This is a genomic window from Bradyrhizobium sp. CCBAU 53415 (assembly GCF_028128735.1).
Lineage (GTDB): Bacteria > Pseudomonadota > Alphaproteobacteria > Rhizobiales > Xanthobacteraceae > Bradyrhizobium.
The window spans coordinates 339,276-395,861 of record NZ_LBJF01000024.1 but is presented as its reverse complement, the minus strand read 5'-3'; the positions used below and the strand labels follow the sequence as shown (position 1 = coordinate 395,861).

At 64.2% G+C, this 56,586-nt stretch carries 53 protein-coding genes, 1 tRNA gene and 1 pseudogene (2 of these 55 running past the window's edge); 23 read left to right on the top strand and 32 right to left on the bottom strand.

Going from position 1 to position 56,586, the window contains the following annotated elements; genetic code table 11:
- Positions 1–377, bottom strand: partial view of an MBL fold metallo-hydrolase gene (locus XH87_RS20125; protein ID WP_271588590.1) — the 5' portion only. It extends 472 nt beyond the left edge of the window; 377 of the gene's 849 nt are visible here — the first part of the coding sequence; its start codon is at positions 375–377; its stop codon lies beyond the left edge, outside the window.
- Positions 378–486: 109 nt separating this feature from the next.
- Here XH87_RS20125 and XH87_RS20120 point away from each other — a divergent pair, with 109 nt between their 5' ends.
- Positions 487–963 (top strand): DUF3775 domain-containing protein, encoded by a 477-nt coding sequence (locus XH87_RS20120; protein ID WP_035711164.1) that lies wholly within the window; start codon positions 487–489, stop codon positions 961–963.
- A gap of 171 nt (positions 964–1,134) precedes the next feature.
- Here XH87_RS20120 and XH87_RS20115 read toward each other — a convergent pair whose 3' ends face one another.
- Positions 1,135–1,917: an SDR family oxidoreductase gene (locus XH87_RS20115; protein ID WP_035711167.1), complete on the bottom strand. Its 783-nt coding sequence runs from the start codon at positions 1,915–1,917 to the stop codon at positions 1,135–1,137.
- Positions 1,918–2,044: 127 nt separating this feature from the next.
- A complete protein-coding gene (locus XH87_RS20110; RefSeq protein WP_271588589.1) occupies positions 2,045–2,557 on the bottom strand; it encodes a CvpA family protein in 513 nt (170 codons plus the stop codon).
- A gap of 109 nt (positions 2,558–2,666) precedes the next feature.
- On the opposite strand from XH87_RS20110, the gene XH87_RS20105 reads away from it, so the two are divergent.
- Complete coding sequence (locus tag XH87_RS20105; protein ID WP_271588588.1) at positions 2,667–3,428, top strand: SDR family oxidoreductase; 762 nt, start codon at positions 2,667–2,669, stop codon at positions 3,426–3,428.
- Positions 3,429–3,636: 208 nt separating this feature from the next.
- Here XH87_RS20105 and XH87_RS20100 read toward each other — a convergent pair whose 3' ends face one another.
- Positions 3,637–5,235 (bottom strand): GMC family oxidoreductase, encoded by a 1,599-nt coding sequence (locus XH87_RS20100; protein ID WP_271588587.1) that lies wholly within the window; start codon positions 5,233–5,235, stop codon positions 3,637–3,639.
- Between the two features lie 123 nt (positions 5,236–5,358).
- Positions 5,359–6,792, bottom strand: coding sequence for a coniferyl aldehyde dehydrogenase (locus tag XH87_RS20095; RefSeq protein ID WP_271588586.1), 1,434 nt, complete (start codon positions 6,790–6,792; stop codon positions 5,359–5,361).
- Between the two features lie 314 nt (positions 6,793–7,106).
- Between XH87_RS20095 and XH87_RS20090 the strand changes: the two genes are divergently transcribed.
- The 3 genes from XH87_RS20090 to XH87_RS20080 all read left to right on the top strand — a co-directional run bounded on the left by XH87_RS20090 (position 7,107) and on the right by XH87_RS20080 (position 8,793).
- Positions 7,107–7,183: transfer RNA gene (locus XH87_RS20090), tRNA-Met, on the top strand.
- Between the two features lie 959 nt (positions 7,184–8,142).
- Positions 8,143–8,397 carry a type II toxin-antitoxin system RelE/ParE family toxin gene (locus XH87_RS20085; RefSeq protein WP_333909183.1) on the top strand — a complete coding sequence of 85 codons (255 nt, stop codon included), beginning with the start codon at positions 8,143–8,145 and terminating at the stop codon, positions 8,395–8,397.
- A gap of 75 nt (positions 8,398–8,472) precedes the next feature.
- A complete protein-coding gene (locus tag XH87_RS20080; protein ID WP_271588585.1) occupies positions 8,473–8,793 on the top strand; it encodes a helix-turn-helix domain-containing protein in 321 nt (106 codons plus the stop codon).
- Here XH87_RS20080 and XH87_RS20075 read toward each other — a convergent pair.
- Positions 8,727–9,437 carry a hypothetical protein gene (locus XH87_RS20075; RefSeq protein ID WP_271588584.1) on the bottom strand — a complete coding sequence of 237 codons (711 nt, stop codon included), beginning with the start codon at positions 9,435–9,437 and terminating at the stop codon, positions 8,727–8,729. The two genes, XH87_RS20080 and XH87_RS20075, sit on opposite strands and share 67 nt — an antisense overlap.
- Before the next feature lie 85 nt (positions 9,438–9,522).
- Complete coding sequence (locus tag XH87_RS20070; RefSeq protein ID WP_271588583.1) at positions 9,523–10,014, bottom strand: hypothetical protein; 492 nt, start codon at positions 10,012–10,014, stop codon at positions 9,523–9,525.
- A gap of 262 nt (positions 10,015–10,276) precedes the next feature.
- Between XH87_RS20070 and XH87_RS20065 the strand changes: the two genes are divergently transcribed.
- The gene (locus XH87_RS20065; protein WP_271588582.1) at positions 10,277–13,324 is read left to right on the top strand and encodes an ATP-binding protein; all 3,048 of its coding nucleotides are present in this window, start codon (positions 10,277–10,279) and stop codon (positions 13,322–13,324) included.
- Positions 13,325–13,467: 143 nt separating this feature from the next.
- On the opposite strand, the gene XH87_RS20060 is transcribed toward XH87_RS20065, so the two are convergent.
- The 4 genes from XH87_RS20060 to XH87_RS20045 all read right to left on the bottom strand — a co-directional run bounded on the left by XH87_RS20060 (position 13,468) and on the right by XH87_RS20045 (position 19,872).
- Positions 13,468–14,580: an ABC transporter permease gene (locus tag XH87_RS20060; protein WP_271588581.1), complete on the bottom strand. Its 1,113-nt coding sequence runs from the start codon at positions 14,578–14,580 to the stop codon at positions 13,468–13,470.
- 2 nt (positions 14,581–14,582) lie between these two features.
- Positions 14,583–17,354 (bottom strand): ribosome-associated ATPase/putative transporter RbbA, encoded by a 2,772-nt coding sequence (rbbA, locus tag XH87_RS20055; RefSeq protein WP_271588580.1) that lies wholly within the window; start codon positions 17,352–17,354, stop codon positions 14,583–14,585.
- Positions 17,351–18,418 (bottom strand): HlyD family secretion protein, encoded by a 1,068-nt coding sequence (locus XH87_RS20050; RefSeq protein ID WP_035711210.1) that lies wholly within the window; start codon positions 18,416–18,418, stop codon positions 17,351–17,353. The genes rbbA and XH87_RS20050 overlap by 4 nt, the downstream gene beginning before the upstream one ends.
- A 248-nt stretch (positions 18,419–18,666) precedes the next feature.
- On the bottom strand, positions 18,667–19,872 hold the full coding sequence (locus XH87_RS20045) for an ABC transporter substrate-binding protein (RefSeq protein ID WP_271588579.1): 1,206 nt from the start codon (positions 19,870–19,872) through the stop codon (positions 18,667–18,669).
- 165 nt (positions 19,873–20,037) lie between these two features.
- Between XH87_RS20045 and XH87_RS20040 the strand changes: the two genes are divergently transcribed.
- Positions 20,038–20,805: a FadR/GntR family transcriptional regulator gene (locus tag XH87_RS20040; RefSeq protein WP_035711206.1), complete on the top strand. Its 768-nt coding sequence runs from the start codon at positions 20,038–20,040 to the stop codon at positions 20,803–20,805.
- A gap of 69 nt (positions 20,806–20,874) precedes the next feature.
- Positions 20,875–22,488 carry an acyl-CoA synthetase gene (locus tag XH87_RS20035; RefSeq protein WP_271588578.1) on the top strand — a complete coding sequence of 538 codons (1,614 nt, stop codon included), beginning with the start codon at positions 20,875–20,877 and terminating at the stop codon, positions 22,486–22,488.
- 32 nt (positions 22,489–22,520) lie between these two features.
- On the opposite strand, the gene XH87_RS20030 is transcribed toward XH87_RS20035, so the two are convergent.
- On the bottom strand, positions 22,521–22,883 hold the full coding sequence (locus tag XH87_RS20030; RefSeq protein WP_271588577.1) for a helix-turn-helix transcriptional regulator: 363 nt from the start codon (positions 22,881–22,883) through the stop codon (positions 22,521–22,523).
- A 547-nt stretch (positions 22,884–23,430) separates the two neighbouring features.
- Between XH87_RS20030 and XH87_RS20025 the strand changes: the two genes are divergently transcribed.
- From XH87_RS20025 to XH87_RS20010, 4 genes are all read left to right on the top strand, one after another.
- Positions 23,431–24,981, top strand: a complete 1,551-nt coding sequence (locus XH87_RS20025; RefSeq protein WP_271588576.1) for an FAD-binding oxidoreductase — start codon at positions 23,431–23,433, stop codon at positions 24,979–24,981.
- Between the two features lie 1,056 nt (positions 24,982–26,037).
- A complete protein-coding gene (locus XH87_RS20020) occupies positions 26,038–26,841 on the top strand; it encodes an MBL fold metallo-hydrolase (RefSeq protein WP_271588575.1) in 804 nt (267 codons plus the stop codon).
- Between the two features lie 162 nt (positions 26,842–27,003).
- Positions 27,004–28,020 (top strand): alpha/beta fold hydrolase, encoded by a 1,017-nt coding sequence (locus XH87_RS20015; RefSeq protein WP_271588574.1) that lies wholly within the window; start codon positions 27,004–27,006, stop codon positions 28,018–28,020.
- 15 nt (positions 28,021–28,035) lie between these two features.
- Positions 28,036–28,986: a fatty acid desaturase gene (locus XH87_RS20010; protein ID WP_271588573.1), complete on the top strand. Its 951-nt coding sequence runs from the start codon at positions 28,036–28,038 to the stop codon at positions 28,984–28,986.
- A gap of 52 nt (positions 28,987–29,038) precedes the next feature.
- Here the strand turns inward: XH87_RS20010 and XH87_RS20005 are convergent, their stop codons facing one another.
- Complete coding sequence (locus tag XH87_RS20005; protein WP_158668204.1) at positions 29,039–29,275, bottom strand: hypothetical protein; 237 nt, start codon at positions 29,273–29,275, stop codon at positions 29,039–29,041.
- Positions 29,276–29,372: 97 nt separating this feature from the next.
- Positions 29,373–30,392, bottom strand: coding sequence for a helix-turn-helix transcriptional regulator (locus XH87_RS20000; protein WP_271588572.1), 1,020 nt, complete (start codon positions 30,390–30,392; stop codon positions 29,373–29,375).
- Positions 30,393–30,478: 86 nt separating this feature from the next.
- On the opposite strand from XH87_RS20000, the gene XH87_RS19995 reads away from it, so the two are divergent.
- Complete coding sequence (locus XH87_RS19995) at positions 30,479–31,123, top strand: glutathione S-transferase family protein (protein ID WP_271588571.1); 645 nt, start codon at positions 30,479–30,481, stop codon at positions 31,121–31,123.
- 240 nt (positions 31,124–31,363) lie between these two features.
- Here XH87_RS19995 and XH87_RS19990 read toward each other — a convergent pair whose 3' ends face one another.
- A complete protein-coding gene (locus tag XH87_RS19990; RefSeq protein WP_271588570.1) occupies positions 31,364–32,149 on the bottom strand; it encodes an enoyl-CoA hydratase/isomerase family protein in 786 nt (261 codons plus the stop codon).
- A gap of 106 nt (positions 32,150–32,255) precedes the next feature.
- Positions 32,256–33,701: a TAXI family TRAP transporter solute-binding subunit gene (locus XH87_RS19985; RefSeq protein WP_271588569.1), complete on the bottom strand. Its 1,446-nt coding sequence runs from the start codon at positions 33,699–33,701 to the stop codon at positions 32,256–32,258.
- A gap of 390 nt (positions 33,702–34,091) precedes the next feature.
- On the opposite strand from XH87_RS19985, the gene XH87_RS19980 reads away from it, so the two are divergent.
- Complete coding sequence (locus tag XH87_RS19980; RefSeq protein WP_271588706.1) at positions 34,092–34,439, top strand: DUF3307 domain-containing protein; 348 nt, start codon at positions 34,092–34,094, stop codon at positions 34,437–34,439.
- Between the two features lie 276 nt (positions 34,440–34,715).
- On the top strand, positions 34,716–35,114 hold the full coding sequence (locus tag XH87_RS19975) for a hypothetical protein (protein ID WP_271588568.1): 399 nt from the start codon (positions 34,716–34,718) through the stop codon (positions 35,112–35,114).
- A 14-nt stretch (positions 35,115–35,128) separates the two neighbouring features.
- On the opposite strand, the gene XH87_RS19970 is transcribed toward XH87_RS19975, so the two are convergent.
- Both XH87_RS19970 and XH87_RS19965 read right to left on the bottom strand, forming a co-directional pair.
- On the bottom strand, positions 35,129–35,452 hold the full coding sequence (locus XH87_RS19970) for a YkgJ family cysteine cluster protein (RefSeq protein WP_271588567.1): 324 nt from the start codon (positions 35,450–35,452) through the stop codon (positions 35,129–35,131).
- A gap of 2 nt (positions 35,453–35,454) precedes the next feature.
- On the bottom strand, positions 35,455–36,153 hold the full coding sequence (locus XH87_RS19965; RefSeq protein WP_271588566.1) for a helix-turn-helix transcriptional regulator: 699 nt from the start codon (positions 36,151–36,153) through the stop codon (positions 35,455–35,457).
- 127 nt (positions 36,154–36,280) lie between these two features.
- Here XH87_RS19965 and XH87_RS19960 point away from each other — a divergent pair, with 127 nt between their 5' ends.
- Positions 36,281–36,556, top strand: coding sequence for a hypothetical protein (locus tag XH87_RS19960; RefSeq protein WP_271588565.1), 276 nt, complete (start codon positions 36,281–36,283; stop codon positions 36,554–36,556).
- A gap of 37 nt (positions 36,557–36,593) precedes the next feature.
- Positions 36,594–37,322, top strand: a complete 729-nt coding sequence (locus XH87_RS19955; protein ID WP_035711230.1) for a glutathione S-transferase family protein — start codon at positions 36,594–36,596, stop codon at positions 37,320–37,322.
- A gap of 181 nt (positions 37,323–37,503) precedes the next feature.
- Here XH87_RS19955 and XH87_RS19950 read toward each other — a convergent pair whose 3' ends face one another.
- The 9 genes from XH87_RS19950 to XH87_RS19910 all read right to left on the bottom strand — a co-directional run bounded on the left by XH87_RS19950 (position 37,504) and on the right by XH87_RS19910 (position 46,482).
- Entirely contained in the window at positions 37,504–38,655 is a 1,152-nt protein-coding gene (locus XH87_RS19950; RefSeq protein ID WP_271588564.1) for an ABC transporter substrate-binding protein, read from the bottom strand.
- Between the two features lie 90 nt (positions 38,656–38,745).
- Positions 38,746–39,165, bottom strand: coding sequence for an acyl-CoA thioesterase (locus XH87_RS19945; protein WP_024340606.1), 420 nt, complete (start codon positions 39,163–39,165; stop codon positions 38,746–38,748).
- 10 nt (positions 39,166–39,175) lie between these two features.
- Positions 39,176–39,937: an SDR family NAD(P)-dependent oxidoreductase gene (locus tag XH87_RS19940; RefSeq protein ID WP_061881038.1), complete on the bottom strand. Its 762-nt coding sequence runs from the start codon at positions 39,935–39,937 to the stop codon at positions 39,176–39,178.
- Positions 39,938–39,962: 25 nt separating this feature from the next.
- Positions 39,963–41,846 carry a feruloyl-CoA synthase gene (locus XH87_RS19935; RefSeq protein WP_271588563.1) on the bottom strand — a complete coding sequence of 628 codons (1,884 nt, stop codon included), beginning with the start codon at positions 41,844–41,846 and terminating at the stop codon, positions 39,963–39,965.
- Positions 41,843–42,652 carry a crotonase/enoyl-CoA hydratase family protein gene (locus XH87_RS19930; protein ID WP_212342212.1) on the bottom strand — a complete coding sequence of 270 codons (810 nt, stop codon included), beginning with the start codon at positions 42,650–42,652 and terminating at the stop codon, positions 41,843–41,845. Before XH87_RS19930 ends, XH87_RS19935 begins: the two co-directional genes overlap by 4 nt.
- Positions 42,653–42,876: 224 nt before the next feature.
- A complete protein-coding gene (locus XH87_RS19925; protein ID WP_271588562.1) occupies positions 42,877–43,338 on the bottom strand; it encodes a DUF3237 domain-containing protein in 462 nt (153 codons plus the stop codon).
- 12 nt (positions 43,339–43,350) lie between these two features.
- Positions 43,351–44,670: a TRAP transporter large permease gene (locus tag XH87_RS19920; RefSeq protein WP_271588561.1), complete on the bottom strand. Its 1,320-nt coding sequence runs from the start codon at positions 44,668–44,670 to the stop codon at positions 43,351–43,353.
- Positions 44,671–44,672: 2 nt separating this feature from the next.
- Positions 44,673–45,182, bottom strand: a complete 510-nt coding sequence (locus tag XH87_RS19915; RefSeq protein ID WP_035711277.1) for a TRAP transporter small permease — start codon at positions 45,180–45,182, stop codon at positions 44,673–44,675.
- 283 nt (positions 45,183–45,465) lie between these two features.
- Positions 45,466–46,482, bottom strand: a complete 1,017-nt coding sequence (locus tag XH87_RS19910; RefSeq protein WP_035711243.1) for a TRAP transporter substrate-binding protein — start codon at positions 46,480–46,482, stop codon at positions 45,466–45,468.
- Between the two features lie 264 nt (positions 46,483–46,746).
- Here XH87_RS19910 and pobA point away from each other — a divergent pair, with 264 nt between their 5' ends.
- On the top strand, positions 46,747–47,916 hold the full coding sequence (gene pobA, locus XH87_RS19905) for a 4-hydroxybenzoate 3-monooxygenase (protein WP_271588560.1): 1,170 nt from the start codon (positions 46,747–46,749) through the stop codon (positions 47,914–47,916).
- Positions 47,917–48,135: 219 nt separating this feature from the next.
- Positions 48,136–48,552: a PaaI family thioesterase gene (locus XH87_RS19900; protein WP_158668189.1), complete on the top strand. Its 417-nt coding sequence runs from the start codon at positions 48,136–48,138 to the stop codon at positions 48,550–48,552.
- 63 nt (positions 48,553–48,615) lie between these two features.
- Here XH87_RS19900 and XH87_RS19895 read toward each other — a convergent pair whose 3' ends face one another.
- Positions 48,616–49,500 carry a LysR family transcriptional regulator gene (locus tag XH87_RS19895; protein ID WP_271588559.1) on the bottom strand — a complete coding sequence of 295 codons (885 nt, stop codon included), beginning with the start codon at positions 49,498–49,500 and terminating at the stop codon, positions 48,616–48,618.
- 121 nt (positions 49,501–49,621) lie between these two features.
- Between XH87_RS19895 and XH87_RS19890 the strand changes: the two genes are divergently transcribed.
- Positions 49,622–50,245 (top strand): pyridoxamine 5'-phosphate oxidase family protein, encoded by a 624-nt coding sequence (locus XH87_RS19890; RefSeq protein WP_271588558.1) that lies wholly within the window; start codon positions 49,622–49,624, stop codon positions 50,243–50,245.
- Between the two features lie 179 nt (positions 50,246–50,424).
- Here the strand turns inward: XH87_RS19890 and XH87_RS19885 are convergent, their stop codons facing one another.
- Genes XH87_RS19885 through XH87_RS19875 form a run of 3 tightly spaced genes read right to left on the bottom strand, consistent with a single transcriptional unit; the run spans position 50,425 to position 53,970 of the window.
- Positions 50,425–51,156 (bottom strand): ABC transporter ATP-binding protein, encoded by a 732-nt coding sequence (locus XH87_RS19885; RefSeq protein ID WP_158668186.1) that lies wholly within the window; start codon positions 51,154–51,156, stop codon positions 50,425–50,427.
- Positions 51,153–52,922 (bottom strand): branched-chain amino acid ABC transporter ATP-binding protein/permease, encoded by a 1,770-nt coding sequence (locus XH87_RS19880; protein WP_271588557.1) that lies wholly within the window; start codon positions 52,920–52,922, stop codon positions 51,153–51,155. Before XH87_RS19880 ends, XH87_RS19885 begins: the two co-directional genes overlap by 4 nt.
- 7 nt (positions 52,923–52,929) lie before the next feature.
- Complete coding sequence (locus tag XH87_RS19875) at positions 52,930–53,970, bottom strand: branched-chain amino acid ABC transporter permease (protein WP_271588556.1); 1,041 nt, start codon at positions 53,968–53,970, stop codon at positions 52,930–52,932.
- 179 nt (positions 53,971–54,149) lie between these two features.
- Here XH87_RS19875 and XH87_RS19870 point away from each other — a divergent pair, with 179 nt between their 5' ends.
- Positions 54,150–54,671, top strand: a complete 522-nt coding sequence (locus XH87_RS19870; RefSeq protein WP_035711259.1) for a MarR family winged helix-turn-helix transcriptional regulator — start codon at positions 54,150–54,152, stop codon at positions 54,669–54,671.
- Positions 54,672–54,962: 291 nt separating this feature from the next.
- Here the strand turns inward: XH87_RS19870 and XH87_RS19865 are convergent.
- Positions 54,963–55,120 (bottom strand): annotated as a pseudogene (locus XH87_RS19865) (glycerate kinase); the annotation flags it as partial.
- 126 nt (positions 55,121–55,246) lie between these two features.
- On the opposite strand from XH87_RS19865, the gene XH87_RS19860 reads away from it, so the two are divergent.
- Positions 55,247–55,516, top strand: coding sequence for a helix-turn-helix domain-containing protein (locus XH87_RS19860; RefSeq protein WP_035711260.1), 270 nt, complete (start codon positions 55,247–55,249; stop codon positions 55,514–55,516).
- 37 nt (positions 55,517–55,553) lie between these two features.
- A protein-coding gene (gene hyfB, locus XH87_RS19855; protein ID WP_271588555.1) for a hydrogenase 4 subunit B crosses the window boundary here: on the top strand, positions 55,554–56,586 show its 5' portion. The gene runs 968 nt beyond the window's last position; 1,033 of the gene's 2,001 nt are visible here — the first part of the coding sequence; its start codon is at positions 55,554–55,556; its stop codon lies off the right edge, out of view.

The following is a 56,586-nucleotide window of genomic DNA, read 5'->3' as shown; positions in this document are numbered from 1 at the left end:
GACAGTTTCGTATTCCAGCCGACGTGATCGACATGGAGATGCGTGCACAGCACGGTGTCGATGCTGTCGGGCGGAAAGCCGGCCGCCGTCATGGTGTCCAGGAATGGCGTGCTGCGGTTGTTCCAGGTCGGGACGTTGCGGCCCTGCTTGTCGTTGCCGAGGCCGGTGTCGACCACGATGCGCCTGCCGGGCGTCTCCACCACCAGCGAATGGATCGACATCTTCAGCCGGCCTTCTTCGGTGGCAAAATGCGGGATCAGCCAGGGCAGCTTGCGGATTTCCTCATTGTTCGCGAGCGGCAGGATGAAACGGGTCGAGCCGACCGTCTCCAATTCCACCACCTTGGTGATTTTGACCTTGCCCACCTGCCACTGCATCGGCACCTTCCCATCTTCTTTTTGGTGTCGAAACATGCGGTTTTCCGCCGTCAAGCGCAATGGATCATCTGACGCGATGCGGCGTTATCGCGGGAACCTGGAGAGAACCATGCCGGAGCTAACGATTTCCGCCGAGAAGGTCGCCTTCATCATCGAGAAGGCGCGTGAATTCGACGTCAAGGAGGGGGATTCCGATCCGGATTCCGGCTCGAACCCCAGCGATGACGATGCGATCGATGTCCTCGAGGACGATGGCTCCGACCCTGTCGTCAACGAGCTCGGAAGCTTCATGATCGCCTTGAACGAGGACGAGCAGGTCGATCTCGTCGCGCTGACCTGGCTGGGTCGCGGCGACGGCACGATCGATGACTGGGACGATCTGCGCGCCCGCGCCGTCGAGGCGCGCGGTGAGTATCGCAGCCCGCGCCGCGAAACGGTGCACTATCTGCTCGGCGAGCCGATGCTGGGCGACCTGCTCGCCAACGGGCTCGAGGAATTCGGCATCGACTGGACCGGCGAGCGTCTCACCGCCGATTCCTCCGATCCCAGCGAGCGGGACGAGGACGAGCCGACGAAGCAGCGGTGATGATCGGGCTCTGACGCCTCCACATCGTCATGGCCGGGCATAGCCGTCCGAAGGACGGCTATGCCCGGCCATCCACGTCTTACCTTGCCGAACAAAGAACGTGGATGCCCGGGACAAGCCCGGGCATGACGATCTTTCGTGGAATGCGCTGTTGCGGATGCGATGATGCGTTTACAGCGTCCCCGGGAACGCACCGCCATCCAGCAGAATGTTCTGTCCGGTGATGAAGCCGGCTTTGGCGCCGCACAGGAAGGCGCAGGCATAGCCGAACTCGTCGGGCTGGCCGAATCGGCCGGCGGGGTTCAGCTTGGCGCGCTCGGCCAGGATCTGCTCAGGCGTGACGCCGCGCTTGTCGGCCTCGGCCTTGGCGGTGCCGGTGAGCCGATCGGTCTCGAACGGGCCCGGCAGCAGGCCGTTGATGGTGACGTTGTTGATCACCGTCTTGCGCGAGAGGCCGGCGATGAAGCCGGTGAGGCCGGCGCGCGCGCCGTTGGAGAGGCCGAGGATGTCGATCGGCGCCTTCACCGCGGCCGAGGTGATGTTGACGATGCGGCCGAACTTGCGCGCCATCATGCCGTCCACCGTCGCCTTGATCAGCTCGATCGGGGTCAGCATGTTGGCGTCGATCGCCTTGATCCAGTCGTCGCGGGTCCAATTGCGAAAATCGCCGGGCGGCGGGCCGCCGGCATTGTTGATCAGGATATCAGGCTCGGGGCAGGCCTTCAGCACCGCCTCGCGTCCCGCCGATGTCGTGATGTCGCCGACGATCTCGGTGACCGTCACATCGGGACAGGCCTTGCGAATCTCGTCGGCGGTTTTCTTCAGGGCCTCGGCGCCGCGCGCGGTTAGCGTGACATGAACGCCGGCCTCCGCCAGCGAGATGGCGCAGGCGCGCCCGAGGCCTTTGCTGGATGCGCAGACGATGGCGCGGCGACCTTTGATCCCAAGATCCACTGTTTCACTCCCGTAATGTCAGGCAGGTTTTGGACGGCGGCACTCTAGCCAACTGTTGCGCCGCTGATAAGGGATCGGCTCGCACCAAAATGCATGCGCGTCCACGCTGCGATGCAAATGCGCCAGATCAGATGCGCCGCGCCTGCTTGAGGCGGTCGATCGCGGAGGCCGCCTCCGGCGGCAGCGACTTGAAGCCCATCTGGCCGGCGGCCGAGAACAGCGGCCGCAGATGCGAGCCGGCGAGGAAGGGCGGCTCGCGGTTGGCCGGCACGATCTGGTCGAACACCAGCACCAGCGTGGTGGCGACGAGGCCGACCCTGATGGCGCCGAGCGCGGCGCCGCCGAGCCGGTCGCCGATGCCCGCCTCGCCGATGGTGTCGTTCAGCGCGATGCGTCCGATATGGCCGAACAGCATGCCGACCACCACGAAGATGCCGAAGAACCAGATCCAGTTCTGCAGCAGCGGCGAGTTTGGATTGCCGGCAATTTGCGGTGCGATCAGCGGCATCAGCGCCAGCGCGATTGGTGCAGCGAGAAGATAGGCGAGGATGGTCATGGCGCTGCGGAGCAGGCCGGTCCTGAACCCGAAGCCGACGGCGACGGCGAGCGCGGCATAGACGGCGAGATCGAAACTGTTCATGAGCGCAACCCTGCCTTGACGAGACGAATGAACGCCGAACCGATCATTCCGGTTTCAGATCGCTAAAATCGTCTGTATTGGTGGCTCCAGAAGTGAAGGGTTATCGCCAATGTCAGGCCTATTCGACGTCAGTAAAGAAACCATCCTCGTCACGGGCGCGAGCCAGGGGCTGGGTCGGCAATTTGCACGAGTGCTGGCGGCGCATGGCGCATCCGTCGCGCTGGCTGCGCGGCAGACCTTCAAGCTGAAGAGCCTCGAGGAGGAGATCCGCGGCAAGGGCGGCCGCGCCGCTGGGGTCGCGCTCGATGTCACCGACACGGCCTCGATCGCCAGGGCCGTCGACGCCGCCGAAGCCGCGCTCGGCCCCGTCACGGTGCTGATCAACAATGCCGGCATCGCCATCGAGAAGCTCGCGACCGAGCAGACCGAGGCGGACTGGGACGCCGTGATCGGCGCCAACCTCAAGGGCGCCTATTTCCTCGCGACCGAAATCGCCCGCCGCATGATCGAGCGCAAGCAGGAAGGCAACATCGTCAACATCGCATCCGTGCTCGGCACCGGCGTCTTGAAGGCGGTCTCGCCCTATGCGATCTCCAAGGCCGGCATCATCCAGGCGACCAGGGCGATGGCGCTGGAGCTTGCCGGGCAGAACATCCGCATCAACGCGCTCGCGCCGGGCTATATCGACACCGAAATGAACCATGCGTTCTGGTCGACGCCGGCAGGCGAGCGCCTCGCCAAACGCATCCCCCAGCGCCGCGTCGGCGCCGAGTCCGATCTCGACGGCGCCATCCTGCTGCTGGCGTCCAACGCGTCGCGGTACATGACCGGGAGCGTGGTGACGGTGGACGGCGGCTTCTTGCTGAATTGAGCTTCCCTTCGCCTCTCCCCGCGTGCGGGGGGAGGCCGGAATTTGCGGGAGCAAATTCTGGGTGAGGGGTAGCCTCCGCGCGTTGAGATGATCTGTACAGCTACTGCTCCATCCGCATCGTCATTGCGAGCGCAGCGAAGCAATCCAGAGTCTTGCCGCGGAGGGATTCTGGATTGCTTCGCTGCGCTCGCAATGACGGAAGAGAGGGCTACCGCATCTCCCCGCTGATCATATCCGCCGCCTTCTCCCCGATCATGATCGTCGGCGCATTGGTGTTGCCGCCGATCAGCGTCGGCATGATCGAGGCATCAACCACGCGCAATCCTCCCACGCCGTGCACCTTCAGCGCCGGATCGACCACGGCAAGCGCATCCGTGCCCATCTTGCAGGTGCCGGCGGGGTGATAGACGGTGTCGACGCGTTCGCGCAGCACGGCGCGGATATCGTCGTCGCTGCGTACGTTCGCAGTGAACATGTCCCGGGTCTGCAGCGCGCGCAGCGCCGGCGTCTCCATCAGGCGGCGCGTGGTCTTGAAGCCCGCGACCATGGTCTCGAGATCGTCCTCGTGCCCGAGGAAGTTCGGGTCGATCAGCGGCGCCTGCATCGCATCAAGGCTGGCGAGCGAAACGCTGCCGCGGCTCTTCGGCCGGAGCAGGCAGACATGGCAGGAGAAGCCGGTGCCCTTATGGCGCTTGCGGCCGTGGTCGTCGACCATCGCCATGCCGAAATGCAGTTGGATGTCGGGAATGTCGAGATCGGGCCGCGTCTTCAGGAAGCCGCCGCATTCGGCGAAATTGGAGGTGAGGGGGCCGCGGCGCTCCCGCCGATATTGCAGGATGGCGCGGATCAGCCGCGGCATACCCTTCAGCGAGATGCCGGAGAAATAGGGACTGTCGGACATGTAGCCGAAGATGAAGTCGGGATGGTCCTGCAGGTTCTGTCCGACGCCCGGCAGATGATGCACGCTTGCGATGCCGTGCCCGCGAAGCGCGGCGGCATCGCCGATGCCCGACAGCATCAGGAGCTGCGGCGACTGGAACGCGCCGGCGGCCAGGATCACCTCACGCCGGGCGCGAAACTGCTTCAATTCCTTGCCTTGGCGGTATTCCACGCCGACCGCGCGCCTGCCCTCGAACAGGATGCGCGTGGCATGCGCCTGCGTCACGACGCGCAGGTTCGCGCGCTTGCCCATGTGCGGATGGACATAGGCTCGCGCCGCGCTCCAGCGCTCGCCGTTCCTCTGCGTCACCTGGTAGATGCCGAGGCCTTCATGGTCGTCAGTGTTGAAATCCTCGCGGATGCGGAATTGCCCCTCCCGCGCCGCCTGCAGGAAGATCTGCTGCACCGGATTGCCGGAGCGCAATTTGTTGACGAAGAGCGGGCCGTCCTTGCCGTGATATTCGCCGTCGAAATCGGCGTTGTTCTCCGACCGCTTGAAATAGGGCAGCACGTCTGCGTACGACCAGCCGGTGATGCCGAGCGAAGCCCAGTGGTCGTAGTCGGCGCGGTGGCCGCGGATATAGACCATGGCGTTGATCGCGGAGGAGCCGCCGAGACCCTTGCCGCGCGGCTGATAGCCGATGCGGCCGTTCAGCCCCTTCTGCGGCACGGTGTTGAAGGCCCAGTTGTTGACGTTGCCGGCGACCATCAGCACCAGTGCGCCCGGCGTGGTCACGACCCAGTTGTCGCAAGGCCCGCCGGCATCGAGCAGTGCCACGGATGTCGCCGCATCCTCCGACAGCCGCCCTGCGACAGTGCAGCCGCCCGAGCCCGCGCCCACGACGACGAAATCGAATGTATCAGTCACTTGTTTCCCCCATAGTCTTCTTCTTCGTCATTGCGAGCGAAGCGAAGCAATCCAGAATCTTTCCACGGTGACAGTCTGGATTGCTTCGTCGCTGCGCTCCTCGCAATGACGCTGTTCGACGATCTACGACATGAACCGCATCAACTTCTCCAGCCGCGCGATCTTGCCGCCATAGGGCGGATAGAGATCGGCGAGGCGGTTGAACCTGGAGCGATAGAACACCGGCTTCAGCTTGCTGAACGTCCTGAAGCCCCATTCGCCGTGATAGGCGCCGGTGCCGGAGGCGCCGACACCGCCCATCGGCTGGTTGATTTGCGTGAAGTGGAACAGGCAGTCGTTGATGGTGAAGCCGCCGGAGACGGTGCGCGCCAGCACTTCGTCGCGCGCGCTCTGGTCGCTGCCGAACCAGTACAGCGCCAGCGGCCGATCGCGGGCGTTGACGAAAGCGATCGCCTCCGCCGGGTCGCGATAGCCGAGCACCGGCAGCACGGGGCCGAAGATCTCCTCATGCATCGCCGCCATTGCTTCGGTCGCACCAGAGATCAGCGTCGGCGGGAATTTGCGGTGCGCCTTCCAGTTGGGGTCGTCGGGCTTTGCCGGCTGCAGGATCTTTGCGCCACGTTGCGCCGCATCGGCGACGAGGCCTTCGAGCCGCACGTAGTGCTGGTCCGAGATGATCGACGTGTAGTCCTTGTTGGCGGGATCGGTGCCGAACATGCGCCGCATCTGCGCGCGCACCTTCTCGGCGAAGGCCTGCACCGAATTCTCCGGCACCAGCACATAGTCCGGCGCGATGCAGGTTTGCCCGGCATTGAGCAGCTTGCCGTAGGCAATGCGCTCGGCCGCCTCATCGAGATCGGCCGAGGCGTCGATGATCGCAGGCGACTTGCCGCCGAGCTCGAGCGTGACCGGCGTGAGATTGCGTCCCGCGGCCTCCGCGACCAGCCGTCCGACCCGCGTTGAGCCGGTGAACAGGAGATGATCGAACGGCAGGCTGGCAAAGCCCTTGGCGACCTCGTCCTCGATGCCGGTGACCAGCACCTCCGCGGCGTCGAATCGCTGCGCGACCGCGTCCCGGAGCAGCGCCGCGAAGTGCGGCACGAGCTCGCTCGGCTTGATGATGACGCGGTTGCCGGCCGCGATCGCGCCGATCGCGGGCGCGAGCGTGAGCTGGAGCGGGTAATTCCAGGGCGCGATGACGCCGACGACACCGAGCGGCTGCGGCATCAGCCGGTTGCGCGCGGGCAGGAATTGCAGCGCGGTGGCGATGCGCTGCGGCGTCATCCAGGCCTTGAGGTGCTTGGTGGCATGCCGGATCTCGGAGAACAGCAGCATGGTCTCGGTGATGGTGGTCTCGATCGCCGAGCGGTGGCCGAAATCGGCCGAGATCGCCTGCCGGAAGCGCTCTTCATTGTCCGCGACCACCCCGCGCAGCCGTGCCAGCCGGTCGAGCCGCCGGGCGAGGTCAGGCGCCGGCTCGTCCCGCGACCGCGCGCGCATGGTGTGGAAGGCCTCTTCGAGGGCCCGCAGCGGGGCGCTCGTCAGGGATTTGTCCACGGCATTTCCTCCCTTGACCGGCGTTTCAGCCTTAATCTTGTTGCCGCAAGCTGGCGCTTTGCGGAACTTCTGGCAAGAGCGCGCGGAACGCAGCGGAAATTCGTCCATCCCCCTGTCATAAAGTCGAAAAAAACGTTCCCGCGGCCCTTTCCAAAGCCAGCCCGCCTTGATACATACGCCTCGCACCCGACGGGCTTTGCCCTCAAGGGTTGCCTTCCAAGGAAGCCTTTGGGACGGAAGAAGCAAGCCGCGCGAACAGCGCCGGCCTCAACCGACCGTCCCCGGGATTTAACTGAAGGCGCGCAAGTGTTTAACGCGGGGTGGAGCAGCCCGGTAGCTCGTCAGGCTCATAACCTGAAGGTCATAGGTTCAAATCCTATCCCCGCAACCAAGCTAAATGTTTGATTTTAAACTGAAAAAGTCCGCCTCTGGCGGGCTTTTTCATGTTTTGCAGGCGATTCCCGCGCTTTGCCAGAAACTACGCTTTTATCCCTTTATTATCAGCAAGTTAACCGAAATTCTTTCGGTCGATTGCCCTGCCTTACAATTTTCTACATGGCACATGATTGGCACATGCAGTCAGGGAAGTTCGGAGTTCTTTGATTGTTCTCCGCAACCTGCAGTGTAAAAATTGATGGGCAAGAATCGCGGTTGCACGGAGCAAGCTCAATTTGAGGCCCGTACTGATGCCGCAACCCTCACTACGGGATTTTCATGCCCTATCAAGCTGCTCAAGCTCACCCGCTCGTTACGAACGGATTTGAAGTCGAACTGCCCGAATTTGTCGATGTCATTATTCGTACTTTGCCGGACCCCAGAGACGTAAAACCTGAGCGCGAGCGGCTCGATGGCTTCTGGTTCGTTCACTGGTTCGATGGGAAGCTATTTCACCTGAGGCTAAGATCTGGTGGACCGAACGTCGACGGAGACAATCGAACGCTACGTGTAGCCGATCATCCTTGGCTGTTGCGGGCTAGACACGCTCGTCTGTCTGGTATTCGACCCAGAGCGGCGCTGTAAAAATCCAGATAGTGTCGAAAACGACGTGCAAGGCACCGGGAGCCGACTAACGGTGCGGGCCGTCGTATGTCCGAAGGGACTATAGCGGCCGCCCCCAAGCAGTAGAGCAGCCGCCTGGCGCAAGTCCCAGGCGCGGTGGGTACACACCTTTAGAGTTCCGGTGACAGTGCTAGTCCAGCACTGTCACCGTATTCACAAGATCGAGGCCATCAAAAAGTACGCCTGGCGACATTGTCTAAGGAGTCGTCGACCGCCAGTGCCGGAAATCAGCCATTTGTAGGCCTGTCAGGAAACCCTTGAAAAATTATAGCAGTAGTGCTATAAGCTAAAATGACCACAGAGAAGCCCGTAGTTTGGATCGGATCGTCGAAGGACGATTTACGGGCTTTCCCGGATGAGGTTCGTCGCGTCATGGGGTTTGCGATCAACGATGCACAGAACGGCGGGGAGCATCCTCGTGCCAAGGCCTTAAAGGGCTTCGGCGGCCGGAGTGTGCTGGAGGTCGTCGACGATGAAGATGGCGATACTTATCGGGCCGTCTACACCGTACGCTTCGAAGAAGGGGATCGAAACTCCGAGGCATGACATCTCGGTAATTCAGACCCGGTTGAAGGCAGCCGAGGCCCATTACCAAGAGAACTACGGAAGAGGCGGCAGGAAATGAGCAAGGCTATCAAAGCAACCGCAGGCAGCGACAACATTTTCGCTGACCTTGGCTTTGCCAATCCCGAGGAAGAGCTCCTCAAAGCGAAACTTGTTCGTGAGCTTCGTGCGATCATCAAGCGTCGCAAGCTGACTCAGACGAGGGCTGCCGAACTGCTGGGCCTTAAGCAACCCGATGTATCTGCATTGGTCACCGGGCGTGTCGGAAAGTTCTCGATCGACAGGATCGTTCGATGCCTGGATCGACTTAACTATCGGGTGGACGTAGTTATCCGCCACAAGCCCACCCGCCGCGCCGCATCACGGGCTGCTGCCTGAGTGTAGAGCCAGCCATTTTTGTGTTGGTGGAATGCGGGGCTCAGAACCTTGCAACCACCTTCCCATCCGCCCCGACCAGCGTCGACGGCGCCTCTCCGAACACCAGCCCCTCCGGCTGAAACTTGATCGTCCTCCCGCCTTCGACGAACACCGCAAAATTCCTTGGCGTCGCCGCGTGCACGCCGTTTTGCAGAAAGTCGCCGGTCTCGTAGCAGGTGTCGGGGCTTGCCGCCGGAGCCTTCGCCCAGGAACTTCTGGAAATTCTGGCTCGTCACCTTGGCCTTCTTGCGCGCCGACCAGTTGGCGTAGCGGCGGTAGAGCTTGGGCGGGATCACCGGGCCCTTGTCGGTTGCGAGCACGCCGGTCTCGCCGGCCTTGGGCTCGGACAGGTCGAAGTCGAAGGCGGGGATCGTCTTCGCGAGATGCTTCCAGACCGGCAGCTTCCTGGTGCGCGCGGTCTTGGCCAGCGCAAAGAAAGCCCTGATCTCGTCCTCGTCATCGAGGAGTAGAACGTGGGATAGGCAAAGCCCTGTTCGACCAGCCCGTGGTTGATGTCGACCTCTTCGCCCGCGGCCGTCACCTCGATGTAGCGGATCATCTTCGTGCGACAGGCCCGTGACCGTATGTGAGATGGGTGAGACCACGTCACGGCGCCGGCGGACAAAACGTCCGCGGGTCTGGAGCGCGCGGGCGACGATGATTTTCGTCTACAGAGTGGAATCTTTCCAATCAGGATCGGTACGGGCAGACCATCGTCAGATTGAGCAGCGTCGGCTTGTCCGAGCCCTTCTTGTACTCCCACTCCAGCCGGATCTCGTGCCGGTGGGCATAGGCGTCGCTGGCCTTGTGCGTGATGATGTTGGTCTTCATCGGGATCGGCGGCTCGGAGTTGAAGCATTTGCGGACGCAGGCATCGAGCAGATCGCATCGCGTCAGCGGGATCACGCCCGGCTCGTCCCTGGACAGCGGGACCGTGTTCGGCTGGGTGCTGAGGTCGACGCGGGCGCGGCCCTTTTCCTTGTGCCAGTACTTGGCGCTTCCCTGCGGCCACTTCGAGGGTGGGTTCAGGATCAGGTGGTACTGACCGTATTCCAGGGTCGGCAGGTCGATGTCCTCCGATGCCTTGAGCTTGGCGACGCTCTTTTTCATGTTCGCCAAGGGATAATAATTTCTGTTCATCAAGTCTCGAAATGCCTTGCCGCTATATACCAGTCCGGCCATCGCCTCTTTCCCCGAGATGTCTGTTTGTCGAAACCTGTCGCCGGCCGCCCGAAACGGGCAGCGCGCCGCTGCCGATCACACAAATTGTTGTGTGCAGGCACGCTACCATCCGACGTTGCGCTTCGTCCAGAGAGCCGCGATCCGGATAACATCGCATATCCCGCCAGCCCAATTGCCATGCATTCCTCTATGGGTAATGTAGACCAAACGCCTCGCGGGCGTTGGAGCTGGACTGCCGCGGTAGTTCGTTGAAGGCGCTGGAATGCATTGCTTCGCGTGTCAGTCGGCGATTGGTCCGGGCGATAGCTGGTGCTCCAAGTGCGGAGCGGCGGTTCGCGAGCGCGTTGACCCCGACAGCGAGCGACGATTTGTGACCATTCTGCGCGCCGACGTCGTCGATTCCACGGGACTGGTCGCTGAGTTGGAGCCTGAAGAAGCGGTGTCGCGTCTCGAACCGGCTCTCGCGGCGATGCGAGGCGCAGTGCGCCAGTTCGGCGGCATCGTTAGCAAGGAGCTGGGTGACGGGGTCGCCGCAGTATTCGGCGCGCCCATCGCCGATGACAACCATGCGCCCCTGGCCTGCCACGCCGCGATCGAGCTTGTCCGGCGTGTCGCCAGTCTGGGCGATCCCGGACTTCAGGTTCGGGTCGGCCTCCATTCGGGCCACGTGGTGGCCTATATGGTCGCCAGCGAATTTTCCAAGGTTTACGAGATCGGCGGTGCCGCCCAGCATCTGGCGGCGCGGCTGGAGTCGGCGGCCGAGGCGAACCAGATCTACGTGTCGGAGGCATGCCAGAAGCTTGCGGAAGGGCATGTCCGCTTTGAATTCCTGGGCCGCAAGGCGCTTCGTGGCTTCGGCGATCCGCTGCCCGTGTACCGCGTCATGGGCGCAAGCGATCTTTCGAGCTGGCGGGTCCGACGCGCGCGCAGTGTTTCCCGATTCGTCGATCGCGCGGCCGAGCGGGCGCTGCTGTGGCGCGCCACAGAGAGAGTCGCCGCCGGCCGGCAAACGGTATTGCTGACGGGTGATGCCGGCATTGGAAAGTCGCGCCTTGCACATGAGTTCGCACAGGACCTTCGGGCCGGTGGCTGGCGGCTGGTCGACGCCGAGTGCAGCCCGAATCTCCAGGGCGCGCCGTACAGCGCCCTCAAGCGCCTGTTGCTGTCGATACTTGATGCGGCCGCGCGCGATCCGGACAATCTCAGAGACGCATTGCCTGTGGTGCAGCAGCGAGCCATCGATGCGATTCTGGACCTGCCGATCTCCGATCCGCAATGGGACGAATTGGAGCCTCACGCCCGCGGCCGCGCCATTGCAGACGCAAGCTGCTCTCTCGTCGAGAGCGTCGCCCGGCGCCAGCGTACGATCCTGCTGATCGAGGATCTGCACTGGATCGACCGGGCCAGCGAGGCGGTCGTGGCCACTCTCTCCACCCTGCAATGCCCCAATTTGCTCGTGCTGCTGACGACGCGGCCCAATGGAATGCCGGTGTGGATCGCGCGGTGTCACGCGGAAATCGTGGCCATGCGGCCTCTCGACGATGATTCGGGCCTTGCCATGCTCGCGGAGATACTTGGCCCCGCCACGACGAACTCAGAGTTGAAGAGCCGGATTATCTCTCATACGGCCAGCGTTCCGCTGTTCATCGAGGAAGTCTGCCGCAGTCTGAAGGATAGCGGCATGCTGCTTGGACAGTGGGGCGACCTTTCTCTCGCGCGTCCTGTCGACGAGCTCGGCATCCCCAGCAGCATTCAAGGGGTGATCGCGGCGCGGCTTGATCGGGTGTCGCGACAGGAGCGATCGCTTCTCCAGATCGCGGCGGCGCTTGGCCCCCGGGCAAATCAGGCCCTGCTGCGAAAAGTAGCTTCGTTGCCGGAAGACGTCCTGCAGGATTGCCTCACCGCGCTCGACCGGGCCGAGCTGTTCGTCAGGATCGATAGCGAGTTGGAGGACTCGCTCGAATTCCGGCACGAGATGGTCAGGCAGGTGACCTACGATTCGATGGTCGAAAAGGTGCGCGAAGGTATCCATGCCATCATTCTCGCGGCTCTCGAGGGCGAGGAAGCATGGGCCGACGGGCCGGACACGCTCTGTTATCACGCAACGAGGGCGAAGGATTGGCAGAAGGCGTTTCAGCATGGCAGGAGCGCTGCGCGACGATGCCTGGCTCGCTCAGCCTATGCCGAGGCGGTCGATTATTTCGAGATCGCGATGGAAGCGCTCGACAAGACCCCTGTGACACACGCGAGAGAGGCGGACGCTATCGACCTCCGGATGGAGGCTCGTTTGGCCTATGCCGGATCTGGGCGCGTGGCCGAAGCCTTGGACCTGGGAAGCGAGGCCGAACGGCGAGCCGATGCGATCAACGACACCGGACGCAAGATCGCGGCCATGACGATGAGAGCGGGTGCTCAGAACTTCTATGGAACGCCGCTCGAAGCGGTCGCAATCGGCGAAGCCGTCGTGCATCTGGCGGAAAGCTCGGGCAATTCCGGCTGGCGCAATCTCGCGCAATACGGGCTTGGGCAGGCGTATTTTCTTGCCGGTCGTTACCACGCCGCCGAGAAAATGCTGGCCTCCGCCCGGGCCCATCTCGCGGGCTCCGCGCCGAGTGCCCCGATCGGCACGACCCCGCGCTCCTTGCTCCTGCTCTGCTGCATGATGAAGAGCTTCACCCACACCGTCATGGGCGAGCTCGATGCCGCCGAGCAGCTCCAGCGCGAAGCCGCCGCAATCGCCGAGGAGACCGGCCGCCCCTATGACCGCGTCGCCGCCGCCTATAGCGGCGGCTGGCTGAAGCTCGGGCAGAACGATCCGGCGGCCGCTGCTGCCATCCTCGAGGACGGCTTCGTCCTGGCGCAGAAGCACGGCATTCGGCTGTTCGTGCCGGTGCTGGCCTGTCATCTCGGCATCGCCTATCTGGAGCAGGGGCTGTTCGACCGGGCGCGCGGCATGCTGACGGAGGCGCGCGAGGAGGCGAGGGGGGTCGGCTATACCTCGGCGGTGCTGCGCAGCTCGATCTATCTGGCGCTCGCCACCCACCGCCTCGGCGATGTCAGGGCCGCGCAGAACATGCTGCGCGAGGCCCGCAACACCGCGCGCCAGCAGGGGTTTTCAGGCCTCGAGGCCGAGGCCCTGTTCGGCGAGGCCGTCGTGACGTCGCCATCGGATGCGGCGAACAAGGCCGCCATCCTCGTCGCTCTGCGCGGCGCCATTGCGATCGCTTCCGAAAGCGGCGCGCTGCCGCTGAAGCACAAGGCCGAGGCGATGCTGAACGAGATGGTCGCCCGGGACGATCGGCTCAGCTGAGCCGGCTCCCGGTCAGGCTGGCGACAGCGCCGGCGCAGGCACGATCTTGCCCGACGCGTCAAATAAATTTCGCAGCTGAAACAAAGGGATCGCTACTGTGCATGGGGTTGTTTTCGCTCCTGTTGAAGCGAAGCCCTCGCGCGTCACGCCAGGAACGCGCGGAACCGGCGCAGCGCGATCACGAAGAAGACGCTGCCGATCACGGCGAGCGCAGCAAGCTGCGGCCACACCGCCTCCAGACCCGCGCCGCGGAACAGGATCGCCTGCGCCAGCATCACGAAATGCGTGTTAGGCGCCGCCAGCATGATGTCCTGGACGAATTGCGGCATGCTCTCCCGCGGCGTCATGCTGCCCGACAGGGTCTGCAGCGGCAGCAGGATCATGATCAGCAGCAGTCCGAACTGCGGCATCGACCCGGCGACGGTGGCGAGGAAGATGCCCATGCTGGTGGTGGCGAAGAGCTGCAGCGCCGCCCCGACCAGGAACAGCGCCACCGAGCCGTCGATCGTGACCGCCAGCCATCCCTTGACGACGAAGGCGATCGACAGCGCCGAGGCGACCAGCACCACGGCTCCCATCGACCAGACCTTGCTCACCATGATCTCGAGCGGCGTCACCGGCATCACCAGGAGGTGCTCGATCGTGCCGTGCTCGCGCTCCCGGATCAGCGCCGCGCCGGTCAGGATGATCGAGAGCATGGTGATCGACATGATGAGGTGGTCGATCGCGCCGAACCAGGACCTCTTCAGCTCCGGATTGAAACGAGCACGTAGCGCGAGGTCGATCTGCGGTGTTTGAGCTTCGCGGGTGCGCGCCAGGAACTCCGCGATCTCGGCGTTGACGATCTGCTCGACATAACCGCCACCGTTGAAGGCCTGTGAGATGCGCGTCGCGTCGACGTTGAGCTGGATCGTCGGCGCCTTCCGCGCCAGGAGGTCGCGCTGAAAGTCCGGCGGGATGTCGAGGGCAAACGTGTCGAGGCCGGCATCCATCCGTCGGTCCATCTCGTATTGCGAGATCAGCCGAGGCGTGGAGAAGTACGGTGCGGTGAACGCCATCCCGATGCGAGTCGAGACCGGCGAATGGTCTTCGTCGACGATGGCGATCGCAGCGCGGTTCAACGTCTCCGGCAGCGTGTTGGCACCCTCATAGACCGAAAACGTGAAGGAATATGCGATGAGCACGAGCAATACCGGGTCGCGCGCCAGTCCGCGCAATTCCTTGATTCCGAGCTGTAGCAAGTTGCCAAGATGCATGGTCAGCGGGCCTGTTTCTTCAGCAGCAGCGCACCTGCGGTGACCAGGACCGGGATCATGACGGCGAGCGCCAAGAGCTCGTCGTGAAGCGTGGCGAATCCCAATGCCTTCGAGAACGTACCGCGCGAGATGGTCACGAAATAGCTGGTCGGATAGACAAGACCGATCATCTTGCCCACCCCTTGCAGCGAGGAGACCGGATCGATCAGGCCGGAATACTGGATCGCGGGAATCAGCGTGATCAGCACGGTGCCGAACAGCGCGGCGATCTGGCTCTTCATGAACGAGGAGATCACCAGCCCCATGCCGGTGGTGGCCGTGACATAGAGCAGCGCGGCAGCCGCATAGGTCGGGAAGCTACCGGTGAAAGGCACGCGGAAGACGGTGAGTGCAAAGCCGACCAGCAGCAGGAAGTTGGCAAAGGCCAGCACCACATAGGGCAGCTGGATGCCGAGCAGGAACTCCAGCCGCGTCACCGGTGTGACGTAAAAATTGACGATCGAGCCGAGCTCCTTCTCACGCACGACCGCGAGTGCTGCGAGCAACGCAGGGATCATGATCAGCAGCAGCGGAATGATGCCTGGCGCCATGGCGACGACGCTCCGGACGTCCGGATTATAGCGGTAACGCAGCGCGAGCTGATAGGACCCGGCGATCGCCGCATCGCCATAGAGCTCGCGGCCTTTCTGCGCGAGCCAGGTCGCGTGGATCGCCTGGGCATAGGAGCGCAGCGTCTCGGCCCGCGTCGGATTGGCGCCGTCGACCCAGGCGCCGATCTCGACATGGCGGCCGCGGCTGACATCGCGGCCGAAGCCCGGCGGCAGTTCGATGGCGAGGCCGATCTCGCCGGCGCGCATGCGGCGGTCGAGTTCGGCGTAATCGGTGATCGGGGATTTCTCGGTGAAATAGCGCGAGCCCGCGATCTGAAGGCTGTAGTCGCGGCTGATCGTGCTGTCGTCGCGGTCGAGCACGGCGAAGGTCAGGTTCTCGACGTCCATGCTGATGCCGTAGCCGAGCACGAACAGCAGCAGCACGCTGCCGAGGATCGCGAGCGTGGCGCGGATCGGATCGCGCCGTAGCTCGAGCGCCTCGCGACGGGAATAGGCGAGCATGCGCGTCGGATTGAACGCGGCGCTGTGCTTACGCGGCGGCGCCGACGTCTCGGCCGGCGCGGGGGATGCGGCTGCCGGCGGAGGCGCTGCATCCGCCGTGTCGGCGATCGCCTCTTCCAGGCAGGCGATGAAGGCCTGCTCCAGCGTGGCGGTGCCGCGCGCGGCCACGATCGCGGCGGGCGTATCCGACGTCAGCACCTTGCCGGCGTGCATCAGCGAGATCCGATCGCAGCGCTCCGCCTCGTTCATGAAATGAGTCGAGACGAAGATGGTGACGTTGTCCTTGCGGGAGAGCTCGGCCAGGATCTGCCAGAAGCGGTCGCGGGCGACCGGATCGACGCCGGACGTCGGCTCGTCGAGGATGAGGATGTCGGGCGCATGGATCATGGCGACCGCCAGCGACAGCCGCTGCCGCAGCCCGAGCGGCAAGGCATCGGGCAGGGCGTCGACGACATCGGCGAGATCGAACCGGGCGATCATCTCGTCGATGCGCGCGGCGATGGTGTCCGCCGGCAGCTCGAACAGGCGTGCATGCAGATGGAGATTCTGCGCGACTGTGAGCTCGGAATAGAGCGAGAAGCCCTGCGACATGTAGCCGATGCGCCGCCGCACCGACATGTCGCCGGCATCGATGGTCTTGCCGAACAGCCGCGCGGTGCCTTCGCTCACGGGCAGGAGGCCGGTCAGCATCTTCATGGTCGTGGTCTTGCCGCAGCCGTTAGAGCCGAGAAAGCCGAAGATCTCACCCTTCCTGATGCGGAAGCTGACGTCGTCGACGGCGACGAAACCGTCGAACCGCCGGGTCAGGTGGTCGGCTTCGATCGCGATCTCCTCGTGATCCTGGCCGCGCGGGGGGATGACGACATTGCTGTGGTTGCTGCGCTCGGCCTCGGGCAACAGACGGATGAAGGCGTCATCGAGCGTATCGGCGCCGGTCTGCCGCTTGAGTTCGGTGGGCGTTCCGGTCGCGAGCACGCGTCCGGCGTTCATCGCGATCAGGACGTCAAACTGCGCGGCTTCTTCCATGTAGGCGGTCGAGACGATCACGCTCATGCCGGGCCGGCTGTCGCGGATCGAGGCGATCAATTCCCAGAACTGGCGCCGCGACAGCGGATCGACGCCGGTGGTCGGCTCGTCCAGGATCAGGAGCTCGGGATCGTGGATCAGCGCGCAGCACAGGCCGACCTTCTGCTTCATGCCGCCGGAGAGCTTTGAAGCGGGCCTGTCGGCGAAGGGCGTGAGCCCGGTATCGCGCAGCAGGCCGGCAATGCGCCTGTTCCGCTCCGCCTTGTCGTGTCCGAACAGGCGACCGAAGAAGTCGATGTTCTCGAACACCGACAATGTCGGATACAGATTCCTGCCGAGGCCCTGCGGCATGTAGGCGATATCAGGGCAGACGTTGCGGCGGTGGCGCGCGCTCGCCATGTCGCCGCCGAGCACGTGGATACGACCCTCCTGGATCGCGCGCGCGCCCGCGATCAGGGCGAGCAGGCTCGATTTGCCGACGCCGTCGGGGCCGATCATCCCGACCATGCAGCCGGACGGCAGGTCGAGCGTGATGGATTCGAGCGCCCGGGTCTTGCCGTAGCTCAGGCCTACGCCTTCCAGATGCACCACGCTGCCGACGGCAGCCGGTGCTTCGGCTGCGATGGTCGTGCTCATCTCGTCAGCTTGATCTTGAGATTGTCGGGCCATTGCGAGGCCGGATCGAGCTGCACATAGGCCATTCCGGGCAGGCCGGTCTTCACGTGTTCGATGTGCTGGCGCAGCAGGTCTGGCGCGATATGCGCCTTGATGCGGAACATCAGCTTCTGACGTTCTTCCTCGGTCTCTACGGTCTTGGGCGTGAATTGCGCGACGTCGGCGACGAAGGTGGCCTTTGCGGGGATCACGTATTGCGGGATGGCATCGAGCACCAGACGGACCTCGGCGCCGATCGCGACGCGGCCGGCATCGGCCGTCGGCAGGAAGAACGTCATGTAGACGTCGCCGAGATCGACCATGTTGAGGACGCGGCCGCCGGCAGCGAGCACCTCGCCGGGCTGCGCCACGCGATACTGCACGCGGCCGTCGCGCGGCGCCTTCAGCACGCTGTCGTTGAGGTCGGCGTTGATGCTTTCGATCGCGGCCTTTGCCGCGTCGACCGCCGCGCCGGCATCGATCACCATGGCGCGGGAGGAGCTGATTGCGGCTTCCGATGCTGCGACCTGGGCCTGGGAGGCGGCGAGCGCCGCCTTCGCTGTGGCGTTGGCGGCGCGGTCGTCGTCCAGGACCTGCTGGGACACCGCACTCGTCCTGATCAATTGTTCGGACCGGTCGAGCTTGCGGCTCGTGGTGTCGAGCTGGGCGATGCGCTGGTCGACCACGGCTTCGGCGGCCTTGCGTTCGGCCTCGCGCTGGTTCACCAGGCTCTTCGCGGTCTCGACATTGATCGTCGCGCGCTGGAGCTGCGCTTCGGCCTGGCGGCGCTGGGCCTGCAGCTGCTCGGTGTCCATGCGTGCCAGAACCTGGCCCGCGCTGACGAAATCGCCTTCGTTGACCAGGATCTCGCGGATTCGCCCCGGCGTCTTGGTGGCGATGTCGATCTCGACTGCCTCGATGCGGCCGTTGCCGCGGGCAAAGCCCGGTGGCAGCGTGTTGGCATCGCGGTGCTGCCAATAGTAGTAGCCGCCGCCCGCGAGCAGGATGGCGAGCGCGGCGACGACGCGACCCGGTGTGAAATTCATCTGTTTATAACGCCGTGCGGCGGCGCCCACTGTTGAGGTCCGAACGCCCAGCCGCTGATCGCGCGGAAAGGGCGAACTCAACATTGCAGCGAATTTTGCACCGCAACTTGATGCAGATCAGACCGCGGCGCGAGGTGTCCTGCCTCTATTTGGGCCTGCGCCTCCCATCATCGCCCGTCCGCCGGATTGGTCGAGCGGACGAGCGAGTCTTGCTGACCGGAATGACTGTCGGCTCGATCCGGGCCGTCTCACTTCACCAGCGGGCAGCCGCCATCCTTCAGCGGCCGGAACGCCTGATCGGCAGGGACCTCGGCGAGCATCTTGTAGTAGTCCCACGGGCCCTTCGATTCCTCGGGCTTCTTGACCTGGAACAGATACATGCTGTGCACCATGCGGCCGTCCTCGCGCAATACGCCGTTGTCGGTGAAGGCATCCTTCACCGGAAGCTCGCGCATCTTGGCCATCACCGTCTTGGTGTCCTTCGTGCCGGCGGCCTGCACGGCCTTGAGGTAATGCAGCGTCGCGCTGTAGGTCGCGGCCTGGTTCATCGTCGGCATGCGCTTGACGCGCTCCAGGAAGCGCTTGCCGAAGGCGCGGGTCCTGTCGTTGAGGTCCCAGTAGTACGCCTCTGTGATGATCAGCCCCTGCGCGAGCTTCAGTCCCAGGCTGTGCACGTCGGAGATGAACATCACGATCGCAGCCAGGTTCTGGCCGCCGGCGACGATGCCGAACTCGCCGGCCTGCTTGATGGCGTTGATGGTGTCGCCGCCGCCATTGGCGAGACCGATGATCTTGGCCTTGGAGGCCTGGGCCTGCAGCAGGAAGGACGAGAAGTCCGCCGTGTTGAGCGGGTGCTTGACGCTGCCGAGCACCTTGCCGCCGGCGGCCTTCACGACATCGCCGGTGTCGCGCTCGACCGAATGGCCGAACACGTAGTCCGCGGTCAGGAAGAACCAGGTGTCGCCGCCGTTCTTGACGATGGCGCTGCCGACGGTGTGCGCGTTGGCGTAGGTGTCGTAGGTCCAGTGCGCCGTGTAGGGCGAGCAGGACTTGCCGGTGATGTCGGAGCTCGCCGCGTCCGTCACGATCATGATCTTCTCGTACTGCTTCGACAGCTCCATCACCGCGAGCGCGGTGGCCGAGGTCGGCAGGTCGATGATCATGTCGACGCCCTCGGTCTCCCACCATTTGCGGGCGATGGTCGAGGCGACGTCGGGCTTGTTGAGCACGTCGGCCGAGACCATGTCGATCGGCTTGCCGAACATCTTGCCGCCGAAATCCTCGATCGCCATTTTGGTCGCCTCGACATTCCCCATGCCGCCGATGTCGGAATAGACCGAGGAGAAGTCGGAGAGCACCCCGATCTTGAGCGGGGCCTGCTGGGCGGACGCGGGGATGATCAGGGCAGCCGACAGCAAGCCGGCCGCAGACGCGAGTGCTGCGATAGGTCTCATGGATACGTTTCCTCTTATGCGGGGCTATTCTGTCCCTTTGTCCGACAAAGTTAGAGGTCGGTTCCGCAGGAGTCAATTTGCTGCGCGTGCGGCACGATTGACAGGGTTTGACGTGCTTTCGGACTGGTCCTATAGTTTGTCCGACAAACGCCATTGGGGGCCAAATTGCCTTTAGCGCCGCTGTTTCGCCCGATCGATGTCGCGCCGGCCTATCAGAAGGTGGCTGACGCCATCGAGCGCGAGATCGTCAATGGCCGCATCAAGCCGGGCGATCCCATCGGCACCGAGCACGATCTGGTCCGCCAGTTCGGCGTGAATCGCTCGACCATTCGCGAGGGCATCCGCGTGCTGGAGGAGGGCGGGCTGATCCGCCGCGATTCCTCGCGCCGCCTGCACGCCTGCCTGCCGCGCTACAGCAAGCTCGCCAGCCGTCTCAGCCGCGCGCTGGTGCTGCACGAGGTCACCTTCCGCGAGCTCTACGAGGCCTCGATGACGCTGGAGGTCGCCAGCATCGAAGGCGCCGTCGAGCGCGCGACCGACGCGAATCTCGTCGAGCTCGACGACAATCTCGTGCGCAGCGAAGCCGTGGTCGGTAGTCCCGCGGCGCTCGCCGAATGCGACGCCGAATTCCACGTGCTGGTGGCCAAGGCCTCGCAGAACCGCGTGCTCCAGCTTGCGCGCGAGCCGGCGGCGCAATTGTTCTATCCGACCACCGAGATGATCGTGACGGGTGTGGCCGAAGGCGGCCCGCGTCTCGTCGCCGCGCACCGCCATCTCATCGACGCGATCCGCCGCCGCGACCGCGAGGCCGGCGTGCTGTGGACGCGCCGGCACTTGCAGGACTGGCGCCGCGGCTTCGAGAAGATCGCTTCGCTCGATCGTTCGGTCGAGCACATGTACATGGAGCACGCGCAAGCGGCTCGGCGAAGATAACACTGCACAACAAGACGCAAGATTTCAGCCAAGAAATCCAGCCAATAAAGACATCACGCGGAGGGACACATGACCGGCGACATCGCAGCCACCATCTCGAAAGCGCGCGAGCATTCCATCGGCGATCTCCTGCGCCGGTCGGCGGGCCGCGAGCCGAACAAGCTCGCGGTGAGCTGCGGCGATGTGAGCTGGAGCTTTGCCGAGATGGACGCGATCTGCAACCGGCTCGGCCGCGGTCTGCTCGGGCTCGGCGTCAAGAAGGGCGACCGTGTCGCCGTGCTCTCGCGCAATTCGCACGCCTTCGCCGCGCTGCGCTTCGCGGTGGCGCGGATCGGCGCGGTGCTGGTGCCGATCAACTTCATGCTCAACCCGGACGAGATCAATTTCATCCTGAAGAGCTCCGGCGCAAAACTGCTCGCGACCGGGCCCGATTTCGTCGAGCCGGCGAAGGCCGCAAGCGCGAAGGATTGTGCGGTCGAGAAGATGATCTGGCTGCCGGGCGAAGATCCCGCGACGGCTCCGGCCGACCTCACCACCTTCGACGATCTTCTCTATCCCGACGGCTCGTTCCTGGACGCATCGGTCGACAGCCGCGATCTCGCGCAGATCGTCTACACCAGCGGCACGGAATCCCTGCCCAAGGGCGCGATGCTGACCCACGAAGCCGTGATGTGGCAGTATGTCAGCTGCATCATCGACGGCGGCATGAGCGCGGAGGACAAGTTTCTGCACGCGCTGCCGTTCTATCATTGCGCCCAGCTGGATGTCTTCCTGGGGCCGCAAATCTATCTCGGCGCCTCTGGCGTGGTCACGGGCAAGCCGACCGCCGACAACATCCTGGCGCTGATCCAGGCGCACAGGATCACGTCCTTCTTCGCGCCGCCGACGATCTGGATCGCGATGCTGCGCTCGCCGAATTTCGACACGACAGATCTGTCGACCTTGCAGAAGGGCTATTACGGCGCCTCGATCATGCCGGTGGAAGTGCTGCTCGAACTTCAGCGCCGCCTGCCCAACGTCAAGTTCTGGAATTTCTACGGCCAGACCGAGATCGCGCCGCTCGCGACCGTGCTGCGACCGGAGGACCAGCTGCGCAAGGCCGGCTCGGCCGGCAAGCCCGTGCTCAATGTCGAAACGCGCGTGGTCAACGCGGCGATGGAGAACGTCGAGGTCGGCGAGGTCGGCGAGATCGTTCACCGCTCGCCGCATCTGCTGTCCGGCTACTACAACGATCCGGTGAAGACGGCGGCAGCGTTCTCCGGCGGCTGGTTTCATTCCGGCGATCTCGCCACCGTCGATGAAGAGGGCCACATCACCGTGGTCGATCGCGTCAAGGACATGATCAAGACCGGTGGCGAGAACGTCGCGAGCCGCGAGGTCGAAGAGATGGTCTACCGCATCCCAGGGGTCTCCGAGGTCGCCGTCGTCGGCCTGCCCGATCCGCGCTGGATCGAGGCGGTGACTGCGATCGTCGTGGTCAAGAGCGGCGAGAAGCTGGACGAGGACGCCGTCATCAAGCACTGCGCCGGCCAGATGGCGCATTTCAAGGTGCCCAAGCGCGTCATCTTCGTCGACAGCCTGCCGAAGAATCCGAGCGGCAAGTTGCTGAAGCGCGAGCTGCGCCAGCGCTTCGTCGGCGGCGAGACGCTCGACAAGGCGATCCAGAAGAATTTCGGGACGTGAGGCCCCGCGCGGCCCGGCAGGGCGAAGTTTCGCTAGCCGGGGTCGTCGGCGAGCCTTCGCACGTCGTCCGGCGTCTGCCCGAAATGGCGGCGAAACACGCGGTGCAAATAGGATACGTCGTGGAATCCCGCCAGATGCGCGATCTCGATGATCCTGCGCGTGCGCATGACGGGATTTCGCAGCAGCGGATCGGCCCGCAGCAACCGCTGCTCCAGCACGAAGTCGCTATAGGTGATGCCGGCCTGCTCGAGCAGCAACTGGATTGTGCGAGGGCTGACCCGGTGCGCGGCTGACAGAGGGACAGCGCCGGGCTGTCCAGCTGAGCCAGGATGTCGGCCTTGAGGGTTTCGAGGCGCGCGCGGCGAGGCCGCGCGTGCGAGCTTCCTCGGCGACATCGCCGCGGGCTCCGAGCATCAGCACCGAAGGGTCGAAAAGATGTTGTGAGACCGCATCGAGCTCCGCGGGCGCGAGCTCGCCGGCATGGGCTTGCGGGAGATCATAGTATCGCAGGAACATCGACGCGATCGGGCTGGCGCGCCGGGGATCGACTGCGCAAATCAGTCTTCGGCATTCGGGCGCACCCACAACAGGGGCGCTCGCCAGCGACTGTGCAACTTGCGAAAGCGTCACCGCCGAGAGGTTTTGCGAGATCGCAAAGGCCGCCACCAGCAGATTCATACCGAACAGATTGAAACTCCAGTTCAGATCAATATCCGGACTGCCATTTCCACCGGAATGCTGCCGGCCATCGAGGCGGCGGCGACAAGCGTGATGCCCGCCATGGCTGGCTGCTCCTGCTAGTATTTCCGAGAGAGGGAAACGCCACACATAGGCTCAACTGGTTGCTACAGACCAGAAAGCAGATCCATTATGCTCAGGGTGAGTTTTGTCGCTCATGACCCCAGGCGATGTCGTCAGCTCTTACCTGCGACATTTCCGCCGATGCCAAAATTCGCCGGAACACAAATTCTACGCCATGCGTTTTCTACGCCATACGTTTTTTCGGATCACAGTATTCCCGCACCGGGGGCACGGGACGATCGCGCTGCAGCAAGTGAGCGCCGAACCAACGCCCAGACCGACGGAGAACCTGCGATGATTGCAGCCCCCAACATTGACATTGGCCATTTGAAAAATGACTTTCGTGGCCAGCTGCTGACGCCCAGCGATCCGGATTATGACGCCGCGCGAAAGGTGTTTAACGTCGTGATCGACCGACGGCCGGCCCTAATCGCCCGCTGCCGCAGTCCTGAGGATGTGACGCAAATTGTCAACCTTGCGCGTCAGCATGGCGTCGTGGTTTCCGTGCGTGGCACGGGTCACAACGTCGCGGGATACGCTGTTTGCGATGACGGTATCGTAATCGATCTGTCTCTCATGAAGGACATTCAGGTGGACCCGGCGGCGCGCACGGTTCGCGCAGGGGCGGGGCTCACCTGGGGCGAAGTAAATGACGCGCTCCAGCCCCATGATCTCGCGGCCACAGGGGGCTTCGTATCGATAACCGGCATCGGCGGCCTGACACTCGGGGGCGGCCTCGGATGGCTTGTGCGCGAGCACGGGCTCGCGCTGGATAATCTGTTGTCCGCACAGATTGTGCTTGCTGACGGTCGCATTGTGACGGCCAGCTCGTCCCAAAATGAGGACTTGTTCTGGGCCATCCGCGGGGGCGGCGGCAATTTCGGTGTTGTAACTTCATTTGAGTTTCGGGTGCATCCCACAGGGACAGTGCTGGCCGGAGTCGTTTTGCATCCAGCCAAAACGGCGGGCGATGCGCTGCGTCATTGGCGAGACTTCGAGGCGACGTCGCCCGACAAGCTCACCCAGGGTGCGTTGCTGTTTCACTTTCCGGACGATCCATCAGGACCACCGGAGTTGCGAGCTAAGCCGGTGCTCGGGATGGGCGGTGTCTACTCGGGGTCGGTGAAAGAAGGCGAGAAGGTCTTGGGGAATTTCCGTTCATACGGCCCGCCAGTCGCCGATTTTTTTCAGCCGATGCCTTACAATCAGGCCCAGCGGATGGCCGATTTTCTTTGGCCGCCCGGCCTACATGGCTACTGGAAATCCAGTTACATGGAGAAATTGAGCGACGCGGCCATCGACGTGGTGACTGCTCACTTTTCTCGCGTGCCCTCGCAGCACACCGTTGTGGTTCTGGAACACAACGGTGGCGCCATGAGCCGGGTGCCAGAATCCGCGACCGCTTTCGGTCACCGCAGTTGGCCCTTCAACTTCCTGGTGACGTCCGCCTGGTCCGACCCGTCCGAAGCAGAACGAAACATCACATGGACGCGCGAATTCTTCGACGCGATGCGGCCCTTCTTGGCCAACTCATCCTATATCAACTATATCGGCGACGAGGGCATCGACGGGCTCAGAGGCTCTTATGGCGCTGAGAAGGTTCGCCGGCTTGCAGCAATCAAAGCCAAGTACGACCCAACAAACTTCTTCCGGATGAATCAGAATATTGCGCCGGCGTCAGCCGCTGCGTGATCGGGGCGTTTGGTGCCATTCTCGCGAGGGCCATCGACTAGGTTGCCTCTTAGGACAAAACTCGCTCATCAACGTTTGGCCATTCAGCAACAGAGGAGCGGTCGCCACGCGCCATGTTGTCGCAGTATGCACCTTGTTGGTTCACCCGCGTACTAATGGATCGATCTTGATTTGCAATCCGAAACAACTGGGGTCTTATCTTCGATCAGCGACTGATACCTCTCCGGCAAAAGGCCGCAACAATCTGGCTGCGGCCTTTCGCCCGTATTCGCGACTGAGAGCGGACATGCTTTCGCCTTGAATTGGATCGGAGACGACGAAATGCAAAATCGTGCCAAGCCTCGCTCGAAGACCCAGCCAACGATCATGGTGCGCTGCCGGCGTGCCGCGGAGGAAATGAACGGTCCCGAACTCCTCACATTAGTCAAAGAAATCGAGGACGAGATAACAAGACGTCGCTCTTCGGAAACCACAGCTCCCTCGTCGGGGAGCGACCCTCGTTGCGTTGTTGTACTCCGTCCAGCTCAGAACGCAGCCGAAAATCCCAGACGAATCCGAAAATCTGCCGCCGGGCGATAAGCGGGATACCGCCGTTCGAAGAGCGCGGCAGCCGCTGCGCTCTAGCCATCTTTTCATATCCCTCGTGATAGAACGCGCCGTCCGCGTGCCGGCATTGCACGCCCGACAAGCGCAGGCTTTGTGGCAATCTTGATTGGCGCCGGCGCAAGCAGGTCGAGCTCGGCGACGACAGGCGGCACGCTGCGTTCGCGCGCGAGCCGCGCCCATTAATCCAGGCGGAGCCGCGAAGGGCCGACATATTCCGCCATCGCCATCCCGTAGATTCGGCAATCGAGCAAATGGTTCGGCCCGGTCTCCTGCCGGATCTTACGGTGCGGCCGCGGACCGCGTGGTCTGTTGCTGCTCATGGGTGTCTTCCTGCAGGAGCGCCGCTGGGCGACCGACCTGAGCGCTGGCGCCCGTCACTCTTCCGCTCATCGAGCTTGCCGGGAGCTTGTCCGCAATGTCATCCTGCGATCTTGCCAAGGAGCACAAGCCATGCCTCTCTGGACCTGCGAAACCTGCGGCGCCCAATTTCCCTCACGCGCAGCAACGCCCGACTCCTGCCCGATTTGTGAGGACGAGCGGCAGTTCGTGAACTGGAACGGGCAGACCTTTCTCGCGCGCGAGGAACTCGCGCGCCGGCACCGGCTGGTGGGACGCGACGACCTTGGCCTCACCGGGATCGGGATGGAGCCGAGCTTTGCCATCGGGCAGCGTGCATTGCTGGTGCCTCAAGGCGACGGCTGCGTGATGTGGGATTGCATTCCGCTTGCGACCGATGAGGCCATGCAATATGTCGCCGCACTCGGCGGGCTAAGGGCCATCGCGATCTCGCATCCGCATTACTATGGTGCGGTCGCTGACTGGAGCGATACGTTCGGCGGCGTGCCGGTCTATCTGCACGCCGACGACCGCGCTTTTGTCACACGGCCTCATCCCGCGATCGTGCACTGGACCGGCGAAAGCCATCGCATCTCCGATGACGTGCTGTTGCTGCGCACCGGCGGCCACTTCGCCGGCGCCACCGTGCTGCATTATGCGCGCGGTGCGGACGGCAGGGGCGCGCTGCTCACCGGGGACGTCGCTCAGGTGACGATGGACCGGCGCTGCGTCAGCTTCATGTTTTCCTATCCGAATTACATGCCGCTCAACGCCGCCGCGGTGCGGCGGATCGCGGCAGCCGTCGAGCCGCTCGCCTTCGACCGGATCTACGGAGCCTGGTGGGGCCGCAACATCGCTAGCGGCGCCAAGGCCGCGTTCGCCGCGTCGGTCGCGCGTTATCTCGCGGCCATCGCCTGAGCCGGTGTGCCGGCAGATTTATCTTGCCAGTCCTCAATAAATGTACTATTAGTACAGTTATTGAATCTGCTGCTGCAACCGCCCGCATTCGCAGGATCGGCATGATCGATGCATCGCGGAATGCACGGCGTACTAAGGCTGCGTGAGCAGGGAGTTGGATGCATGACGGCGCAGCGCGACTACGAGATTTTCGAGGCCGGCGACGTCACGCTGCAGTCCAGGGCCGTCTTCCGCTCGATGAAGCTCGCCTACAAGACCTACGGCACGCTGAGCCCGGCCAGGGACAACGTCATCCTCTATCCGACCTCGTTCAGCGCGCAGCATACCGACACCGAATGGCTGATCGGGCCCGACGGCGTGCTCGATCCCACGCGTTACTTCATCATCATCCCGAACCTGTTCGGCAACGGCCTGTCGTCCTCGCCTTCGAATGTGCTCGCGCCATTCCCCGAGGTGAGTTATGACGATGCCATCGCGGTCCAGCACCGGCTCCTCACCGAACGCTTCGGCATTTCGAAGCTTGCGCTCGTCTATGGCTGGTCGATGGGCGGCATGCAGGCCTATCACTGGGCGGCGCTGCATCCTGACATGGTCGAGCGCGCTGCGGTCGTCTGCAGCAGCGCGCGTTGCGCGCCCTACAATTACGTCTTCCTGGAAAGCGTGAAGGCCGCGCTCACCGCCGATCCCGCCTTCCGCGACGGACGCTTCGTGGAAAAGCCCGTCGCCGGCTATCGCGCCATGGGGCGGGTGTATGCCGGCTGGGCGATGTCGCACGGCTTCTATCGCGACGAGCTCTGGCGCGAAGCCGGCTTCACCTCGCTGGAGGACTATCTCGTCCGCACCTGGGACGCGACGTTTGCCCGGCGCGATGCCAACGACCTGCTGGCGCAGGTCGGCATCTGGCAGCGCGGCGACATCAGCCGTAGTGAGGAGTTTGGTGGCGACCTCGATCGCGCGCTGGCGGCGATCAAGGCGCACATGCTGCTGATGCCGGGCGCGACCGATCGCTATTTCGACGTCCGCGACAACGAGGACGAACTCGGCCGGCTGGTCAACGCGAAATCGGCCGTGCTGCATCCGATCCCGTCGCTGCATGGCCATCGCGCCGGCAACCCAGTCAACAATCCGCGCGACCAGGCCTTCATCAAGGCCGAGGTCGCCGAGCTTCTCAGCAAGTAGGGCGGGCAACCGATCATGAGCGACGCAACCGTTTCAGAGTCCGGTCATCGCCTGAAGCCGCTGACGCCGGCCATGCTGCGCGAATTGTCGGTTCGCTCCGATCTCAGGGGGGCGGCGCAGAGCCTCGGCCATTACGGCGTGATCCTGCTGGTGGGCGCGTCGATCTGGAAGGTTTCGTCGACCTGGGGCGTGCTGTGGGCGCTGCCGCTGATGGCGGTGCAGGGCTATGTCGTCGCCTTCCTGTTCATGGCAGTGCACGAAACCGCGCACAAGACCGCGTTCAGGAGCCGCGGCCTCAATCTCGCGGTGGGCCATCTCTCGGCTTTCATCATCGGATTGCCCTACGAATATTACTGCCTGTTTCACTGGGACCACCACCGCTACACCCAGGATCCGGACAAGGATCCCGAGCTGATCGTCGGGGTGAAGCCGACATCCGACACGCAATTGGCGATCGCTTACAGCGGCCTGCTCCAGGTCGCAGGCCGTCTCCGCCTGATGCTCGGCCATGCCGTCACCGGCAAGGTCGTCGTCCCCTGGATTCCCGAATGCAAGCGTGCGGTCATCGTGCGAGAGGCGCGTGTCTATGTCGCGCTTTATGTCCTGCTGCTCGCGCTCTCGCTGTGGTTCTCGTCAGCGCTGCTGCTTTGGGTCTGGATCGTCCCGCTCGTCATCGGGCAGTTCTTCCTGCGGCCTTATCTCTATGCCGAGCACACCGGTTGCGAACGTACCCGCAGCGCCTTCCACAACACCCGCACCACCTACACCGGCGCGGTCGTCAAATGGTTCGCGTGGAACATGCCTTACCATGTCGAGCACCACGCCTATCCGTCGATCCCCTTTCACGCGCTGCCGAGGCTGAACGAGATCGTCGACGGCGAGATCGTCCATCGCGGCCGCGGTTACATCAGGACGACGCGCGAGACCTGGGCCTGGTTTCGCCGGCAGCGGCAGCCTGTTTCATGAACGCAAAGCTCCGGCCGCGATGCGACCGGAGCTTTGTCGTGAACGCGAGCTATCAGTAGATCCCGTAGGCGCAGACATTCACGACGCGCACGCGCAGGCCATGACGGGTCCGGACGAGGCGCTCCTGGTAGCAGTTGCTGACGCCAGTGTTGACGTAGACGCCGCCAAAGCCCCAGCCGTGACCCCAGTGGTGATGATGGAAACCGCCGGCCGAGGCGGCGGTGGGGGCGAGCGCGGCAACACCGAGCGAGCCGGCGGCGATCAGACCAAGAGCAAGCTTACGAAACATCTTCATTCTCCATTTGGCGCTAGGCCATTGTTGTGTCCCTGCATCTCGGTCGAGACGAGATGCGATCGCGTTCACACGGGATGAGGAGAATCGTGTTTCAGGATTGTTTCGCGGGCTGCGGCAAAATGTGCCGCCGTAAGGCTTTTCGCACCACGCAATAGCGCGCAGCCATTGCTTGCGTCATCTCTGCCATCTTGTCGCGGAGGTCGGCGGGCTCGAGCACTTCGGCTTCTGGACCAAGCCGCAACAATTCCGCTGCGGCGTGCCATGACGTCTTGCCGACGGGCACGCGCGCGATGCACCAGCCGTCGGCATCGGTGGTTTCTTCCAGCTGTGTGCGCGCCTTGACGTAGGGCTGGCTCAGCGCGTCGAGCAGCTTCACGCCGAACGGCGACAGCCGCACGATCGCGACATTCGGATGCATCTCGGCCTCGAGGCGCAGCGTCGCTGCCTGCCAATAGGCGGCGAGATCGAAGCTGGCGGGACGATCGAAGCGGTCGTCGAGCGCCGTGCAGTCGAGCACGCGCGCGACGCGATAGGTGCGCACGCTGCCGTCGACCTGGCCGGCGAGATACCAGCTGCCGCCCTTCAGCACGAGGCCGAGCGGGGCGACGCGGCGCTGCTTCTCCGCGCGCCAGCTCTGGTAGCGGATCCTGATCAGCGTCCCGCGCAGCACGGCGCCGGCGATGGAGCGCAGGTGCTTCGGGTCTTCCGCCTCGCCGAACCAGCCCGGCGCGTCCAGGTGAAAACGCTCCTGCATCCGCCCGGCGTCCTCGCGCAGATTCGCAGGCAGCGCGGCCATCAGCTTGTTCTGCGCGGCGATCATCGCCGCGTCCAGCCCGAGCGCCGCCGCCGGGCCAGGCAATCCCGCCAGAAACAGCGCTCCTGCCTCGGTCTGCGACAGCCCATTCAGCCGCACGCGATAGCCGTCGAGCAGGCGATAGCCGCCTTCGGCGCCGCGGTCGGCGTAGACGGGGACGCCGGACGCCGCGAGCGCGTCGATGTCGCGATAGATCGTGCGCACCGAGACCTCGCAGGCCTCCGCAAGCTCAGGCGCGGTGATCCGCCCTCTGGCCTGGAGGGTGGTGAGGATCGACAGCATCCGGCTCGCGCGCATGATCCCTTAAACCATACCTGACAGAAGATGTCAGGTATGGTCCGCTACAAGCTGCGCCATCGCCAAAAGGCCAGATGGAGACTGCCATGACCGATCCGAACCGCATCACGCTGTATTATTCGCCGCAGACGCGCGCCACCGGCACGCGGGTGCTGCTGGAGGAGCTGGAAGCTCCTTACGACCTCCATGTCCTCAACATGAAGGCCGGCGAGCAGCGTCAGTCCGCCTATCTTGCCATCAACCCGCTCGGCAAGGTACCGGCGATCGGTCACGGCGAGGCGCTGGTGACCGAGCAGGTCGCCATCACCATCTATCTCGCTGACCGGTTTCCGCAGGCCGGCCTCACGCCCTCTCTGACCGATCCGCTCCGCGGCCCCTACCTCCGCTGGATCGCGTATTACGGGTCGTCGTTCGAGCCGGCCCTGATCGACAAGTTCATGCAACGCGAGCCAGCGCCGATCACGCAGTCGCCCTATGCCGACTACGACACCATGTTGGGTGCGCTCGAGACGCAGCTGTCGAAGGGGCCGTATCTGCTCGGCGAGCGCATGACGGCCGCCGACGTGTTGTGGGGGGTCGCGTTCAGCTGGACCATGATGTTCGGTATCGTGCCGAAGAAGGACGTCTTCGTCCGCTATGCGGAGCGCATGACGGCGCGGCCGGCATTCCGGCGGATCACGGCGGCGGATGAGGAAATGGCTGCGCAGCATGCCAAGGCTGTGGAAGGTTAGCGCTGGTCCTCCAATCTCCGCAGTCGTCCCGGGGGCGCGCGCAGCGCAAACCCGGGACCCAGCCACAGCGAGAAGTTCTGCAAAGACCCGGAGTTGCCGTCTCGGCGTCATAACCGCACCCTGTGGCTACGGATCCCGGATCGGCGCTCCGCTTCGCTACGCTTGTCCGGGACGACAGCGGAGCGCGAGGCGCATCCTCAGAGTCCCTGACCGACGACCGGCAAACGCTACGCGCCACCCTCAAAACCGCGGTGTCCGCTTCTCGGCAAATGCCCTGATGCCTTCCTTGATCTCGTCGCCGCGCATGCTGTCGCGGTGGCGCTGGTCGGCGGCTTCCTCATCGAGTTCGCCGCGGGCGAACTCGTTGATGGCGCGTTTCATGCCGCGCATCGCCTGCGGCGCGTTGCCCGCGAGGACGCCGGCGAGCCTGTCGACCTCCTCGTCCAGGAATTCCACCGGCACCATCGCGGTGAGATAGCCGATGCGCAGCATCTCCGGCGCGCTGATCTTCTGCGCGGTCAGGAACAGCTTCTTCGCATTGTCCGGGCCGAGGCGCGTCACGTAGCGTTTGATGCCGCTCGGGTAATAATGCAGCCCAAGCCGCGCCGCCGGCATGAACATTTCCGCGGTATCGACCCCGATCCGGAAATCGCAGGCGAGCGCCAGGTCGGTCGAGCCGCCATAGACGCCGCCGTTGAGCCGGCAGATCGTCGGTACGCCCAAATCCTCCAGCCGGTTGACGACCACCGCGAAGGCCGAGCCCGCGCTCTGCTGCTCGTTCGCGCTGACCGCGCGCTCCGCCACCGAGTTGAGATCGTAGCCCGCGGAGAACGCACGCCCGGTGCCGGTCAGCACCAGCACGCGAATATCGGGATCGGCCTCGATCCGGTCGAACAGTCTGACCAGTTCGTCCAGATCCTCCGCCTGGAGCCGGTTGAGATGCCTGGGTCGGTTGAGGCGGATGGTGGCGCGTGCGCCGGTGATTTCGAGCAGGGGGCCGGTGGCTGCGTCGGCGGTGTCCGACATTCTTGTCTCCATTGTCGGCGCCAAGGTGCCCGCCCGGGCGGAGGCCGTCAACGACGGTGTAGCGCCTTTTATCGGCGCTGCTGCGCCCGGCTAGCGATCCGGCGGATCAGGCGCTCTGGGCCGTCTTCACCACCACGACATTGCTGTCGTCCGGCTGGGCAGGGGCCTCATCGCGCACCGTCTTCTCGGCTTCGCTGGCATGACGTTTCAAATAGTCGCGGCGCATGCCGATCTCGTCGCGGACGAATTCGTAGCCGAGCTTGAAGGTGTCGAGCCCGTCGCTACTGATGGTGCCGTCTCGCAGGCCGATAACGGCGCCGCGCAGGATGGCCTCCAGCTCGTCCTGGAGACATTCGAGCTGATCCAGCGAGTGGGCATGCTCGATCCGCTCGCCGATGTCGAGGATGGCGGTCGAGAGCTCGCTGGCCTTCTCCGGCGCGATGCGGGTGATCTTGGTGTAGATCGCCGCAAAGATCGAGCCGATGACGCTGAGCGCCGCGGCGCCCACATACAACAGGTCGCTGTACTTATCCATGAACGATTTGGTGTCGTCGTTGATGTAGTCGGCTGCCCCCTGATGTGCCATCACGAAGGCGTCCTTCTCGACGGAGGCCGGCTCTATCCTGGTGGCGAAGCCGTTGTCGAGCCCGAGCGCGGACTTGTTCTCGTAGATGGTGCGGGCCAGTTCGCCCGCCGTGGATACCGACATTCTGGATTGCGCGACCAGCAGCCATTCGAGCCCGATCGTGTCGAGGTCGTCGTCGGGAATCTGCGGCGAAGCCGACAGCGTGCCCGCCGTCAGCGTCTCGCTGGAAATGCCGGGGAATTTGCGCGCCAGCGCCTTGACCTCGTCGATCGCGTTGAGCGTGAAGCCGCCGCGCCTGGCGAGGTGCTCATAGGCCTTGTCCCTGACTGCCCCGGAGGCGTGGACGATGGCGATCACCGCGCCAAAGCCGTTTGACGGTGCAAACAGCTTGTCGAGCGTTACGCCCTGCGGCGCCATCTGGATCCTCGCAGCGTCGGGACCGTGGGAGATGTCGAGGATGCTGCGGACGAAGGCGAGGGAGGATTCATTCTCGGCCAAGACCGCGACCTTCCTCTTCTTCAGATCGGCGATCGACTTGATCTTCTTGTTGCCGGGACCAAGCAGGAGCACGAGATCATGCTCGAGAATCGCGAGGGCGCGCGCCCGCAGCGGCACCTTGGCGTCGGTACGCAGGACGGCGAGGTCAGCCTGCCTGCGATCGAACTGTGCCAGCGCCTTGGCGTCGTCTGCATTGTTGACGATCTTGATCCGGAAGCGCGAGGCGTTGTTCTTCAGCACGACGGCGAGCTTGGCCGCGAACAGCGCCTCGTCACTATTGGGAGCGCCGACGGCAAAGGTCAGCGTCTCCGAATTGTGCAGCAAAGCGCGACCACCCCAGACGGTGGCGAACGACAACAGCAGGGTCAGCACGACGTACAGGAAAACCTGCTGCTGATTTGTCTTGATCACCTTGGGGCGCCGGGGCGCCGGTGCGGTCGGCGATGAGATGGGGCCTTCAGTACTCATGGCAGCACTCTGGCCTTAAGTCTCGGATGACACCGGCTCGTGGCGGGCGCCCTGCAATTCGTAAACGTCTGAAAAAAGAACGATATTCTCTATCGCCAATGATAGCGCGACGGTAGCAGAATGCAAATTTCGAGCCGAAGGTAACCTTACTCGATGTGTCCGCGGCGATTGGTCATCCTATCACCAGTTAGCCACAGTTGGCGATTTTCCGGTTCCCCCCGCTGCATTCCGCCGCGGGAGATGTCATAAATCACGCGTCCCGGCGAATTGACCGGTCCAAGAAGAAGCTGCGCTGAACGCTCCAATTCTTCTCGTCACGTCAATGAGGGCGTTAGCTTGTCGTTTCCACCCATGTCATCGGCGATTCCGCTTGAAGCGCTCATTGGCTGGATGTTGCTGCTGACCTTCAAGCACATCATCGCCGATTTCGTTCTTCAGACCGCCTGGATGGCGCACGGCAAGGACCAGAAGCATGGCTGGGCTCTGCCGCTTCTGGTGCACTGCCTGATCCACCTTGCCGTTGCGCTGCCGTTGATTCTGATCGTGGCGCCGAAATTCTGGTTCGTGGCGCTGGTCGATTTCATGATCCACATCACGATCGACCGCGCCAAGGGATTCGTCTCGGCGAATTTCGGCGTCGACCTTGCGCATCCCTGGTTCTGGACCCTGATCGGCGTCGACCAGGCGCTGCACCATCTCACCGGCTTCGGCCTCTCCATCTTCATGGCGGCGAACTGAGAGCGGCCGTCCCTGCGGCCTTTGGCTGGAAGCAATCGCTTGCATCACGAGAGGTCGTCATGGCCGGGCTTGTCCCGGGCATCCACGTTCTTCGTGCCACTTGGCTCTCCGTGGATGGCCGGGACAAGCCCGGCCATGACGCCGGGAGGGCATTTGCGCCCTCGCGCCCTCTGATTCGCGGCAAGGGCGCAGGCACTCCGGGCGACCACCGGGCAGCGTGGTTAACCCTTCGTTAGAGAATTGCGCTGCATCTTCCCCACACGAGGGAGAACTGCAATGTTTTCAAGCCGCGACACCTTTGAAAGCGATTTCTGCCCGGTCCGCGACGAGCTCCTTGGCGAGATGTATCGCGCCAGCGAAAGTGGGCTGCCGAGGCTGGTTGAGAGTGTTTCCCCTGACGCGCGCGCCAAGCTGGCGCTGTTTTGCTACCGCCGCAGCCATTTGCACTCGCTGGCGGTCGCGATCGCAGCAAGCTGCAGCGAGCGTGACCTGATCGAGAACGGCGGCCGCGTCGGCTCGACGCTCTACGCGCTGTCGCGCGAACGCACGTCGAAATCCTCACCGTCGCTGTCGGGCGGGCGCAAGCCGATCACGCTGTCGACCAAGCCGCTCTCGGTGCTCGCGCCGCTCGATGACGAGCTCGACGACGAAATCAGCGAAGCCGTTCCCGCCTAATTCTGCTTCGCGCTTTAGGCGGCCTCTATAACAGGCAAGCCGAACTTCCGTCGCGCCATTGCGCATTCGGCGTCGCCCGGCATGCAGGTGCGGCATACTTCCGGCCGCACCTGGTAGATGCCGCAAGCGGTCGACTTGCCGATTTCTCCATCCAATGCCGAGCAGCGATCACCCTCGCAGCGCATGCCGGACTGGCGCTCGTTGACCAGCGTCTCGGGAATAGCGGCAAGCTCCTCGTCGCTCTCGATCGAGAAGCGCGGCCAGTTCGCCGAATAGCCGCAGCAGGCCCCGCAACCCTGGCAACAGCTCGACAGATCGATGAGGGAGCTCTCTTCCATCGTCACGTGTCCTTTGGCGGACCCCAGACCAGGCTCTGGCGCCATCTTGCGCGCAGCACGTCGCGCCGCTCCGGATATTTCTCGTCGAGATAGGTCGCCTCGACCACGCGGTCGGTGCGGAAGCTGCGGAAGTCGCCGCGCAGCTCGCACCAGGCCGCCAGGAGCCGCACCGCTTCGAGATAGCCGACCGAAATCGGCCAGACAACGCGCTCGCTGGGGCGGCCTTGCTCGTCGCGATAGCGCAGCATGATCTTCTTGCCTTCGTGGATCTGGGTGCGGGTGCGGGCCATGTCCAGGCGGTCCGGCTCCCTGTTCCAGCTCGGCCGCGCCCGGCTCGCCGGCTCCAGCACGAAGGGCCGCAAGCGCTCAGGCACGGTGTCGGCGATCTTGGCCATCAAGTCTTCGGCCGCGCGCGCCAGCGCGGAGTCGGCGTGGCCCGCGACCCATTGCGCGCCCAGCACCGCCGCCTCGATCTCGTCGGGTGTCAGCATGAGCGGCGGGAGGTCAAAACCCTTTTCCAGGATGTAGCCCATGCCGGCCTCGCCGCGGATCGGCACGCGCTGGCCGATCAGCGTCGCGATGTCGCGATAGATCGTGCGCTTCGAGGTCTCGAGCTCGGCCGCGATCGCGTCCGCCGTCAGCGGCTTCCGCGTGCGCCTCAGCACCTGGATGATTTGAAACAGCCGGTCGGCGCGTCTCATGACAGGTCCCTTGTCACTGCTTTTTTCTCGGTGGTCTCTTCAGAGGGCGGCGCGCGGCTGCTGACAGGATGTTGGCAGCAGGGGAGTTCTATACCGGGACAACACATCGACTGAAGAGGATTTGTCCATGATCATTCCAACCCATTTCGGCCCGGCCGGCCCGTTGTGGCGGAGCCAGCCTTTCCAGATCCAGGCGTGGCGGGCCTGGGCGTTCAGCTGCTTCGTTTCGCTTGATTCCACGGTCGTCGACCTCCGCCTTGCGCTCGCGACCGCCGTGACGCGTTCGCTGGTCCATGCCGCGGATGCGCTGGTTCGCCATGTGATGGCCCGCGCCTGGCGAGGGGCTCGCTTCGCAGAAGATATCACGGCTGCTGCCACCATGGTGGCAGCAGCCGGCCGCTAGGTTCCTTCAACGCGTTCGACAGGTTCGGGAGAGCTTCATGATCACGCTTTACGGCTTTGGCACCGGCTTCGGCCTGCCGGAAATCAGCCCCTTCGTCACCAAGACCGAGGTGCAGCTCAAGATGGCGGGCCTGCCCTACCGGAAGGAGCGGGCTATGCCGCCCGCGTCGCCCAAGGGACAGCTGCCCTTCATCGACGATGGCGGCGAAGCCGTGGCTGATTCCACCTTCATCCGCGCCCATATCGAGCGCCGCTACGGCTTCGATTTCGACGCCGGCCTGTCGCTGGCCGAGCGCGCGCAGGCCTGGGCGTTCGAGCGCATGATCGAGCATCACGTCTATTGGGCGCTGGTCGGCGCGCGCTGGGTCGATCCGGTCAATTTCGCCAAGGGGCCTGCGCATTTCTTCGATGGCGCGCCGGAGCACAATCGCGAGAAGCTGCGCGAGGATGCGCAATTCCGTGTCGCCGAGAACTATCTGCTCTCCGGCCTCGGCCGCCATGCGCCGGATGACGACGTCGATCTCGCGGTCCGCTCACTCTTCGCGCTGTCGGTGCAACTCGGCGACAGGGCGTACCTGATGGGCAGCAAGCCCTGCGGCGTCGATGCCACCGCCTTCGGCGCGCTCGCCGGAATCCTGACGCCTTTCTTCGAGTCCGGACTGCGCCAGCGGGCCGAGGGATTTCCAAACCTCACCGCCTATGTCGATCGCATGATGGAGACATACTATCCCGAATTCGCCTGGATCCCGCTGCGGCAGGCAGCGTAGGAACGCGCCGTATCCGCTTCGTCATGGCCGGGCTTGTCCGGGGCATCCACGTTCTTCGCGCCGCGTGGCAAGGCGTGGATGGCCGGGACAAGCCCGGCCATGACGATCTGAGAGTCCGGAGCAAAAACAAAAGAGCCGGCCCATCGGGCCGGCTCTCGTCGTCTCAGATCTTTCGTCGCACCTACTTCACCAGCGAGTACTTGCCGTCCTTCACCGTGAGCAGGATGCGCGAGCGCTGGTCGAGGCCGTAGCGGTCCTTTTCGGTGAAGTTGTAGACGCCCTGGCTCGCCGCGAGCTCCTTCTCCGTCAGCAGCGCCTGGCGGATGGCTTCGCGGAATTCCGGCGTGCCCGGCTTCGCCGTCTTCAACGCCACTGGAATGATGCGCTTGAGGATCTCGAACGCGTCATAGGAATGGCCGGCGAACTGACTGCGGCTGTTCGGGCCATATTTGGCTTCATAGGCCGAGTTCAGCGCGAGGCCCGGCTTCTTGGTCAGCGCGCTGTCCGGCTGGTCCTCGGGGTCCATGACCGGACCGGAGGCCATCAGCACGCCCTCGGCCGCCTTGCCGGCGATGCGGATGAAGTCCATGCTGGCCGCACCGTGGGTCTGGTAGATCAGGCCCTTGTAACCGCGTTCGCGCAGCTCGGTCTGCGGCAGCGCGGCCGCGGTGCCGGATGCGCCGACCAGGATCGCATCGGGATTGGCGGCAACGAGCTTCAGCACCTGCCCGGTCACCGAGGTGTCAGGACGTGCGAAGCGCTCCTCGTCGACGATGGTCATGCCCATCGGCACGGCCTGGGCCTTGAGGTCGTTGAACCAGAGGTCGCCGTAGGAGTCGGAATAGCCGATATAGCCGAGCGTCTTCACGCCCTTGGACTTCATGTGGTCGTACAGAACCTTGCCCACGATCGGGATCGGCTGCGGCATGGCGATCGACCACTTCATGCGCTCGGGCGTGATCGGGAAGGGCGCAAGACCGAAATGCGGGATGCCGGCTTCATTGGCGACGTTGGAGACCGCGATGGTCGACGGCGTCAGCGCCGAGCCCATGATGATGTCGGCCTTGGATTCGGTCACGAAGCGGCGGGCATTGGTGGTCGCAGTGGTGGGATCGCCGCCGTCGTCGAGCACGATCACCTTCAGCGGCACGCCGCCGATCTCCTTCGGCACGAACTCCAGCGCGTTGCGCTCGGGAATGCCGAGCGCGGCGCCCGGGCCGGTCGTCGTGGTGGTGATGCCGATGGTGATCTCGCTGGTCTGGGCCAGCGCGGGCATGGCCGGCAGGGCAAGTGCCGCCACGGTGATGGCGGCGGTCAGGTAAAAGCGTTTCATCTATTCCTCCCTTTACGTGTTTCTTTGAAAGCAGAAATCGGGGGGTAATTCAGCCCCCTCTTTTGGTGATGCGGCGATTTAGCTCCAGGCTCAACTCCCCGTGAACTTCGCTACCATTTCCGCCGGGAACGGTGCCGATTTCAGCTTGTCGGGGTTAACGGGATCGCGGCCGACCAGCACGCGGGTCTCGAACCCCTCGATCGCCAGCGCCTCGCCCTTGTAGACGTTGTGCTTCACCTCGAAGCTCGAGCGCTTGATGCTCTCGATCCTCGTCTCGATGGTGATCCAGTCGCCATAGGTCGAGGGAATGTAGAACTTGGCCCGCGTGTCGACCATCGGGATGCCCACCAGGCCGTATTTGCGGACCAGATCCTGCTTCGAGAAGCCGGCGACCTCGAACAGGGTCGAGGTCGAATCGTCGAACATCGCGAAATAGCGCGGGTAATAGACGATGTTGGCGGGGTCGCAATCGCCCCACTGGATCTGGACCTCGCGCCGGTTCACGAACATGCGCGGCGCCTTATTTCGGCGCCATGCGCAGCGATCCGTCGAGGCGCACCACTTCGCCGTTCAGATACGCATTCTCGACCATGTGCAGCGCGAGCGCGGCGAATTCGTCGGCATTGCCGAGCCGGCGCGGGAAGGGGATCGCGGCGGCGAGCGAGTCCTGGGCTTCCTGCGGCAGGTTCGCGAGCAGCGGCGTCAGGAACAGGCCGGGCGCGATCGTCAGCACGCGGACGCCGAACTGCGCCAGCTCGCGCGCGATCGGCAGCGTCATGCCGACGATGCCGCCCTTGGACGCCGAATAGGCGGACTGGCCGATCTGGCCGTCATAGGCGGCGACGGACGCCGTGTTGATGATGACGCCGCGCTCGCCGGTCGCCTGCGGCTCCAGCCTGGACATCTCGGTCGCGGCAAGGCGCAGCATGTTGAAGGTGCCGATCAGATTGACCTTGATCACCTTGTCGAAATCGGCGAGCGCCATCGGGCCGTCGCGGCCGACCACGCGCTTGGCAACGCCGATGCCGGCGCAATTGACCAGCACGCGGGCCGGGCCATGGGCCTTCGTCGCCTGCGCGATCGCGGCTTCAGCGGAGGCGGCGTCGGAAACGTCGCAGGTTACGGCGACGCCCTTGATCTCGGCGGCGACGGTTTCCGCGAGCTTGGCATTGAGATCGAACACCGCGACCTTGGCGCCCTGCGCCGCCAGCTTTCGCGCGGTCGCCGCACCCAATCCCGATGCGCCGCCGGTCACGATGGCTGCCTGATCCTTCAACAACATGGCGTTCTCCTTTTGCGATGATTTCTCAAGCGACCGATATCACACGGTTCGATGGATTGGCAGCGTAGAGCTCCTCGATCAGCTCGCCGCGATGCTCCAGCACCGCACGCTGGTTGATCGAGCCCTTGTCGGTGACTTCGCCCTTGTCGATCGACAGCGGCGTGTCCATCAGGATCGCGCGCGTGATCCGTGTCGAGGAGCCGGTGGCCTGGCTGAGAAAACGCGTCAGGCGTTCGCGAAATGCCTCGCGCACCAGCCGGTCCCGCGTGGCGACGACGAGATCGTCGGTCGGCAGCGTCGGGTTGATCAGCCGGCAGCCGTCGAGGTCGAGCACGACCAGCGCGGAGATCTCGTCACGGTTGATGCCGGCGATGACGACGTCGCGCACCAGCGGGGCACAGGCCGCAACGAAGCGCGCGCGCAAGGGACCGACGCTGACCCAGGTGCCGCTCGCCAGCTTGAAATCCTCGCTGACCCGGCCGTCGAAGTCGAAGCCGGCGTTGAGATCATCGGGATCGGTCGGCTTGAGCGCATCGCCGAGCTTGTAGAATCCTTCCTCGTCGAAGCATTTTGCGGTGATGTCGGGCTGACGCCAGTAGCCGGGCATCACGTTCGGCCCCTTGCAGCGGACCTCCAGCTTGCCGTTGTTCGGCACCAGCTTGGCGTCGTTGCCCGAGACGGGCAGGCCGACATGGCCGGAACGGCTGGTGCGCGGATTGACCGACATGAAGAACGGCGCGGTCTCGGTGGCGCCCAAGCCGGTCAGCATCGGCACGCGGTAGCCTTTTTCCTTCACCGCAAGCTCGTCGAGGCTGTTCCAGACGAAGGGCGACAGCGCCGCGCCCGAGAAGAACATCGCGTGCAGCCGGTCGAAGAACTTTGCGCGCAGGCCCTGGTCGTCGCGCAGATACGGCAACAGCGATTCGTAGCCCTTGGGCACGTTGAAGTAGACCGTGGGCGAAATCTCCTGGAGATTGCGCACGGTCTCCTCGATGCCGCCGGGCATCGGCTTGCCGGCGTCCAGATACATCGAGCCGCCGTTGTAGAGCGTCAATCCGATATTGTGGTTGCCGCCAAAGGTGTGATTCCAGGGCAGCCAGTCGATGATGACGGGCGGCTCGTCCTTGAGAAAGGCGAGCGTCTCGCGCAGCATCACCTGGTTGGCGCAGATCATGCGCTGGGTGTTGATGACGGCCTTGGGATTGCCGGTCGAGCCCGAGGTCAGCAGGAATTTTGCGATCGTGTCGGGGCCGATCCTGCCGTGGACGTCGTCGAGGTCGCTGCGGAGCGGCGTTGCCATGAGGTCGGCGAGCAGGGTGACGTCGCGGCCCGGCACATGGCCATAGGACGCGGCGATCTCGGTGCCGAGCGAGACATTGGCGGTGAGCGCATCGGCGAACTTGTCGGCATCCTCGGCGAAAACGAGGCCGGGCGTCAGCAGTTTCATCAGATAGGACAGCTTGCCGTAATCCTTCGACACCAGCGAATAGGCCGGCGACACCGGGCAGAACGGAACGCCGGCATAGAACGCGCCGAAGGCGAGCAGGGCATGGTCGATCGAATTGCCGGAGAGGATGACGACCGGGCGCTCCGCCGACAGACCGCGCGCAATCAGGCTTGATGCGATGTGCCGGCTCGCGGCGAGCAGTTCGGCATAGGTGATCTTGCGCCAGCCGCGGCCGCCTTCGCGCTCGGCCATGAAGACGCGGTCCGGCGTGGTCTGGGCCCAATGATGCAGGCGGTCGGTGATGCGGACCGGGTAGTCGCCGAGCGGCTGCTTCGGCCTGAGGTAGATCGTGCCGTCATCGCGCCGCTCGACATTGACGACGGGATCGCCGAACGAGATCGGCCGCAGCGGCAAAGTGCTCGCGCCGCGCTCCGTGCTGGAAGAGGACGGCTGCGCGCTCATGACTTCGGCTTTACCTTTGCGGTCTTGTGTTCGAGGAATTCGCGGATCCTGCGTTTTGCTTCCTTGTCGCTCTGCGCCACCGTTGCCATCAGCGATTCCATCAGAAGACCGGTCTGCGGATTGGCCTCCGCGATCATCGGCAGCGCCTGGAGCACGGCAAAATTGGTCAGCGGCGCGTTGGAGGCGATCTTCGTTGCAAGCTCCAGCGCCTTGCCGAGCCCGTTGCCAGCCTCCGTCAGATATTGCGCGAAGCCGTAGGACGCGCCTTCGGTCGCGCTGTAGACGCGTCCGGTCAGCATCATGTCCATCATCCTGGCGACGCCGATCAGCCGCGGCAGCCGCACCGAGCCGCCGCCGCCGACGAAGATGCCGCGCTGTCCCTCCGGCAGCGCGAAATAGGTCGAGGGCTCGGCGACGCGGATATGCGCCGCGCAGGCAAGCTCCAGCCCGCCGCCGATCACGGCTCCCCTCAGCGCCGCGATCACGGGCACGCGGCTGTACTGTATGCGGTCGAACACCCGGTGCCACATCTGGGAATGCAGCAGGCCGCCGGTCGCGTCGTGCTCGGTCAATTCGGACAGGTCGAGACCGCTGGAGAAATGGTCGCCGATGCCGTGGATGACGACCGCGCCGATGTCCTCGGGCAGGGAGGCAAAACACTCGCCGATTTCCAGGATGATGCCGTCATTGAGCGCATTGCGCTTCGCCGGCCGGTTCAGACCAACGGTCAGAACCCGGTCCGCCCGCTCGATCCTCAAAAGCCCGGAGGCACCCGCGGCAGCGGTCTCGGCGTTTCCCTGTGTCATTTGCGTCCTTATCAGAATAGTTATGTTGTATAACGAATTCTGGGGGAGTCAATATGGAGCCGGGCGGCGATCCTCACATTCGGTGTCGTCCTGGCGAACGCCGGGACCCATACTCCCGGGAGGAATTTGGCGAAGATTGATCGTTCGGTACCGCGACCGCCGCGATCGATAGATCACGCGGTATGGGTTCCGGCGTTCGCCGGAACGACGGCGGCGTGTGTGGCTCACACCACCTGATGCACGTCGATCACCACGCGATCCGCGTGCCGCGCGGCCGAGCCGACGAAAATGTGCTCCATCAGCCAGCGATATTTCTCGTGTCCGGTCTCGAACTTCGGCACGGTGCGGAAGTAGATCAGCCTGGGGTCGACCGGCTCGCCGCGCTTGAGCTTTTGCAGCAGCTCGACCGGGCCGAAGCGCATGCCCTTGTTCTCGACGTAGATGATAGCGCCGTCGTCGGTTTCGAAGGCGTATTTGGCTTCGAGATCGATCAGCTCGTTGGGACGAATGGTCTGGAAGTCGGCGCCGAATGGCAGCACCTTGCCTTTGACCCCGCCCGTCACCTCGCCGCCGATGATCGGGATGATGCGGCGAACGCCGATCCCGGTCTCGCCGGCGGTCACGACGTCGCCGATGCGGGCGGTGATGGTGAAGACGTATTTGGTCTCGAGGGTGGGTGTGGTCATCGCGTCACCTCGTCAATTCGCCATCATCCGCGTGGGCAGCCAGGTCGCCAGCAGCGGGAAGGCGATCAGGATCACGAGGCGGATCAGGTCCGTGACCACGAACGGAATCACGCCCTTGAAGATGGTGGAGAAGGAGACGTCCTTTACCACGCTCTTGATGACGAACACATTCATGCCGACCGGCGGATGGATCAGGCCGAGCTCGACGGTCATGACGATGATGACGCCGAACCAGATCGGATCGAAGCCGAGATGCATGATCACCGGGAAGATGATCGGCACGGTCAGGATGATCATCGCCATGGCGTCCATCAGGCAGCCGAGCACGAGATACATCACCATGATCAACGCCAGCACGCCGTAGCTGCCGAGGCCGAGGCCGGTGAGGAATTCCGTCACCTTCTGCGGCGTCTGCGTCACCGTGAGGAAATAGCCGAAGATCAGCGCACCGATCAGCACGGTGAACACGGCGGCCGCGGTGCGCGTCGCCTGCAGCAGCGAGGCCAGGATCTTCTCGCGGTCGAGGCGGCCCGTCAGCACGCCGATGATGAAGGCGCCGGTGGCGCCGACGCCGCCGGCCTCCGTCGGCGTGAAGCGCGGCAGGAAAGGCAGGCCGTAGAGGCCGCCGATGACGAAGATGAACAGCAGCACGGGCGCCCAGATCTCCTTCAGGCCCGCAACGCGCTCGCGCCACGGCGTCACCTTGCCTTTCGGCAGGAAGTCGGGACGAAGATAGCCGATCAGGAAGATCGTGATCATGTACATGCTCATCGCCAGCAGGCCCGGGATGATGCCGGCGATGAAGAGCTTGCCGATGTCCTGCTCGGTGATGATGCCGTAGACCGCGAGCACGGTGGAGGGCGGCAGCATCGCGCCCAGCGTGCCGCCCGCCGCGATCACGCCGGTGGCAAAGGACTGCGGATAGCCGAAGCGGCGCATCTCCGGGTAGGCGACGGCGGAGAAGGTCGCGGCGGTCGCGACCGAGGAGCCGCAGATCGCGGCAAAGCCGCCGCAGGCGCCGACGGTGGCGATGCCGAGGCCGCCGCGCAAATGGCCGACGAAACCGTTGGCGGCGCGGAACAGCTCGCGGCTCATGCCGGAATTGGACACGAACGAGCCCATCAGCAGGAACATCGGGATGACCCCGAAAGTGTAGTCGGTCACCGTGCGCATCGAGGTCTGGCCGACCAGTTTCAGCGCCGCATTTCCGTTGACGAGATAGGCGAAGCCGGAGACGCCGACGAGGCCCATGGCCATGCCGACGGGCACGCGCAGCAGCATTAGGACGAACAAGGAAACGAAGCCGATTAGGGCGACGGCATCGGTGCTCATGACTACTCCGTCGCCTTCAATTTGGGATCGTGCATGTCTTCGGGATGGAATATCAGCCGGTAGGTGCGGATCGCGATCAGCAGCACGGCGGACACGTCGCCGATCCAGGCGATGGCGAAGAACGGCCAGGTCGGCATGTGCATGTCGAAGGTCAGGACGTTGTCGTTGTAGGTGCCGCGCACCTTGTCGAACAAAGTCCAGGTCTGCACGGTCACCACGAACAGCAGGACCAGGGTCGCGAACACGTCGATCCAGCGCTGATAGCGCGGGCCGACGTTGCCCCAGACGAGGTCGACCGTGATGTGGGTGCCGCGGTAGGAGGTTGCCGCGATACCCCAAAAGATGAGGATACCGAGCAGCATGCGGCCGATGTCGAAACTGTCGGGGATCGAATAGTTCAGTGTGTTGCGCAGCAGCACCGACAGGAAGATATCGAGCGCGACAAGGCCGACGAAGCCGGCCGCGATCCATTCGATCGTGTCGATGATGCGGTCCATCCAGGAGCGCTTCATGGGATGTGTCTTGTCGTCCGATGTCATGTTCGTTCTCGGCTCAGGCGGCAGGCTTTGCCTCTCCCCGCTTGCGGGGAGAGGCCGACACGCGAAGCGCGGCGGGTGAGAGGGACTCTCCGCGAGTCTCGCTGTCACCGTCTCCGTGGAGACTCCCCCTCACCCCGAACCTCTCCCCGCAGGCGGGAAGAGGGGGACGAAGCGCCGTGCGCTCCTCACCTCTACCCGCGCTTGCAGAATAACGGCGGCGAGATGCCCCTCGCCGCCGCATTTCCTTCAACGAAGGCTACTCCGCCAGCGCGTTGTACTTCTTGAGCGAGGCCTTGAGGTCTGCGAGCGCGGCGTCCGGATCGGCGCCGGCCTTCTTGGCGCCGTCGGCCCAGGTCTTCACCAGCGGCTCGGCGGCCTTCTTCCAGGCGGCGGTCTGCTCCGGTGTCAGCTTGTAGACCTCGTGGCTGGATTCCGCCTTCACCTTGTCGATGCCGGCATCCTCGAACTTGCCCCAGTGCTCGCCGACCGCGCCCGCCATTTCGGTCGAGCAGTTCTTGTCGATCGCGGCTTTCTGCTTCTCGGACATCGCATTGTACTTGTCCTTGTTGATCACGAACACGAAGGTCGTGGTGTAGAGCGGCGCCTCCATGTCGTATTTGGTCACCTTGTCGATGCCGAACAGCACCAGGGAGCCCCAGGGGAAGGTGACGGCGTCGGCGACGCCGCGCTCGATGATGTCGCGCACTTCCGGCGCCGAGGACTGCACATTGGTGCCGCCGAGCGAGGTGACGAAGTTCGCCATGGTGGCGTGCGCCGGGCGGATCTTCATGCCTTTCACGTCCTCGGGGCTGACGATTTTCTTGGTCTTGGAATGGAAGGAGGAGGGCGAGTGGACGAAGGCGAGGCAGTATTTGACGTCCTTCATCTCCTTCTCGGCATATTTCCGATACCAGGCGTCCAGGCCCATCGAGCCGCCCTTGGCGTCGGAGATCAGGAACGGCAATTCGCCGGCGCCGATGATCGGGAAGCGGCCGGGCTGGTAGCCGGGATTGACGTAGGTGACGTCGGCGATGCCGTCGCGCGCCATGTCGTAATGGTCGAACGCCTTGCCGAGCTGCTGGGCCGGAAACACCTTGCCTGTGATGGTGCCGCCGGAATCCTTATTCACCGCAGCTACCCAGTCTTCCAGGGATTTCTGCAGCGGGTGCGACGCCGGCACCCAGTGCGAGACCTTCAAGTCGAAGGTCTTGTCCTGCGCCAACGCAGGGCTCACGCTTGCTGCCAGCAGCAAAGCCAGACAGGCTCTTCTCATCACGCGTCTCTCCCTCTTTTTGATGGCGGGCTTCGATGGCCCGGCCTCATTAATTAACATGTTATATAATTGGCCGGCGCGTTCAAGCCGGAACTGACGTGCGCCTTATCGCGTCGTCTACGTCAGCCATGTTGCATGGATTTGTCGCCCTGCCGCGACCCGCACTCCCCTTTTGCCCAACCGTTATATGGTATAATTATCCTGAGCGACTTGAAGCGACAAGCGGGCCGCAACGAAAGCCTACAGGATCGGGAGGAGCAAGTATTGCGGACAAAAGTCGCAATCATCGGGGCTGGACCGGCTGGATTGTTGCTTGGGCAACTGCTGCACGCCTATGGCATCGACAACGTGATCCTGGAGCGGCAAAGCCCGGACTATGTGCTCGGCCGCATTCGCGCCGGCCTGCTGGAGGAGGGAACCGTCGCGCTGCTCGACCAGGTCGGTGCCGGCGCACGGGCACACGCCGAAGGCCTGGTTCATGAAGGCATCGAGCTTGCCTTTTCCGGCCGCCGTCATCGCATCGACATGAAGGGTGCGACCGGCAAGACGGTGATGATCTACGGCCAGACCGAGGTCACGCTCGACCTGATGAATGCGCGCAAGGCCGCCGGTCTCGTCTCGGTCTACGAGGCCAAGGACGTGCAGCCGCATGATTTCGACGGCAGTCACCCGCGTGTCACCTACGTCAAGGACGGTGTCACCCGCACGATCGATTGCGATTTCATCGCCGGCTGCGACGGCTTCCATGGCGTCAGCCGTGCCAGCGTTCCAGCCTCGGCGATCGAGGAGTTCGAGCGGGTTTATCCGTTCGGCTGGCTCGGCATCTTGTCGGATACCCCGCCGGTCAGCCATGAACTGATCTACTCCAATCATGCCCGCGGCTTTGCGCTTTGCACCATGCGCTCGACGAAGCGCAGCCGCTATTACGTGCAGTGCGCGCTGGATGACCATGTCGACCAATGGCCGGACGACCGCTTCTGGGACGAGTTGAAGCGCCGGCTCGACCAGGAGGCGGCCGACAGTCTCGTCACGGGGCCCTCGATCGAGAAGAGCATCGCGCCCCTGCGCAGCTTCGTCGCCGAACCGATGCGCTTCGGCAGGATGTTCCTGTGTGGCGATGCCGCCCACATCGTGCCGCCGACGGGCGCCAAGGGCCTGAACCTGGCTGCCAGCGACGCGCATTATCTGTCGGGCGGCTTACGCGAATTCTACGATGAGAAATCCAGCGCCGGCATCGATGCCTATTCCGCCATGGCGCTGGCACGGGTCTGGAAGGCCGTGCGGTTCTCCTGGTGGATGACCTCGATGCTGCACAAATTTCCCGACACCGGCACCATCGGCGCGCGCATCCAGCTCGCCGAACTCGACTACGTCACGCAGTCGCAGGCCGCGATGACGTCGCTGTCGGAGAATTACGTCGGGCTGCCGTTTTAGGGCTCGCCGCTGCCACGTCCTCCGTCATTGCAAGCGTAGCGAAGCAATCCGGGAATCTCTCCGCGGGAACAATCTGGATCGCTTCGCCGCAAGAGCTCCTCGCAACGACGGCCGTGCGCGTTTCAAACGCCCGCGCAAATCCCGTTTAAAACTTTGTAATTGATGCATCCGTCACGTCCATCGCGTTCAATGCCGGCGACACAGCAACGCGAGACACCCATGACCGCTCCCGACGTTCCGGCCGGCTTCGAGCCGCATTTCCGCAAAGCGCCGCTCACCGATCCCTGGGAGCCGCTCTATTCGAACAAGACCGACAAGGGCGTCACCGTCGGATTGCGCCTGGCGACGCCGCACACCAACGCGCGCGGATTGATCCACGGAGGATTGATCGCAGCGCTGGCCGATGCCGCCATGGGCTACAGCTGCGCCCAGGCGACGGGGTGGACGACGTCCTTCGTCACGATCTCGCTGTCGGTCGACTACGTCGGCGCCGCCGAGATCGGCCAGTGGCTCGCGGTCGAGGGCGAGGCGATCAAGACCGGCAGCACGATCTGCTTCGCGCAGTGCCTCGCAAAGGCAGACGACGTCGTGATCGCACGCGCGAGCGGCACGTTCCGCGTGGTGCCGAAGAAGTAGCTCTCTCGTGCCCCGGCTCTGCGGAGCGGCACTTCGCGCCGCACCGCGTCCGGGATACGAGCCTCACCCGAACTTCCACTCCGCCGTCTCCACCACGAGATCGATGAACGCGCGCACCTTGGCCGAGAGCAGGCGCGAGGTCGGATAGACGATGTGGATCGGCAGCGCCGGCTGCTCGTATTTCGCCAGGACGATTTTCAGCCGTCCGCGCTTCAGCCCCTCGGCCGCCTGGTAGGCCAGCACGCGTGTCACGCCGCCGCCGGCCTCGGCATATTGCAGCGCTGCGTCGGCGCTGTTGCTGGTGAAACGCGGGGCCGTCGTTACCTCGATGTCGCGGCCGTCCTGAACGAAATGCCAATTGGCGGCCGAGCCGAACGCGATGGTCTGGTGCGCGAGCAATTCCTGTGGTGTCTTCGGTTCACCATGGCGCTTGAGATAGCCGGGCGCTGCCACCACGATCCGCCGCATCTCGCCGACCTGACGCGCCACCAGCGAGGAATCGGCGAGATGGCCGATCCGCACCGCGGCGTCGACGGCGTCTTCCACGAGATTGACGAGGTGGTCGGACAGCCTGAGCTCGGCGGCGACTTCGGGATAGCGCTTGAGATAGGCGGTCATGACCGGCCCGACATGCAGCCGGCCGAAGCCGACCGGGGCCGACACCACCAGACGTCCGCTCGGGCGGCTGCGCTCCTGCCGCGCCGAGCCATCGGCCTCCTCGATGTCGGCGAGGATGCGCCTGACGCGCTCCAGATAGCGGGTGCCGACGTCGGTCAGTGTCACCTGCCGGGTGGTCCGCTGCAGCAGCCGGGCGCCGAGATGCTCCTCCAGCGCAGCGATCAGCCGCGTCACCGCCGAGGGCGACAGCCGCAGCTTGCGCGCCGCCGGCGCGAAGCCGCGCAGATCGGCGACGGTGACGAAGACGTGCATGGCCTCGAGGCGGTCCATGGCATTATTGCATATATCGCAATGATAAAGTGTCAAGGTGCCTAATTGTTTTAGACGCCGAAGGCTCCACATTAGCGGTCGAAAGACGCAAGCATGCGCCGGAATTTCAGGAGACGTTCCGATGACAACGGCCCACACCTATGCCAGCGATGTTGCCTTCTCGCCCGCTGTGAAGGCGATCCAGACTCGCAAGGGCTCGCGCGAGGCCTACGCGCGCAGCGAGCAGCGCGGCTGGCGCGCCGAGGTCGACGACAACCTCGCGGCCTTCCTGGCTGACGCCAATAGCTTCTATTTCGCCACCGCTTCGGCCGACGGCCAGCCCTACATCCAGCATCGCGGCGGCCCGAAGGGCTTTCTCAAGGTGCTGGACAGGCAGACGCTCGCCTTCGCCGATTATGCCGGCAACCAGCAGTTCATTACCCAGGGCAATCTCTCGGAAAACCCCAAGGCCTACATCTTCGTGATGGACTACGCCCATCGTCGTCGTGTGAAGATCTGGGGCGAGGCGCGCGTCGTCGAGGACGACGAGGCGCTGACCGCCTCGCTGATGCCGAAGGGCTATCGTGCCCGTCCGGAACAGGTGATCCTGTTCAAGATCGCGGCGTGGGACACCAACTGCCCGCAGCACATCCCGCAGAAGTTCGATGCGGGCGATGTCGCGGCGGCGCTGGCGGCGAGGGACGCGAGAATCGCGGAGCTGGAAGCGGAGGTGGCGGCGTTGAGGGGGGAGAAAGCGGCCACGTAAGTCGCCACTTGTTTCCCCTCCCCTGGAGGGGGGCGATCGCGCGGAGCGCGAGCGGGGTGGGGTGATCTCTCAACGCGGGCACTGTGCGAGGTGGTGAGACCGTCACCCCACCCAGCTTCGCATTCCGCTCCGCTACATGCGATGCGAAGCGACCCTCCCCCTCAGGGGAAGGGTAAGAGTCACGACACATTCTCGCCTTCGTGCTGGAAGCCGAGATAGCTGGCTGCCACTCCCTCGTTGGCCGCGACGTCGCTGGCCTTGCCGCTCAGCACGAACTCGCCGAGCTCCATCACATAGGCCCGGTCCGCGATCTTCAGCGCGGCCTGCGCATTCTGCTCGACCAGCAGCACGGAGACGCCGCTGGCGCGCAGCTGGCCGACGATGCGGAAGATGTCGGCGACGATGATGGGCGCGAGGCCGAGGCTCGGCTCGTCCAGCATCAGGAGCTTCGGCTCGCCCATCAGCGCACGGCCCATCGCCAGCATCTGCTGCTCGCCGCCGGACAGCGTGCCGGCGAGCTGCTTGCGCCGCTCCTTCAGCCGCGGAAACAGCGTATAGACGCGTTCCATCGAGGCCTTCGCCTTGCCGCGCTCGATGCGGAAGGCACCAAGCTCGAGATTGTCCTCGACATTCATGGTCACGAACAATTCGCGGTGCTCCGGCACGAGGCCGAGGCCCATCGCGACGCGGTCCTCGATGTCGAGCCGGGCGAGGTCCTGTCCGGCAAAGGCGACGCGGCCCTTCAGCGGTAGGATGCCCATGATGGCCGAGAGCAGCGTGGTCTTGCCGGCGCCGTTGGCGCCGACGATGGTAACGATCTCGTTCGTGCCGACCTCGAGCGAGACCGAACGCACCGCCTCGACCTTGCCATAGGCGACATGGGCGTCGGTGACGGACAACAGCGCGCTCATGCCGCCACTCCGAGATAGGCCTTGATCACTTCGGGATTGGTCTTGATCGTGGCGGGGGTGCCCTCCGCGATCTTGGTGCCGAAATCGAGCACCACGATGCGGTCGGCGAGGTTCATGACGAAGCCCATGTCGTGCTCGACCAGGAGCACGCTCATGCCGCCGTCGCGCAGCTCGCGCAGCAGCGTCGCGAGGCGCTGCTTCTCCATGTGGCGAAGGCCCGCGGCCGGCTCGTCGAGCAGCAGCAGCATCGGGTCGACGCAGAGCGCGCGGGCGATCTCGACGATGCGCTGCTGGCCGAGCGAGAGGCTGCCTGCGAGCTGATGCATCTGTTCGGTGAGGCCGACGCGCTCGATCTGGCGGGCGGCCTCGGCGAGCAGCTTGGCCTCATCAGTGCGGTCGAGGCGCAGCATCGATGAGATCGGCCCGGAATGGCCGCGCAGATGCGCGCCGATCGCGACGTTCTCCAGCACGGTCATGTCGGGGACGAGCTTGACGTGCTGGAAGGTCCTGCTGATGCCGAGCTTGACGATCTCCTGCGGCGGCGCCTTGTCGACCTTCCTGCCGAGCACCGAGACCGAGCCCGAGGTCGCCGACAGCACGCCGGTAATCAGGTTGAAGGTCGTGCTCTTGCCGGCGCCGTTCGGACCGATCAGCGCGACGATCTCGCGGGCCTGGACGTCGAAGGAGACATTGTTGACCGCGACCACGCCGCCGAACTGCTTTCGCGCTTTCTCCACCTGAAGCAGGACGCCGGACTGAACCGGCGAGCGTGTGCGCGCCTCCAGCTCGAGCGAAGTATCCGGCTTCCCTCCACCGGTGCGTTCCGGCAGGAACGACATCAGCCACGGCCAGAGGCCGCCGGGCGCAAGTTGCAGCAGGGCCACCAGCATGAGGCCGAACACGATGGTCTCGACCTGCCCGGAGCCGGGCAGGATCAGCGGCAGATAGCTTTGCAGCACCTCTTTCAGGACCACGACGATCGCCGCGCCGAGCACGCCGCCCCAGACGTAGCCGGCGCCGCCGACCACCGCGATGAAGAGATATTCGATGCCGGCCTGTGCGCCGAACGGCGTCGGGTTCACCGCGCGCTGAAGATGCGCGTAGAGCCACCCCGAAAGGCCGGCGAGCACTGCGGCATGGATGAACACCAGCAGTTTTGCGCGCGGCGTGTGTACGCCGAAGGCCTCGGCCGCGACATGGCCGCGCCGAAGCGCGCGGATGGCGCGGCCGGTGCGGGAGTCCAGGAGATTCATCGTCAGCAGGGCCGAGAGGATCACCGCGACCCAGATGGCGTAATAGATCGAACCGGGCGAGAGCATCTTGAACGTGCCGATCGACAGCGGCGGGATCGCCGAGATGCCGTCATTGCGCCCCAGGAATTCCAGCTTGCTGAAGAGATAGAACAGCCCCAATCCCCAGGCGAGCGTGCCGAGCGGCAGGTAATGGCCGGAGAGGCGGACGGTGATCAGCCCGAGCAGCACCGCGAGCGATCCGCTGACCAGGAGCGACAGCGGCAGGGTCAGCCACGGCGACAGGCCGTGGGCGGTCGACAGCACCGCGGTGGTGTAGGCGCCGAAACCGACGAAGGCCGCCTGTCCGAAAGAGGTCAGGCCGCCGACGCCGGTCAGCAGCACGAGGCCCATCGCGACGAGCGCTGCAAGACCGATATTGTCGAGCAGCACGATCCAGAACGGCGGCATGCCCGGGACGAACGGGATCGCCGCCATGAGAGCTGCGAAGATGAGGATGGGAAGCCGGCTCTGCATCTTGGCCTCAGTCCTTCTCTTCTTCGACGGCCGGCGCGGCGAGCGAGCGCAGCAGCAGCACGGGGATCAGCAGCATGAAGACGATCACTTCCTTGTAGTTGGAGGCATAGAAGGACGAGAACGCCTCGACGATGCCGACCACCAGCGCCGCGACGGCGGAGAGGGGATAGCTGACGAGGCCGCCGATGATCGCGGCGACGAAGCCCTTCAAGCCGATCAGGAAGCCGGAGTCGTAGTAGAGCGTCGTGATCGGCACGATCATGATGCCCGACAGCGCGCCGATGACGGAGGCCAGCAGAAAGGCGATCTGTCCGGACAGCGTGGTGCGTATGCCGGCGAGCCGCGCCCCCAGCCGGTTCACGGCGGTCGCGCGCAGTGCCTTGCCGTAGAGCGTCAGGCCGAAGAACAGCCAGAGCCCGACGATGAAGGCGATGGTGATGGCGTAGACGGTGATGCTCTGGCCGGTGAAGCGCAGCGTGCCGGCGGTGAAGGCGCCGGACAGCACGGCGGGTCCGCGCTGGCCCTCGGCGCCGAAGAACAGCAGCCCCAGCCCCTGGAGCGCGAGATGCACGCCCACCGAGGCGATCAGCAGCACCAGCACGGAGGTGTGCGCCAGCGGCTGGAAGGCGATGCGGTAGAGATAGACGCCGATCATCGCGACGATCACGAGGGACAGCGCGATGCAGATCGCCACCGGCGGCTTCTCGCTGGCGAAGTAAACGGTCAGCGCCAGCACGATGCCGGGCAGCACGATGTTGGTGATGAAGCTGCGCACGATCAGCCGCGCATGCAGCGCCTTGCGCGCCACGAAAAGATCGAAGGCGAAGGCGCCGATGCCAAGCGCAAGCGCGAGCTTTGCCGTGCCCGGCATCTGGCCCGCGGCCAGCGAGGCATAGGTCAGCGCGCCGTAGGTGACGAATTCGCCTTGCGGAATGAGGATCACGCGGGTGACGGCGAACACCAGCACCAGCGCCAGGCCGAGCAGCGCGTAGATCGCGCCATTGGTGATGCCGTCCTGCACCAGGAACAGCATGATGGTGGTATTCAAGACCGGACGCTCCCCCTCAAGATCGAGGACCGGTCTCCGCAATTGCGGTGGATGGTCCCCCTCACAGCCATTGAAATACGCTGACGATATTTGATATGGTCCATAACAATTATCAAATATAACATCAAGGGCGGGGGGAACGACCCGCTCGAATTTAGCGGGATTACGAGCACGAGGCGATGACCGTTTCCAAGACCGCTGAAAAGTCGTCCGAAAAACCCGCTGACGCGGCCAAGGGCCGCAAGGACGCGGGCGAAGTCCAGGCCGAAGCGCTCCAGCTCGGCGAGCTCTCCGAGCAGCTCGGCTATGTCCTGAAGCGGGCGCAGCTCAAGGTATTCGAGAACTTTTTGCGCTGCATGGCCTCGCTCCAGCTGACGCCGGCGCAGTTCTCGGTGCTGCTCCTGGTCGAGAAGAACCCCGGGCGTAACCAGACCGAGATCGCCTCCACGCTCGGCATCCTCAGGCCGAACTTCGTGGCGATGCTCGACAATCTCGAGAGCCGCGACCTTTGCGCGCGGATCCGCTCCACCAACGACCGCCGCTCCCATATCCTGGTGCTCACCGACAAGGGCAAGGCCGTGCTGGCGCGGGCAAAGAAGCTCGTTGCCACCAAGCATGAGGCCCGGTTGAACGACCTGCTCGGCCAGGCCAACCGCGAGGCCCTGATCGGGATGCTCTCGAAGATCGCCAACGAGTTCTGACTCTGATCCTCTTCTGGAGGGGAGGGTCGGCCGCGCGGAGCTGAAGTCGCACGTCTGCGAAGTCTTGAGCTCACACCCCATGGCACACTGCGCTCCCTCCCCCCTTGCGGGGGAGGGCGGGGGAGAGGGGTGGCCCAGCAAATGGTGTGCGATATATTCCACATTATCAATTATCAGCAACAGCGGACTCGTGATGCGCACTCCGTCGAGAGAGCGTGCCGTGTGGCACCCCTCTCCCTAGCCCTCCCCCGCAAGGGGGGAGGGAACGCAGCGGAGTGTGGGGCAGACGCCTCAATCCACCAAGATCAACCTGATATCATTCACGTTCGTCAGGGTCGGGCCAGGCTGCAGCAGATCGCGCGTGGCCTCGAAGAATGTTGTTGCAGCCCTTGCGCCTTCATCTTCGCGAAGGTCGCAGCATCGATCAGTGCGCCGCACACGCCCCGGGGGGCGTAAGCTCGGAGGACATCGAACGGAATGATGCGCTGCGTCTAGAAGATGATGCTTGAAACGTCATTTTGCGCGTCCTAAGCTTGGCAACTCAAGCACTGTAACTGCCACGGACATTGTGCCCCGTGATCACCGCCGCGCAGCTTCGAGCCGCCCGTGCCTTGCTCAGGATCGACCAGCGCGAACTCGCGCAGCGCTGTTCGCTGTCGTTGCCGACGATCCAGCGCATGGAGGCCTCCGAAGGGGTGATCCGCGGCAATGTCGATTCCCTGGTGAAGCTGGTCGAGGCGCTGTCGGTTGCCGGCATCGAGCTGATCGCCGAGGGGGCAGTGTCGAGCGCCGGGGGGCGCGGTGTGCGGCTGAAGTCTCCACCTCCGAGCGCAGGCGGCCAATAGCGATGATGCGTGCGCAAATCATGATGCAGGAGCGGCCATGATCGCCGTGGCGCTATGGTCAGTGGCGGCTCTACTGGCACTGGCGCCTGCGGGAATCGTGCTGTCGACGCGCCCGCGCGGCTCGATCATTCTCTACGGCGGGTGCCTGATCGCCACATCGACGCTATGTGTCACGGCGCTGTCGGATCTGCTCTTTTTCCCGCATCTGACGCCGAGCGCGACACTGCCGATCGGCCTGCCCTGGCTCGGTGCCCATTTCCGGCTCGATGCGCTGTCTGCCTTCTTCCTCGTCGTCGTCAATCTCGGCGGCGCCGCTGCGAGCCTGTTCGCGCTCGGCTACTTCAGGCACGAGGACTCCCCCGGCCGCGTGCTGCCGTTCTATCCTGCCTATCTCGCAGGGATGAACGTCGTCGTGCTGGCAAACGATGCCTTCAGCTTCCTGGTCGCCTGGGAATTCATGTCGCTGACCTCCTGGGCGATGGTGGTGTCGCATCACCGGGAGGCCGAGAATGTCCGCGCCGGCTATATCTACCTCTTGATGGCAAGTTTCGGCACGCTGGCGCTGCTGCTCGCTTTCGGCCTGCTCGCGAGCGGCGCCGGTTACGATTTCGATTCGATCCGAGCCTCGCATCCTTCCGTTGCGGTGAGCGGCGTGGTGGTGATCCTCATGCTGCTGGGCGCCGGCTCCAAGGCTGGCCTGGTGCCGCTGCACGCTTGGCTGCCGCTCGCCCATCCTGCCGCACCCAGCCACGTCTCCGGCCTCATGAGCGGCGTTATGACCAAGGTCGCCGTCTACGGCTTCGTGCGCATCGTCTTTGATCTTCTGCCCGAACCCGTGTGGTGGTGGAGCATGGTGGTGCTGCTGGTCGGCGGTCCGTCGGCGACGCTGGGCGTGCTCTACGCGCTGATGCAGCGCGACATCAAGCGCGTGCTCGCTTATTCAACGATCGAGAATATCGGCATCATCTTCACCGGCCTCGGACTGGCGCTGGCTTTCAAGGCGGAAGGGCTCGACTGGGTGGCGGCGCTCGCTTTCACCGCGGCGATGCTGCACGTATTCAATCATGCGC

Coding starts and splice junctions, on each gene's coding strand:
- XH87_RS20120 (WP_035711164.1), top strand. CDS start 487: ATGCCGGAGCTAACGATTTCCGCCGAGAAGGTCGCCTTCATCATCGAG.
- XH87_RS20110 (WP_271588589.1), bottom strand. CDS start 2,557: ATGAACAGTTTCGATCTCGCCGTCTATGCCGCGCTCGCCGTCGCCGTC.
- XH87_RS20105 (WP_271588588.1), top strand. CDS start 2,667: ATGTCAGGCCTATTCGACGTCAGTAAAGAAACCATCCTCGTCACGGGC.
- XH87_RS20085 (WP_333909183.1), top strand. CDS start 8,143: ATGACCACAGAGAAGCCCGTAGTTTGGATCGGATCGTCGAAGGACGAT.
- XH87_RS20080 (WP_271588585.1), top strand. CDS start 8,473: ATGAGCAAGGCTATCAAAGCAACCGCAGGCAGCGACAACATTTTCGCT.
- XH87_RS20070 (WP_271588583.1), bottom strand. CDS start 10,014: ATGGCCGGACTGGTATATAGCGGCAAGGCATTTCGAGACTTGATGAAC.
- XH87_RS20065 (WP_271588582.1), top strand. CDS start 10,277: ATGCATTGCTTCGCGTGTCAGTCGGCGATTGGTCCGGGCGATAGCTGG.
- XH87_RS20060 (WP_271588581.1), bottom strand. CDS start 14,580: ATGCATCTTGGCAACTTGCTACAGCTCGGAATCAAGGAATTGCGCGGA.
- rbbA (WP_271588580.1), bottom strand. CDS start 17,354: ATGAGCACGACCATCGCAGCCGAAGCACCGGCTGCCGTCGGCAGCGTG.
- XH87_RS20050 (WP_035711210.1), bottom strand. CDS start 18,418: ATGAATTTCACACCGGGTCGCGTCGTCGCCGCGCTCGCCATCCTGCTC.
- XH87_RS20045 (WP_271588579.1), bottom strand. CDS start 19,872: ATGAGACCTATCGCAGCACTCGCGTCTGCGGCCGGCTTGCTGTCGGCT.
- XH87_RS20035 (WP_271588578.1), top strand. CDS start 20,875: ATGACCGGCGACATCGCAGCCACCATCTCGAAAGCGCGCGAGCATTCC.
- XH87_RS20030 (WP_271588577.1), bottom strand. CDS start 22,883: ATGTCGCCGAGGAAGCTCGCACGCGCGGCCTCGCCGCGCGCGCCTCGA.
- XH87_RS20025 (WP_271588576.1), top strand. CDS start 23,431: ATGCCAAAATTCGCCGGAACACAAATTCTACGCCATGCGTTTTCTACG.
- XH87_RS20020 (WP_271588575.1), top strand. CDS start 26,038: ATGCCTCTCTGGACCTGCGAAACCTGCGGCGCCCAATTTCCCTCACGC.
- XH87_RS20015 (WP_271588574.1), top strand. CDS start 27,004: ATGACGGCGCAGCGCGACTACGAGATTTTCGAGGCCGGCGACGTCACG.
- XH87_RS20010 (WP_271588573.1), top strand. CDS start 28,036: ATGAGCGACGCAACCGTTTCAGAGTCCGGTCATCGCCTGAAGCCGCTG.
- XH87_RS20005 (WP_158668204.1), bottom strand. CDS start 29,275: ATGTTTCGTAAGCTTGCTCTTGGTCTGATCGCCGCCGGCTCGCTCGGT.
- XH87_RS20000 (WP_271588572.1), bottom strand. CDS start 30,392: ATGCGCGCGAGCCGGATGCTGTCGATCCTCACCACCCTCCAGGCCAGA.
- XH87_RS19995 (WP_271588571.1), top strand. CDS start 30,479: ATGACCGATCCGAACCGCATCACGCTGTATTATTCGCCGCAGACGCGC.
- XH87_RS19990 (WP_271588570.1), bottom strand. CDS start 32,149: ATGTCGGACACCGCCGACGCAGCCACCGGCCCCCTGCTCGAAATCACC.
- XH87_RS19985 (WP_271588569.1), bottom strand. CDS start 33,701: ATGAGTACTGAAGGCCCCATCTCATCGCCGACCGCACCGGCGCCCCGG.
- XH87_RS19980 (WP_271588706.1), top strand. CDS start 34,092: ATGTTGCTGCTGACCTTCAAGCACATCATCGCCGATTTCGTTCTTCAG.
- XH87_RS19975 (WP_271588568.1), top strand. CDS start 34,716: ATGTTTTCAAGCCGCGACACCTTTGAAAGCGATTTCTGCCCGGTCCGC.
- XH87_RS19970 (WP_271588567.1), bottom strand. CDS start 35,452: ATGGAAGAGAGCTCCCTCATCGATCTGTCGAGCTGTTGCCAGGGTTGC.
- XH87_RS19965 (WP_271588566.1), bottom strand. CDS start 36,153: ATGAGACGCGCCGACCGGCTGTTTCAAATCATCCAGGTGCTGAGGCGC.
- XH87_RS19960 (WP_271588565.1), top strand. CDS start 36,281: ATGATCATTCCAACCCATTTCGGCCCGGCCGGCCCGTTGTGGCGGAGC.
- XH87_RS19955 (WP_035711230.1), top strand. CDS start 36,594: ATGATCACGCTTTACGGCTTTGGCACCGGCTTCGGCCTGCCGGAAATC.
- XH87_RS19950 (WP_271588564.1), bottom strand. CDS start 38,655: ATGAAACGCTTTTACCTGACCGCCGCCATCACCGTGGCGGCACTTGCC.
- XH87_RS19945 (WP_024340606.1), bottom strand. CDS start 39,165: ATGTTCGTGAACCGGCGCGAGGTCCAGATCCAGTGGGGCGATTGCGAC.
- XH87_RS19940 (WP_061881038.1), bottom strand. CDS start 39,937: ATGTTGTTGAAGGATCAGGCAGCCATCGTGACCGGCGGCGCATCGGGA.
- XH87_RS19935 (WP_271588563.1), bottom strand. CDS start 41,846: ATGAGCGCGCAGCCGTCCTCTTCCAGCACGGAGCGCGGCGCGAGCACT.
- XH87_RS19930 (WP_212342212.1), bottom strand. CDS start 42,652: ATGACACAGGGAAACGCCGAGACCGCTGCCGCGGGTGCCTCCGGGCTT.
- XH87_RS19925 (WP_271588562.1), bottom strand. CDS start 43,338: ATGACCACACCCACCCTCGAGACCAAATACGTCTTCACCATCACCGCC.
- XH87_RS19920 (WP_271588561.1), bottom strand. CDS start 44,670: ATGAGCACCGATGCCGTCGCCCTAATCGGCTTCGTTTCCTTGTTCGTC.
- XH87_RS19915 (WP_035711277.1), bottom strand. CDS start 45,182: ATGAAGCGCTCCTGGATGGACCGCATCATCGACACGATCGAATGGATC.
- XH87_RS19910 (WP_035711243.1), bottom strand. CDS start 46,482: ATGAGAAGAGCCTGTCTGGCTTTGCTGCTGGCAGCAAGCGTGAGCCCT.
- XH87_RS19900 (WP_158668189.1), top strand. CDS start 48,136: ATGACCGCTCCCGACGTTCCGGCCGGCTTCGAGCCGCATTTCCGCAAA.
- XH87_RS19895 (WP_271588559.1), bottom strand. CDS start 49,500: ATGGACCGCCTCGAGGCCATGCACGTCTTCGTCACCGTCGCCGATCTG.
- XH87_RS19890 (WP_271588558.1), top strand. CDS start 49,622: ATGACAACGGCCCACACCTATGCCAGCGATGTTGCCTTCTCGCCCGCT.
- XH87_RS19885 (WP_158668186.1), bottom strand. CDS start 51,156: ATGAGCGCGCTGTTGTCCGTCACCGACGCCCATGTCGCCTATGGCAAG.
- XH87_RS19880 (WP_271588557.1), bottom strand. CDS start 52,922: ATGCAGAGCCGGCTTCCCATCCTCATCTTCGCAGCTCTCATGGCGGCG.
- XH87_RS19870 (WP_035711259.1), top strand. CDS start 54,150: ATGACCGTTTCCAAGACCGCTGAAAAGTCGTCCGAAAAACCCGCTGAC.